Annotated in this window: 49 protein-coding genes (2 of these 49 running past the window's edge); 17 read left to right on the top strand and 32 right to left on the bottom strand. The window is 58.6% G+C overall.

What is annotated here, in order from left to right; all coding sequences use genetic code 11:
• From hutH to FCN45_RS06360, 3 genes are all read left to right on the top strand, one after another.
• Positions 1–1049: the 3' portion of a histidine ammonia-lyase gene (gene hutH / locus FCN45_RS06370; RefSeq protein ID WP_137385442.1), read on the top strand. Its footprint begins 505 nt before the window's first position; only the last 1049 of its 1554 coding nucleotides appear in the window; its start codon lies off the left edge, out of view; it ends in the stop codon at positions 1047–1049.
• Between the two features lie 10 nt (positions 1050–1059).
• Positions 1060–2745 (top strand): urocanate hydratase, encoded by a 1686-nt coding sequence (hutU, locus tag FCN45_RS06365; RefSeq protein ID WP_110865798.1) that lies wholly within the window; start codon positions 1060–1062, stop codon positions 2743–2745.
• 275 nt (positions 2746–3020) lie between these two features.
• Entirely contained in the window at positions 3021–4178 is a 1158-nt protein-coding gene (locus FCN45_RS06360) for a M20 aminoacylase family protein (protein WP_137385441.1), read from the top strand.
• Positions 4179–4341: 163 nt separating this feature from the next.
• Here the strand turns inward: FCN45_RS06360 and ybiB are convergent, their stop codons facing one another.
• From ybiB to FCN45_RS06345, 3 genes are read right to left on the bottom strand one after another with little or no spacing between them, the layout of a single operon-like run.
• A complete protein-coding gene (ybiB, locus tag FCN45_RS06355) occupies positions 4342–5310 on the bottom strand; it encodes a DNA-binding protein YbiB (RefSeq protein WP_101763132.1) in 969 nt (322 codons plus the stop codon).
• Between the two features lie 53 nt (positions 5311–5363).
• A complete protein-coding gene (gene dinG, locus FCN45_RS06350) occupies positions 5364–7508 on the bottom strand; it encodes an ATP-dependent DNA helicase DinG (RefSeq protein ID WP_101763133.1) in 2145 nt (714 codons plus the stop codon).
• Positions 7509–7562: 54 nt separating this feature from the next.
• Entirely contained in the window at positions 7563–8459 is an 897-nt protein-coding gene (locus tag FCN45_RS06345; protein WP_137385440.1) for a LysR family transcriptional regulator, read from the bottom strand.
• Between the two features lie 124 nt (positions 8460–8583).
• Between FCN45_RS06345 and speB the strand changes: the two genes are divergently transcribed.
• Positions 8584–9540: an agmatinase gene (gene speB, locus FCN45_RS06340; RefSeq protein WP_101763135.1), complete on the top strand. Its 957-nt coding sequence runs from the start codon at positions 8584–8586 to the stop codon at positions 9538–9540.
• Positions 9540–10625 (top strand): iron-containing alcohol dehydrogenase family protein, encoded by a 1086-nt coding sequence (locus tag FCN45_RS06335; protein WP_137385439.1) that lies wholly within the window; start codon positions 9540–9542, stop codon positions 10623–10625. The genes speB and FCN45_RS06335 overlap by 1 nt, the downstream gene beginning before the upstream one ends.
• Before the next feature lie 273 nt (positions 10626–10898).
• Here the strand turns inward: FCN45_RS06335 and FCN45_RS06325 are convergent, their stop codons facing one another.
• From FCN45_RS06325 to argH, 7 genes are read right to left on the bottom strand one after another with little or no spacing between them, the layout of a single operon-like run.
• Positions 10899–12260 carry an MmgE/PrpD family protein gene (locus FCN45_RS06325; RefSeq protein WP_137385438.1) on the bottom strand — a complete coding sequence of 454 codons (1362 nt, stop codon included), beginning with the start codon at positions 12258–12260 and terminating at the stop codon, positions 10899–10901.
• Complete coding sequence (locus FCN45_RS06320; protein WP_137385437.1) at positions 12244–13131, bottom strand: polysaccharide deacetylase; 888 nt, start codon at positions 13129–13131, stop codon at positions 12244–12246. Before FCN45_RS06320 ends, FCN45_RS06325 begins: the two co-directional genes overlap by 17 nt.
• On the bottom strand, positions 13124–13969 hold the full coding sequence (locus FCN45_RS06315) for a polysaccharide deacetylase (protein WP_137385436.1): 846 nt from the start codon (positions 13967–13969) through the stop codon (positions 13124–13126). The genes FCN45_RS06320 and FCN45_RS06315 overlap by 8 nt, the downstream gene beginning before the upstream one ends.
• Before the next feature lie 11 nt (positions 13970–13980).
• On the bottom strand, positions 13981–14802 hold the full coding sequence (locus FCN45_RS06310) for an ABC transporter substrate-binding protein (RefSeq protein ID WP_137385435.1): 822 nt from the start codon (positions 14800–14802) through the stop codon (positions 13981–13983).
• 17 nt (positions 14803–14819) lie between these two features.
• Positions 14820–15584 (bottom strand): amino acid ABC transporter ATP-binding protein, encoded by a 765-nt coding sequence (locus tag FCN45_RS06305; RefSeq protein WP_008102604.1) that lies wholly within the window; start codon positions 15582–15584, stop codon positions 14820–14822.
• Positions 15585–15597: 13 nt separating this feature from the next.
• Positions 15598–16476 carry an amino acid ABC transporter permease gene (locus FCN45_RS06300; protein WP_101763141.1) on the bottom strand — a complete coding sequence of 293 codons (879 nt, stop codon included), beginning with the start codon at positions 16474–16476 and terminating at the stop codon, positions 15598–15600.
• Positions 16477–16485: 9 nt separating this feature from the next.
• Positions 16486–17913 (bottom strand): argininosuccinate lyase, encoded by a 1428-nt coding sequence (gene argH / locus FCN45_RS06295; RefSeq protein WP_137385434.1) that lies wholly within the window; start codon positions 17911–17913, stop codon positions 16486–16488.
• A gap of 157 nt (positions 17914–18070) precedes the next feature.
• On the opposite strand from argH, the gene FCN45_RS06290 reads away from it, so the two are divergent.
• Positions 18071–19042, top strand: a complete 972-nt coding sequence (locus FCN45_RS06290) for a LysR family transcriptional regulator (RefSeq protein WP_137385433.1) — start codon at positions 18071–18073, stop codon at positions 19040–19042.
• A gap of 200 nt (positions 19043–19242) precedes the next feature.
• Here FCN45_RS06290 and FCN45_RS06285 read toward each other — a convergent pair whose 3' ends face one another.
• Positions 19243–19761 (bottom strand): GNAT family N-acetyltransferase, encoded by a 519-nt coding sequence (locus FCN45_RS06285; protein ID WP_137385432.1) that lies wholly within the window; start codon positions 19759–19761, stop codon positions 19243–19245.
• Positions 19758–20321 (bottom strand): helix-turn-helix domain-containing protein, encoded by a 564-nt coding sequence (locus tag FCN45_RS06280; RefSeq protein ID WP_137385431.1) that lies wholly within the window; start codon positions 20319–20321, stop codon positions 19758–19760. Before FCN45_RS06280 ends, FCN45_RS06285 begins: the two co-directional genes overlap by 4 nt.
• A 151-nt stretch (positions 20322–20472) precedes the next feature.
• Between FCN45_RS06280 and FCN45_RS06275 the strand changes: the two genes are divergently transcribed.
• Complete coding sequence (locus tag FCN45_RS06275; RefSeq protein ID WP_101763312.1) at positions 20473–21207, top strand: MerR family transcriptional regulator; 735 nt, start codon at positions 20473–20475, stop codon at positions 21205–21207.
• Between the two features lie 169 nt (positions 21208–21376).
• Here the strand turns inward: FCN45_RS06275 and FCN45_RS06270 are convergent, their stop codons facing one another.
• From FCN45_RS06270 to FCN45_RS06255, 4 genes are read right to left on the bottom strand one after another with little or no spacing between them, the layout of a single operon-like run.
• Positions 21377–22108: an ABC transporter permease gene (locus tag FCN45_RS06270; RefSeq protein WP_137385430.1), complete on the bottom strand. Its 732-nt coding sequence runs from the start codon at positions 22106–22108 to the stop codon at positions 21377–21379.
• On the bottom strand, positions 22108–23043 hold the full coding sequence (locus tag FCN45_RS06265) for an ABC transporter ATP-binding protein (protein WP_137385429.1): 936 nt from the start codon (positions 23041–23043) through the stop codon (positions 22108–22110). The genes FCN45_RS06270 and FCN45_RS06265 overlap by 1 nt, the downstream gene beginning before the upstream one ends.
• Positions 23036–24202: an ABC transporter permease gene (locus FCN45_RS06260; protein ID WP_101763147.1), complete on the bottom strand. Its 1167-nt coding sequence runs from the start codon at positions 24200–24202 to the stop codon at positions 23036–23038. The genes FCN45_RS06265 and FCN45_RS06260 overlap by 8 nt, the downstream gene beginning before the upstream one ends.
• 3 nt (positions 24203–24205) lie before the next feature.
• A complete protein-coding gene (locus FCN45_RS06255) occupies positions 24206–25114 on the bottom strand; it encodes an ABC transporter substrate-binding protein (protein ID WP_101763148.1) in 909 nt (302 codons plus the stop codon).
• Between the two features lie 215 nt (positions 25115–25329).
• Between FCN45_RS06255 and FCN45_RS06250 the strand changes: the two genes are divergently transcribed.
• Entirely contained in the window at positions 25330–26796 is a 1467-nt protein-coding gene (locus FCN45_RS06250; RefSeq protein WP_137385428.1) for an MFS transporter, read from the top strand.
• A 39-nt stretch (positions 26797–26835) separates the two neighbouring features.
• Here FCN45_RS06250 and idi read toward each other — a convergent pair whose 3' ends face one another.
• The 3 genes from idi to FCN45_RS06235 all read right to left on the bottom strand — a co-directional run bounded on the left by idi (position 26836) and on the right by FCN45_RS06235 (position 30741).
• Positions 26836–27369, bottom strand: coding sequence for an isopentenyl-diphosphate Delta-isomerase (gene idi, locus FCN45_RS06245; RefSeq protein WP_101763150.1), 534 nt, complete (start codon positions 27367–27369; stop codon positions 26836–26838).
• Between the two features lie 211 nt (positions 27370–27580).
• The gene (locus tag FCN45_RS06240; RefSeq protein ID WP_137385427.1) at positions 27581–29476 is read right to left on the bottom strand and encodes a methyl-accepting chemotaxis protein; all 1896 of its coding nucleotides are present in this window, start codon (positions 29474–29476) and stop codon (positions 27581–27583) included.
• A gap of 152 nt (positions 29477–29628) precedes the next feature.
• Positions 29629–30741 (bottom strand): suppressor of fused domain protein, encoded by a 1113-nt coding sequence (locus FCN45_RS06235; protein WP_137385426.1) that lies wholly within the window; start codon positions 30739–30741, stop codon positions 29629–29631.
• A gap of 225 nt (positions 30742–30966) precedes the next feature.
• Here FCN45_RS06235 and FCN45_RS06230 point away from each other — a divergent pair, with 225 nt between their 5' ends.
• Positions 30967–31260, top strand: coding sequence for a hypothetical protein (locus FCN45_RS06230; RefSeq protein ID WP_137385425.1), 294 nt, complete (start codon positions 30967–30969; stop codon positions 31258–31260).
• 3 nt (positions 31261–31263) lie between these two features.
• Here FCN45_RS06230 and FCN45_RS06225 read toward each other — a convergent pair whose 3' ends face one another.
• Entirely contained in the window at positions 31264–32127 is an 864-nt protein-coding gene (locus FCN45_RS06225; protein ID WP_137385424.1) for an oxygenase MpaB family protein, read from the bottom strand.
• A gap of 145 nt (positions 32128–32272) precedes the next feature.
• Positions 32273–34570, bottom strand: a complete 2298-nt coding sequence (gene bglX / locus FCN45_RS06220) for a beta-glucosidase BglX (RefSeq protein WP_137385423.1) — start codon at positions 34568–34570, stop codon at positions 32273–32275.
• Between the two features lie 154 nt (positions 34571–34724).
• Between bglX and dld the strand changes: the two genes are divergently transcribed.
• Positions 34725–36434, top strand: coding sequence for a D-lactate dehydrogenase (dld, locus tag FCN45_RS06215; RefSeq protein WP_137385422.1), 1710 nt, complete (start codon positions 34725–34727; stop codon positions 36432–36434).
• 313 nt (positions 36435–36747) lie between these two features.
• Here dld and FCN45_RS06205 read toward each other — a convergent pair whose 3' ends face one another.
• The 3 genes from FCN45_RS06205 to FCN45_RS06195 form a co-directional block, all read right to left on the bottom strand.
• On the bottom strand, positions 36748–39189 hold the full coding sequence (locus FCN45_RS06205; protein WP_137385420.1) for a DUF3772 domain-containing protein: 2442 nt from the start codon (positions 39187–39189) through the stop codon (positions 36748–36750).
• A 254-nt stretch (positions 39190–39443) separates the two neighbouring features.
• Positions 39444–40373, bottom strand: coding sequence for a D-alanyl-D-alanine endopeptidase (gene pbpG / locus FCN45_RS06200; protein WP_137385419.1), 930 nt, complete (start codon positions 40371–40373; stop codon positions 39444–39446).
• 222 nt (positions 40374–40595) lie between these two features.
• A complete protein-coding gene (locus FCN45_RS06195; protein WP_101763159.1) occupies positions 40596–41183 on the bottom strand; it encodes a Yip1 family protein in 588 nt (195 codons plus the stop codon).
• A gap of 166 nt (positions 41184–41349) precedes the next feature.
• On the opposite strand from FCN45_RS06195, the gene FCN45_RS06190 reads away from it, so the two are divergent.
• Positions 41350–41925, top strand: a complete 576-nt coding sequence (locus FCN45_RS06190) for a DedA family protein (protein WP_137385418.1) — start codon at positions 41350–41352, stop codon at positions 41923–41925.
• Here the strand turns inward: FCN45_RS06190 and FCN45_RS06185 are convergent, their stop codons facing one another.
• Entirely contained in the window at positions 41926–42702 is a 777-nt protein-coding gene (locus tag FCN45_RS06185) for an SDR family oxidoreductase (protein ID WP_110865774.1), read from the bottom strand. It lies immediately after the preceding gene.
• Between the two features lie 117 nt (positions 42703–42819).
• Between FCN45_RS06185 and FCN45_RS06180 the strand changes: the two genes are divergently transcribed.
• Complete coding sequence (locus FCN45_RS06180; RefSeq protein WP_137385417.1) at positions 42820–44634, top strand: glycoside hydrolase family 15 protein; 1815 nt, start codon at positions 42820–42822, stop codon at positions 44632–44634.
• A 196-nt stretch (positions 44635–44830) separates the two neighbouring features.
• Complete coding sequence (locus tag FCN45_RS06175; RefSeq protein WP_101763163.1) at positions 44831–45883, top strand: L,D-transpeptidase family protein; 1053 nt, start codon at positions 44831–44833, stop codon at positions 45881–45883.
• Positions 45884–45966: 83 nt separating this feature from the next.
• Here FCN45_RS06175 and FCN45_RS06170 read toward each other — a convergent pair whose 3' ends face one another.
• Complete coding sequence (locus FCN45_RS06170; protein WP_110865772.1) at positions 45967–46992, bottom strand: transporter; 1026 nt, start codon at positions 46990–46992, stop codon at positions 45967–45969.
• 162 nt (positions 46993–47154) lie between these two features.
• On the opposite strand from FCN45_RS06170, the gene FCN45_RS06165 reads away from it, so the two are divergent.
• A complete protein-coding gene (locus FCN45_RS06165) occupies positions 47155–48765 on the top strand; it encodes an inorganic phosphate transporter (protein ID WP_137385416.1) in 1611 nt (536 codons plus the stop codon).
• Between the two features lie 44 nt (positions 48766–48809).
• Here the strand turns inward: FCN45_RS06165 and FCN45_RS06160 are convergent, their stop codons facing one another.
• The 4 genes from FCN45_RS06160 to FCN45_RS06145 all read right to left on the bottom strand — a co-directional run bounded on the left by FCN45_RS06160 (position 48810) and on the right by FCN45_RS06145 (position 53147).
• A complete protein-coding gene (locus FCN45_RS06160) occupies positions 48810–50018 on the bottom strand; it encodes an MFS transporter (RefSeq protein ID WP_101763166.1) in 1209 nt (402 codons plus the stop codon).
• 177 nt (positions 50019–50195) lie between these two features.
• Positions 50196–51146 (bottom strand): tRNA dihydrouridine(16) synthase DusC, encoded by a 951-nt coding sequence (dusC, locus tag FCN45_RS06155; protein ID WP_137385415.1) that lies wholly within the window; start codon positions 51144–51146, stop codon positions 50196–50198.
• 4 nt (positions 51147–51150) lie between these two features.
• Positions 51151–52539, bottom strand: coding sequence for an ATP-dependent RNA helicase RhlE (gene rhlE, locus FCN45_RS06150; RefSeq protein ID WP_137385414.1), 1389 nt, complete (start codon positions 52537–52539; stop codon positions 51151–51153).
• Between the two features lie 215 nt (positions 52540–52754).
• Entirely contained in the window at positions 52755–53147 is a 393-nt protein-coding gene (locus FCN45_RS06145; protein ID WP_101763168.1) for a YbhQ family protein, read from the bottom strand.
• Between the two features lie 177 nt (positions 53148–53324).
• Between FCN45_RS06145 and FCN45_RS06140 the strand changes: the two genes are divergently transcribed.
• The 3 genes from FCN45_RS06140 to FCN45_RS06130 are packed head-to-tail and all read left to right on the top strand — an operon-like array spanning position 53325 to position 56301.
• Complete coding sequence (locus FCN45_RS06140) at positions 53325–54086, top strand: endonuclease/exonuclease/phosphatase family protein (RefSeq protein ID WP_101763169.1); 762 nt, start codon at positions 53325–53327, stop codon at positions 54084–54086.
• Positions 54083–55327, top strand: a complete 1245-nt coding sequence (clsB, locus tag FCN45_RS06135; protein ID WP_137385413.1) for a cardiolipin synthase ClsB — start codon at positions 54083–54085, stop codon at positions 55325–55327. Before FCN45_RS06140 ends, clsB begins: the two co-directional genes overlap by 4 nt.
• A complete protein-coding gene (locus tag FCN45_RS06130; protein WP_101763171.1) occupies positions 55327–56301 on the top strand; it encodes a lysylphosphatidylglycerol synthase domain-containing protein in 975 nt (324 codons plus the stop codon). The genes clsB and FCN45_RS06130 overlap by 1 nt, the downstream gene beginning before the upstream one ends.
• Before the next feature lie 57 nt (positions 56302–56358).
• Here the strand turns inward: FCN45_RS06130 and FCN45_RS06125 are convergent, their stop codons facing one another.
• Both FCN45_RS06125 and FCN45_RS06120 read right to left on the bottom strand, forming a co-directional pair.
• Positions 56359–57066 (bottom strand): Bax inhibitor-1/YccA family protein, encoded by a 708-nt coding sequence (locus tag FCN45_RS06125; protein WP_101763172.1) that lies wholly within the window; start codon positions 57064–57066, stop codon positions 56359–56361.
• A gap of 63 nt (positions 57067–57129) precedes the next feature.
• Positions 57130–57671, bottom strand: the final stretch of a protein-coding gene (locus tag FCN45_RS06120) for a DUF1615 domain-containing protein (RefSeq protein WP_137385412.1). It continues 553 nt past the right edge of the window; the window shows 542 of its 1095 coding nt (coding positions 554–1095); the start codon falls outside the window, past its right edge — the gene reads right to left on this strand; it ends in the stop codon at positions 57130–57132.

The raw sequence follows: 57671 nt of genomic DNA, 5'->3' as shown, positions 1-57671 counted from the left end.
TCGATGGCGAGTTAATCCCTGCGACCGCAGGCTTAGCGCGCGTTGGCCTGCAGCCGATTGTGCTGGGCCCCAAAGAAGGTTTGGCGCTGCTCAACGGCACGCAGGTTTCGAATGCGCTGGCGCTGCGCGGGCTGTTCGAAGCGGAAAACCTGTTCGCGGCGGGCCTGATGGCCGGTGCGCTGTCGCTGGAAGCGATTAAAGGCTCGGTGAAACCTTACGATGCGCGTATTCACGAAGCGCGCGGCCAGGTGGGACAGATCAACGTTGCCGCCGCTGTCTCCTCTTTATTAGCCGGCAGTGAAATCCTCGGCTCGCACACCAATTGTGGCCGCGTACAGGATCCCTACTCGATTCGCTGTGTGCCACAGGTGATGGGCGCTTGCCTTGATAACCTGACGCACGCCGCGCGCGTGTTGCAGATTGAAGCCAACGCCGCCTCCGATAATCCGCTGGTGTTCAGCGACAGTGGCGATGTGATTTCCGGCGGTAACTTCCACGCCGAGCCAGTGGCCTTCGCCGCCGATATTCTAGCGCTGGCGATTGCCGAAATCGGCGCGATCTCCGAGCGTCGCCTGGCGCTGCTGCTGGATACCGGTCTTTCCGGTTTACCGCCGTTCCTCGTCAATGATGGCGGCGTTAACTCCGGCTTTATGATCGCGCAGGTCACTGCTGCAGCGCTGGCGTCTGAGAACAAATCGCTGGCGCATCCGGGCAGCGTTGACAGCCTGCCAACCTCCGCTAACCAGGAAGATCACGTCTCGATGGCGACCTACGCGGCCCGCCGCCTCGGCAGCATGTGCTTCAACACCGCCGCTGTGGTCGGCATTGAGGCGATGGCTGCGGCACAAGGCATTGATTTCCATCGTCCGCTGCAGAGTTCGCCGACGCTGGAGCAAGAGATGAGCCGCATTCGCGAGAAGGTGGCCTTCCTCAATCACGACCGTTTACTGGCGCCGGATATCGAATCCATGCGTCTGTGGGCCAGCGCACCTGCATGGCCTGAATCTCTTACCGCGCTGCTGCCAAGCCAGCGTAAGACTGTTAATTAAGGAATCGATGATGAGCGAAACTTTGACTCAGGCTGTAGCCCGTGAAATCCGTGCGCCGCGCGGTAATGAATTGCACTGCGCCAACTGGTTGATTGAAGCGGCTTACCGCATGATCCAGAACAACCTCGATCCTGACGTGGCAGAACGCCCGGAAGATCTGGTGGTGTACGGCGGCATCGGTAAAGCCGCGCGTAACTGGGAGTGCTTTGAGCAGATCCTGCGTTCGCTGCGCGCCCTGCAGCCGGAAGAGACGCTGCTCATCCAGTCCGGTAAACCGGTGGGCGTGTTCCGTACGCATGCCGATGCGCCGCGCGTGCTGCTGGCTAACTCGAATCTGGTGCCGCATTGGGCCAATTGGGATCACTTCCACGAGCTGGATCAAAAAGGCCTGATGATGTACGGCCAGATGACCGCCGGTTCGTGGATCTACATCGGTGCGCAGGGCATCGTGCAAGGTACCTTCGAAACCTTCGCTGAAGCGGGTCGTCAGCATTACGACAGCGATCTCAGCGGCCGCTGGATCCTCACCGCCGGTTTGGGCGGCATGGGCGGCGCACAACCGCTGGCGGGTGTGTTGGCCGGTGCCAGCGTGCTGGCGATTGAGTGCCAGGAATCTCGTATCGATTTCCGTATCCGCACCCGCTACGTCGACCACAAAGCCTATACGCTGGACGAAGCACTGGCGCTGATTGATCAGGCCAACAAAGAGAAGCGTGCCATTTCTGTTGGTCTGCTGGGCAACGCCGCTGAAATCGTGCCGGAGCTGGTGAAACGTGCCAAAGCGGGCGGCATGAAGCCGGACATCGTCACCGATCAGACCTCAGCACACGATCCGATTAACGGTTATCTGCCGGTCGGCTGGGATCTGGCGCGCTGGGAAGCCGAGCGTGTCAGCAACCCGAAAGCGGTGGAGAAAGCCGCGCGCGCCTCAATGGCGGTACATGTGCAGGCGATGCTGGATTTCCATCACATGGGCGTCCCGACCGTGGATTACGGCAATAACATCCGTCAGGTGGCGCTGGATGAGGGCGTGAAAAACGCCTTCGATTTCCCGGGTTTTGTGCCGGCCTATATTCGTCCGCTGTTCTGCGAAGGCAAAGGCCCGTTCCGCTGGGTGGCGCTGTCAGGTGATGCGGAAGATATCTACAAAACCGATGCCAAGCTGAAAGAGCTGTTCCCGGATCACCAGAATCTGCACCGCTGGCTCGACATGGCGCAGGAGCGTATCGCCTTCCAGGGCTTACCGGCGCGTATCTGCTGGCTGGGTCTCGGCGAGCGCCACAAAGCGGCGCTGGCGTTCAACGAAATGGTGCGTAACGGCGAGCTGAAAGCGCCGATCGTCATCGGTCGCGACCATCTGGATTGCGGTTCCGTGGCGTCACCGAACCGTGAAACCGAAGCGATGAAAGACGGCTCGGATGCGGTATCCGATTGGCCGCTGCTCAATGCCCTGCTGAACACCGCAGGCGGCGCGACCTGGGTGAGTCTGCATCATGGCGGCGGCGTCGGCATGGGCTTTTCACAGCACTCCGGCGTGGTGATTGTGTGTGACGGCAGCAAAGAAGCCGATGCGCGTCTGGGCCGCGTGCTGTGGAACGATCCGGCCACCGGCGTAATGCGTCACGCGGATGCCGGTTACGAATTAGCGCAAAGCTGCGCGCAGGAGCACGGTCTCAACCTGCCGATGCAGAAATAACGTCCAACCCGCCACGCCGATCAATCCCCTCTCCCGCCTGCGGGAGAGGGTTAAGGTGAGGGACAGCGCGCACCTTTCAACATTGTGCAACATTACCCTCATCCCAGCCTTCTCCCGCAAGCGGGAGAAGGCGCTTACCAGCCCGTTTTCTATATTCCATTCCGCTATACCCTATAGCCAAATTATTCCGTTCCGCGATAGACGCCGCCATACGCTTGCCACTACAGTAAATACATTATTTTGCAGCTCACGCTGCTAATGGAGAGCCTTACCTTATGAGCCTGCCTGCTGCACTGCTGGAAAACGCCCTCAACTGGCGTCGTCAGTTACATCAACATCCTGAGCTGGGTTACCAGGAGCAGCAGACCAGCGAGCTCGTCGCACAGGTCCTCACCGAGGCCGGATTACAGGTGTTTCGTGGCTTAGCGGGCACCGGCGTAATCGGCACCTTAGAGAACGGTCCCGGACCGGTTATTGGTCTGCGCGCCGATATGGATGCGCTGCCGATCACCGAAAAAGGCGCGCCGCAGTGGAAGTCGCAAACAGCCGGCGTTATGCATGCCTGCGGTCACGATGGTCACACTTCGATTCTGCTGGCAGCGGCTTGTCAGCTGGCGATTACGCGCAACTTCAGCGGTACTATTCATTTCATCTTCCAGCCCGCCGAAGAGAATCTCGGTGGCGCGCGCAAAATGGTGGAAGAAGGCCTGTTCCAGCGCTTCCCGATGGATGCGGTTTACGCCATGCACAACTGGCCGGGCATGCCGGTGGGCACGCTGGCGGTGAATCCGGATGCGATGATGGCGTCACTCGACTCGTTCGAAATTACGCTGCACGGTAAAAGCTGCCATGCGGCGATGCCGGAAAGCGGGGCCGATCCCATGGTGGTTGCTGCCGAGCTGATTCTGGCGCTGCAAACCATTCCGTCGCGTCGTCTGTCGCCACTGGCTTCGGCGGTGGTGAGCGTGACGCAGATTCACGGCGGCGAAGCGATTAACGTCATTCCTGAGCAGATTGTGTTGCGCGGCACGGTGCGATGTTTGCAGACCGACGTGCGTAATCGCGTGCGCGGTCTGATTGAGGATTTTGTCACGACGTTGCCGCGCCCGTTTGGCGTCAGCGGCGAGATTCACTGGTATCCCGGTTATCCGGTCACCGCCAATCATGCGGAGCAAGCCGAACAGGTGCGTGCCGTGGCGGTTGAGGTGCTTGGCGAGGCGCAGGTTCACTGGCAGGTGAACCCTTCAATGGCTTCGGAAGATTTTGCCTGCATGCTGCAAGCCTGCCCCGGCGCCTATTTCTGGCTGGGTGCCGATGGCGCGACGCCATCCGCACCGCTGCATAACGCTAATTACGATTTTAATGATGAGCTGCTGCCGATTGGTATTACCTTCTGGCAGCAGTTGGTAGAGCGCGTGCTGGCGAAAGCGTGATGGCGGTCGCCAGGAATGGCGGATGCTTGCTCGTGCCGTCGCGGCGCAATTTATTACGCAATAGCGGGATGGCGACATTGCCGCCATTGAACAGCGCGATTAATCGCGCCGCTACAGCTTGTGTGCGCTGTAAATGAGGCGCTTAATTCAATGGCTTTATTCTTCACATCCCCGCCAACTGTAACTTCACTTCTGCATCCGCCAGGCTAGCCGATTCACCGGTCGCCATCAAACAACACGCCAGCTGCAAACGCAGCGCCTGCGGCACCGCGCGTTCCCCGGCTAATACCTGATTGATCCACGCGGCGGTGTCCTGTGCGCTTTTGCTTTCCGGCAGTTCCACACTGACTTCCGGCTGGCGCTCAACCCACACTTCCGCTTCTGCACCCGCGCCACGAATGTAGTTAATCGCCGGGCAGCGCTGCGGATTGGCATACACCTCGCCTTCGGTACCGTTGAGCAGAATCGCCGGTGCATCGATATCCTGGAAGAATTTCCCCACGCGCGGCACATATTCCGGATGCGAGACGCTGGCCAGGCGCAGCGCAGCACGTTCGGCAAACGGCGTCGCCAGTTTCGCCAGCGTATGTGCGCTGTTACGCACGCCCATGCGCCAGCGCAGCGACAGCTGCTGCGCCATTGGCGCACACAGATGGTCGATGGTGATAAACGCCAGCTCGCCGTTATCCAGTTTCGCCTGCGCCTGTGCGGCGGAGGTGACAGGCGCGATGTCCAGCGCCGCCAGCACCGCTTCGGTGGTGATGCGCGTGGGATCGTCACTGACGCCGTGCAGCAGCACCGGGAAGCCCAGCTTCACCAGCAGCAGCGCCAGCAGCGGCGTCAGATTGCCCTGACGACGCGCGCCGTTGTAGCTGGGAATGACAATCGGCATGGGACGATGAGCGGGTGCCTGCAACTGCATCATCTGCTGCTGCATCGCGTGATAAAAACCGCGCATCTCCTCTTCGCCTTCGCCCTTGATGCGCAGCGCAATCAGCACGCCACCCAGCTCCAGCTCCGGCACGTCACCGGCCAGCATCGCGCTGTAGAGCGCCTGCGCGGTGGCGAAATCGATATCGCGCGCGTGATTTTTACCGCGCCCAATCTCTTTAATAATTTTATTCAGTTCCATCAGGCATTCCCGCTTCCAGGGCGCGCCGTCGTGCGGCTGCCAAAAATTGATCGTTAGATTTTCTTACTGCGACGTTTTTTCGTCTTGTCACTGCTGGCTTCCGGCATCGGCGGTTGCTCAATCGGGAACACCGGTAGCGCGGCCAGCAGTCGGCTGCCATAGGCTTTGTTGAGCAGGCGGCGATCGTAAATCACAATTTCGCCAAAGCAGCTGTGGCTGCGAATCAAGCGTCCTACCTGTTGAATCAAGGTAAAGGAGGCGCTCGGCAAGCTCTGCACTTCGAACGGATAGCGTTTCAGGCTCTTCAGCCATTCGCCCTCGGTCAAAATTACCGGACTGTCCACCGGTGGAAAAGCGATTTTATGGATATGCACCTGCGACAGCAGATCGCCTTTCAAATCCAGCCCTTCGGCGAACGATTGCAGCCCGACCAGAATACTGATTTTACCGGCTTCGACGCGTTCCCGATGCAACGCCACCAGGCGCGAACGCGGTTGATCGCCCTGCACCAGCATCGACAGGCGCAGATCAGGAATATGTGCGACAAACTGCTGCATCGCGCGGCCGCTGGCGAACAGCACCAGCACCCCTTTGTGCTTCTCTTCGGCGATCTGCTGGCGGAAGAAGCGCGCCATCTCGGCGATGTGCTCCGCTTCCTGCGCCATCTGCGGCTCAAACTGCATCTGCGGAATCACCAGCTTGCCCTGGTCGATATGGTTAAACGGTGAATCCAGCGCCACAAAGCGGTCGCCGGCTTTCTCACTCAGGCCGGACATCTCCTGCAAACGGTTGAAGCTGTTGAGCGAGCGCAAAGTGGCCGAGGTCACCACCACATGCGGGATTTTGCGCCACAGGATTTTTTCCAGCTGATCGCTCACGCGAATGCCCGCGCAGTGGAACAGCAGATGCGCCTGGCCTTCACGGATCTCACGCGTAATCCACTTCGACACCGGCGCATTGGAAGCTTTCTCCATCGCCGCCAGCCGCCACAATTTGCTAATCGACTCGAACCAGCCGAAGTGGCGATTGAGCTGAATGATAGCTTTATGCAGCCGCATAATATCGGCTTTCCCGGTCTGCTCGCCCAACTCGTTGAGCAGGCCTTCGCTTAAGCCGCGCAGCGCGTCACTCAGCTTGAACAGCCGCGCGCACAGGCTCAGCAGCTCTTCCGGCAATTCACCCAGTACAAAGCGGAACTCGCCCGGCTGATTATGGCCCGGCAGCAGCGGATTGAGCGCATCGCACAGGATCTGCAGCAGCTCGCGCATTTCATCGCAGTGACCTTTCAGGCGCTCCGGGTTGGTGAGCGGCGGCGGCGATTTTGGGCGGAACTGCGCCATGATGGTTTCCACCAGCCGCACAAACAGATCGAGCTGCAAACTGCTCCAGCCGGGCGTGATCTCCGCGCTCATCTCCAGCGCATCGCGCGCCACTTCCGGCAGATGATGGCCTTCGTCCAGCACCAGCATCAGGTTTTTCGCCGGTGGCAGCACCGATTCATTCTCCATCGCCGCCATCACCAACGCATGGTTGGCGACCACCACATCCGCCTGCTCAATTTCGCGACGCGCGACAAAGAACGGGCATTCACGATACCAGCGGCAGTGATGGCCAAGGCAGTTGGCTTTGTCGGTGGAGAGGCGTTGCCACAAGCTGTCCTCGATGTTGACATCGGTGTGATCGCGCAAGCCATCCCAGCGGTAGCTACTGAGCTGCTTCTCTAGCTTGGCGCAGAATTTCTGCTCCTCTTTCGAGCCGGTGACCGCCTCTTCATCCAGATAGAGCAGCAAATCGCCCTGCTGATCTTCGGTCGCCGCCAGCGCCGCAAGGTTGCGCGGACAAACATAGCGTCCACGGCCAAAGGCGGCGGTAAAGGTGAGATCGGGGATGATTTTCTTCAGCAGCGGCAGATCCTTGCTGAAGATCTGGTCCTGCAACGCCACGTTGGCGGTGCTGATCACCAGCCGCTTCTCCTCGGCGCGGCTCACCGCAATGCCGGGAATCAAATAAGAGAGAGTTTTGCCGACGCCGGTGGGCGCTTCTATCGCCAGATGACGACCTTCGTCACCGGCCAGACTTTTCGCCACTTCGGCAATCATCTGGCGCTGCGGCGCGCGCGGGATAAAGTCAGGAACCTGCTGCTGCAGCGCCTTATACCATTGCGCAATCTGGCTTTTTATCGCTGCTGTCAGGGCCATTTTCGTTACTGTTTGCTGAATTGGCCTGTATTTTTACACAGTATTGGCGCAGCGTCAGCTTTCGCTGATATTTTTTCGCGCTGGATTCAGAATTTCACGCATCGCGCGGATTAAGGTTTCACGCGCGCGCCCACGGCGGAACGCAAAAGAGAAAGGCGCGCGGAAGTGGAAATGGTGCGGCAGCAGGCGGCGCAGCGTGCCCTGCAGTTCCCCGCTGCGCGCGTAGTGTTCGGGCAAATAGCCAATGAAGCGGCCAGAGAGAATCAGCGTCAGCTGCGCTTCGATGCTCTCCACTGAAGCGTTGCTCTGGCGGAAGCCGCGCTTGTTCAGCTCCTGCTGATTCCAGTAACGCCGCGTCACCATGCCGGTCTGCTGCACGGTGCGCACATCCGGATGGCCCTCAGCCAGCGGATGTTGCGGGCTGCAATAGAGCCAATGCTGTTCTTCGTAAAGCGGAATAGTCACCAGATTGCTGGCGCGCAGCGGAAAGTGCCCAATCGCCAAATCGAGCCGATCCTCCAGCAACTGCTGCTGCAACTCATTGGGATCGCGCACGCTCAGATTAAAGAACACCGCCGGAAAGCGCTGGTTAAAGCGGGCGATAGCGGCAGGCAGATCCAGCGTGCTATCGGTGACGGTGGCGTCCACCACGCCAAGCGAGAAAGTGCCGCCCTGCGCGCTTTTCAGCGTCTCAACCTGCTCCTGCCAACCCGCCAGCGTCGCCAGCATCTCCTGACAGTAGCGATAAAACTGCTCGCCTTTGCTGGTCAGGGTAAAGCCGCCGCGCCCGCGCTGACAGAGGATAAAACCGAGCTGGCTCTCGAGCTCGCTCATGTAGGCGCTGATGGCCGGCGTGGTCATGTTCAGCGCCTGCTGCGCGCGCGAATAGCCCTGATTTTCCACCACGCTGGCGAACACCTGCAGCAGTTTAAGATTGGGAAGCGTCTGCACCGATTTTCCTTCAGAGATTGCTGACTAAAGTTAAGTAATCTCTGAAGTGATTATCGGCTGTCAAGGATTTTTCCGGCGCGCGGGCTGGGTAATGATGGGTTTTACCTGACTGAAGGAGTGCGTGATGACCGATTTCCCCCAGCCGCAAGGCGGCAACGAAATGCCCCGTTTCGCCGGACGCGGCACCATGATGCGTTTACCCGCCGCTGAATCACCAGCCGATTTGGATGTGGCGTTCGTCGGCATTCCGCTGGATATCGGCACCTCGCAGCGCAGCGGTACGCGCTATGGCCCACGCGCCATCCGCGCCGATTCAGTCATGATCCGACCCTACAACATGGCCACCGGCGCCGCGCCCTTTGATTCGCTGCGCGTCGGCGATCTCGGTGATGTGCCGATCAACACTTACAGCCTGCTGAAATCAGTCGATATCATTGAAAACTATTATACCGAGCTGAATAACTGGCCGATTATCCCGTTAACGCTGGGCGGCGATCACACGCTGACGCTGCCGATTTTGCGCGCGCTGGCGAAGAAGCATGGGCCGATGGGGCTGATTCACATTGATGCCCACACCGACACCAACGACGAGATGTTTGGCGAGAAGATCGCGCATGGCACCACGTTCCGCCGCGCGGTGGAAGAGGGCCTGCTCGACTGCCAGCGCGTGGTGCAAATCGGGCAACGTGCGCAAGGTTACGCCGCCGATGATTTTCAGTGGGGCGTCGATCAGGGCTTCCATCTGGTGCCCGCCGAACAGTGCTGGTATCGCTCCATGACGCCGCTGATGGCCGAGGTGCGCGCGCGTATCGGCGACGGCCCGGTGTATCTCTCTTACGACATCGACAGCTTCGATCCCGCGTGGGCACCCGGCACCGGCACGCCGGAAGTGGGCGGTTTGACCTCGATGCAAGGGCTGGAGATCGTGCGCGGCTGCCGTGGACTCAATCTGGTGGGCGGCGATCTGGTGGAAGTCTCGCCGCCGTACGACATCAGCGGTATGACCTCGCAGCTGGCGGCCAATATCCTTTATGAGATGCTGTGCGTGTTGCCCGGCGTCCGTTACACAGAGAACAAGTGATGACACAACAGAATCTGGTTTTCCCGGCGCGCGTGCTGCGCGGTGCGGGCGTGATCAACCAATTAGGCGCGATCTGCGCCGGACTGGGACAGCGTGCGCTGCTGATTGGCGGCCATCAGGCGTTGCAGGCAGTAGAAGCGCAGGTTCGCGCGCAGCTGCTGGCGGCCAACGTCACGCTGTTAGCTCAAGAGTGGTTTGGCGGTGAAACCTCGATCAATCAGATCAATCGTCTGGCGGCGATGGCCAGCGAGCTGCACGCCGAGGTGCTGATTGGCGTGGGCGGCGGTAAATCGCTGGATACGGTGAAAGCGGTAGGCGCACAGATTGGCGTGCCGGTGATCACGCTGCCAACCATCGCCGCCACATGTTCCGCGGTGACGCCGCTGAGTATTCGCTATGACGATAACGGCAATTTCTTCGACATCTTCCCGCTACCGCAGGCACCGGCGGCGGTGATCATTGACAGCGAGCTGCTGGCTAAAGCGCCCGCCCGCTGGCTGGCCGCCGGGCTGGGCGATACGCTGGCGAAGTGGTACGAGTTCCGCGCGGTCAGTGCACGTCATCCGGCACGCGAGGGCAATGCGCTCTCGTCACTGGCGCACAGCCAGATCTGTTATGACGTAATTGGTGAACATGGACCGGCAGCCTATGCCGCAGTGCTGCGTGGTGAGAGCAGCGCGTCGCTCGATCAGGTGCTGGATGCGATCTTCACCTGGGCGGGATTAACCTCGCTAATGAGCAACGGCGCACACGCGGCGGCTTCGCACGCGATTTATGAAGGCTTTACCTTCTGCGATAAAACCCGCGAGTTTGGGCACGGCTTGCTGGTCGGCTTCGGCAACCTCTGTTTGCTGGCGCTGGAGAACCGCACCGATGAGGAAGTGCTGGATGAGATGCGCCTGGCGCGCGATTGCGGCGTGCCGCTGACGCTGAGCGAGATTGCCGAGCTGGATGAAAGTGAGCTGGCGCTGATTGTGCGCGAATCAGTGCATGCGCCGGATATGGAGAACATGGCCGAAACGGTGACCGAAGCGCGCTTGCTGGCAGCGATGGCGCGGATTGAGGGGTTAGCGGGCAGGGTTTAGTTTGTGCTCGCTGTGGTTTGAATGTGCACGCTGTGGTTTGAATGTGCTCGCTGTCCCCCTCCTCGGTCCTCCCCCATAAATGGGGGAGGAAGATGCTGCCATATGTTCGTTCTGAAGCTGCATGTGGCAGCGTCTCCTTCCCCCATTTATGGGGGAAGGCCGGGATGGGGGACAGCGTGCACCTACCGAGGATGGGGACAGCGTGCACCTACCGAGGAGGGGGACAGCGTGCACCGACCAACGGGACAGCGAGCACACACCAAAAGGGGAAAATCACCCAATCCCCAACAACCCCACCACTTCCCGCACATCCGCCACTTCATCCAGCTCCAGACACACCGCCTCGAGCTGTTCGACCTGCTCCAGCGGCAATACGCGCGCGGCCAAACTGCGGTATTTCGCCAGCAAGGCATCCAGCGTGAGCGGATTGGTCGGTGCGCCTGACGGCACCGGCACATGCTGCTGCCACTGCGCGCCCTGCCCGGTTTCCAGCCGCACCCACGGCTCGTCGTCGCGGCTCTGCTGCTCATCGATCACCAGCTCAATACGCGCCAGCAACGCTTCCACATCGGGATGCAGGCGTTTGGCGTCGTCATAACTGGCCAGCTCCGCCGAGCCGTACAGTGCGCGCGCCGCCAGCGCATACGGCAGGCTCATCTGCGCCGCCGCCAGGCTGTGTAACTCGCGTCCGCCGCACATCTCCAGCAGGAACGGATTAACGCCCACCACGATGCGCGCGATTTGCTCTACCCGCACATCATGCTGTTGCAGCAGGATTCCCAGCGCATCAATCGCCGCGTGGGTGCCACGGCACGAAGCGTAGGGTTTGATTGAGCAGCGCGCCAGTTTCCACACCTCGCCGAGATCGGCCGTCAACGCCTGCGGCTGCTGGGTTTCAGCCGCTAAGGTTTGCAGGAAGCCGCCCCAGCGCGGTTCAAACACCGCTGAAGGGCCGCTGATACCGCGTTGTGCCAGCAGCGCAGCCTGTACGCCGCCTTCAGCTGCGCGCGCGGCATGCAGTTTCTTGGTGTGCGATCCGTCGTGAATAAAGCCCCACAAACCGCCGCTGAAGCTGGCGGCAACGCCCAGCGCAGACGCACACTGTGCACGGTCGAGCTGCAGCAGCGAACAGACCGCCGCCGCCGCACCAAACACGCCGCAGCTGGCGGTAGAGTGCCAGCCTGCGCCGTTGTGCGCCGAGTAACCGCCGCAGGCTTCTAACACGCGGCGGCCGACGTCATAGCCGATCACCATCGCCACCAGCAGCGCTTGCCCGTCCACCGGCTGTGTCGCCAGCGGCAAAGCCGCCAGCAGCGCCGGGATCACCACCGCACCGGAGTGATCGCAGCCGCCGGTATCGTCGAGTTCATACATGTGCGCCGCCACGCCGTTCAGCCACGCCGCCTGTCGCGGATTGGCCTGCTGCGCGCTGCCCCAAATCTGCGCCTGTTCGCGGCCACCTTCGGCCTGCACCAGCGCCAGACACTCGCGCCAGATCGGGCTGTCGCAGCCCGCCAGCGAAGCACCGAGCGTATCGAGCAGATGGCGTTTCGCCTGCTCCACCAGCGGTTCAGGCAGTTGTGCAAAACGCGTCCCGGCGATAAAGGCCGCCAGTTGATCAAGCGAGTTCGCCATGCGCACCTCCAGTGATGCGGGTAAACACCTCCGCCGGATGGCAGAAATCGTTATCCGGCTGCGTCTGCCAGTGCGCCGCCGCCTGCTCAGCGGTGGCGATCCACACATTGTGCTGTTGCAGCATGTCGAGCAGCGCCCGCAATAAACCAATGCGTCCGGCGGTGCCGATGATTTCCGGATGCAGGCGCAGCAAGTAGCACAGGCCAAAGCGGTGAAAGCCGTGGAAATCCTGCGTCATATTCGCCAGGGTTTCGCCATACGGCGCGATGCGCGATTGTCCCGGCGGAATAGCCGGGCTGAGGTTAAAGGCGAAGTACGGCTCATCTTCCAGCGTGTAGTGCATCGGCAATTCCACCAGGCGCGTACCGGGATGGAAATACGGCAAATCATCGCCGCGCCAGCTCGATGACCATTGAATGCCGCGTGCGATCAACGCCTGCGCCAGCCCCGGTTTCCACTGCCCGGCGGGCGTGCGGAAGCCGATAATTTTGCGCCCAGTGATGTGCGTCAGTTTGTCGCAGCCGCGCGTCACGCTGGCAATTTGTTGCTCCAGCGTGAGCAGCGAGAAATCTTCATGGGTATAACCGCTGCAGGCGATTTCATGGCCGTCGGCCACGATGCGCTGTACCAATCCCGGCTGCTCTTCGGCAACAATCGCGGGCATACACCAGCTGGCTTTGAGCTGCTTTTCTGCCAGCAGTGCCAGCAGGCGATCGACGCCGCGCAGCGTGCCGTAGCGCCACACCGACAGCGTTTTATCGCGCCCCGCCACCGCCGGTGCCTGAGTGAGAATGCCGTGAATATCGTTGAAATCGATGGTGAGGATCGCCGCCGACTGGAAACCCAGCGGCCAGCGTGAAGGTTCAGTCATGCTGTTGCTCCTGCAAATACCACTGCGCCACCGCGTCGCAGCGCGCAAACCAAACGTCATCGCGCGCCGTCATATGTGCAAACAGCTGTTCCAGCAGCAGCAAGCGTCCCGGCTGGCCAGAGATTTTCGGGTGGAACAGCGTGGTGAGGCACAAGCCTTCATCCATCGCGCCATCGAACTCGCGCTGCCAGTTATCACGCGTGTGCGCATAGCTGGCGATGCGGTCGCCGCCTTTGGGGAAGTCGGGCTGGCGCGTGTAGGCCAGCGAGGCGTAATCATCCATCTCCCACTTACCGGGGATCTCCACCAGCGGCGTATGGCCCGCCACCGGAATGCTGTAGGGGCGATCGTCGCCGCGCATGCTGCTGGAGTAGATCACGCCCGCGTCGCGCAGGATTTGTGGCGTTTCCGCATGCCAGTCGCCCGACGGCGTACGAAAACCGCAGGCGGTGATGCCCAGATGCTGGTGAAAGACTTCAGCGGATTTCGCCATGACTGCGCGCTGTTCATCCGGTGAAATCGCCCAAAAGGATTCGTGGCGATAGCCGTGATAGGCCACTTCGTGGCCCTGTTCGATAATCGCCTGACACTGCTGCGGCCACTGCTCCACCACCCACCCCGGCACAAAGAAGGTGGCGGGAAGGTGGAAGGCGCGCAGCAGGTCAAGCAGACGCCCGAGCGCGCGGTACGGCCCGTAAGCCCCAAAGGTAAAATACTCTGGCGTTGACCACAGGCTGCCATTCAGCATGGCATCGCCGGTGGGACCGTCGAGGTCAAACGCCAGCGCCATACAGCCGCGTTTACCCTGCGGCCAGCGCACTGCGCCCGGTTGTTGCATCTGCGCGCTCCTTAGCCCTGGTTGACGGTCGCCTTCGCCACGCCGTTGTCTGCCAGACCCCATTTGCCGAGGATTTTCTGGTAAGAGCCATCAGCAATCATCGCGTCGATAGCCGCCTGAATCGCGGTGGTCAGCTCGCCCGCATCTTTACCAATCGCCATGCCGGTGTACTGGAAGGAGAAGGCTTTATCCAGCGCCTTATATTTGCCCTTTTCCAGATCCATGATGTACGGCAGCGTTTCACTGCCCTGCACCACGCCATCCAGACGGTTCTGACGCAGTTGGGTGCGCGCATCGGCGGTGCCTTCAGCACCTACCACAATGATCGCCGGCTTACCGGCCGCTTCACAGTGCGCTTTTGACCAGTTGGCAATCTCCTGCGGGAAAGTGGTGCGACGGCTGGTACCGACTTTCTTACCGCACAGATCCATCGCGCTGTTGATGTCGCTGCGCGCGGATTGGGTGTAGAACTGCGGGCCGGTTTTGAAGTAATCGATAAAGTTCACCACCTGCTGACGCTCTTTGGTGTCCGTCATGCCGGACATCACCAGATCGACGCGCCTGGTCACCACCGCGTTCACCATCTGTTCGAAGGCGATCTCCTGCCAGTTGATCTTCACGCCGAGTTTTTCACCAATCGCCTGGCCGAGGTCGTAATCCACGCCGGTCAGCTGGTTGGTCGCCGGATCTTTAAAATCCATTGGCGGATAGTTCGGCATGATCGCTACCGTCAGCCCTTTCTCTTTGATCGCCGCGGGTACGGCGATGTCTGCCCAGGCAGAGGATTGCAGCAATACGGCGGCACTGATGGCACTCAATAACAGCTTTTTCATATTCACCCCGGTAATGTTTAAAGAAGAATCGCGTTAATAAAGTTTTTCATCCGTGGATTTTGCGGGTTCAGCAGAATGTCTTCCGGTGCGCCCTGCTCGATAATCCGTCCCTCGTCCATAAACACCACCTGATTGGCCACCTCACGGGCAAAGCCCATTTCGTGCGTGACCACCAGCATGGTGGTGCCCTCTTTTGCCAGCTGACGCATCACCGCCAGCACTTCGCCCACCATCTCCGGATCCAGCGCCGAGGTGGGTTCGTCAAACAGCATCAGTTTGGGTTTCATCGCCAGCGCACGAGCAATCGCCACGCGCTGCTGCTGACCGCCGGAGAGCGACTGCGGATAGTCGTGCGCTTTGTGCGCCAGACCAACGCGATCGAGCAGCGCCATCGCCTCTTCGCTGGCTTCGCGCCTTGGGCGCAGCAGCACGCGACACGGCCCTTCGATGATGTTCTCCAGCGCAGTTTTGTGTGGGAACAGGTTAAAGCGCTGGAACACCATGCCGGTTTGCAGGCGCTGGCGCGCAATCTGCTTGTCGCTTAGCGCATGCAGTTTGTTACCGGCGATGCGATAGCCCGCCAGCTCGTTGTCAACCCAAATCCCGCCTTTATCGACCTTTTCCAGCTGGTTAATGCAGCGCAAAAAGGTGCTTTTGCCGGAACCGGATGGGCCGAGGATGCACATCACCTCGCCGTAGTTCACTTCGAGGCTGACATCCTTCAGGGCGTGGAACTGGTCGAAATATTTGTTCACCTTAACGGCGCGCACGATGTTTCTCATGTTGGGCTCCTGTTTACTGACGCTGACGATGGCCGCGTGAGAAATAACGTTCCAGTCGGCTCTGTCCAAACGACAACACCGTGACCACAATCAGGTACCAAATGCCTGCCACGAACAGTAGTTCCATGACGCGCGCGTTGGCGAAGTAGATGGTTTGCGTGTTGTAGAGCAGTTCGGAGTACTGAATCATGCTGGCGAGGCTGGTGGTTTTGATCATGCTGATAAATTCGTTGCCGACCGGCGGCAGAATCACGCGCATCGCCTGCGGCAGAATGATGCGCTGCAGCGCCTGCAGACGCGGCATGCCGATGGCTTTCGCCGCTTCGTATTGCCCGGTATCCACCGACAGCAGGCCCGCGCGCACCACTTCCGAGGTGTACGCGCCCTGATTGATGCTCAAACCGAGCAGCGCGGCGAGGAACGGCGTCATGATGGTGACGGTTTGCACGCTGAACACGCCGGGAATGCTGATAGTGGGAAACACCAGCGCGAGGTTGAACCACAGCAGCAGCTGCAGAATCAGCGGCGTACCGCGAAAAATCCACGCGTAGCCCACGGCGATGTAGTGCAGCACCGGATTCGGCGACATGTACATGATGGCGGTGATGACGCCAAACAGCACGCCGAGCCCCATCGCCAGCACCGACATGATCAGCGTGTTGACCACGCCGTTGAGAATCGCCTGGGCGGTAAAGAACTGGCCGACAAACGACCATTCGATATTGCCGTGCGCAAAGGCGTTTACCAGCAGCGCCAGCAGCAGCAGAATCACCGCCGACGCGGTGATACGGCCGTAGTAACGGCGCGGCACCACCTGGTAACGATCGAGATCGTAATGCGTCTGCTCGCGGCTGTTGTTCAAACCCGGCTCAATCGGCGTTGATTGCGACATAAGTTCTCCTCAGGCGCGTGGGCCAGCGTAATCGTCGGTCCAGCGCTGCTGGTCCTGCATCAGGGTTTGCAGACGTGCCAGCTGCTCACGTACGCGTGCCGGTGCGGTACCGCCGTAGCCGCTTCGGGCCGCCAGCGCGGCTTCCAGCGTCAGCGCACTGCGCACCTCCGGCGTTAAGCGGACATCCACCGCCTGCAGTTGCGCATCGCTGAGATCCGACAGACCGCAGTTTTCGCGCTCGCACAGCTGCACCAGCTGGCCAGTGATCTCATGCGCTTCGCGGAACGGCACGCCGCGCATCGCCAGCCAGTCAGCCACTTCGGTTGCCAGCGTGAAGCCATCCGGTGCCTGCTCGCGCATCACGTCGGTGTTAAATTTCAGCGTCGCCATCATGCCTGCCATCGCCGGTAGCACCAGCAGCAGCGTATCCACCGCATCAATCACATTGCGTTTGTCGTCGCTGAGATCGCGGTTGTAGGAGAGCGGCATCGCTTTCATGGTGGTGAGCAGCGCCATCAGATTGCCGACCAGGCGGCCAGCGCGGCCGCGCGTCAGTTCGGCGATGTCCGGGTTTTTCTTCTGCGGCATGATGGAGCTGCCGGTGGCGTAGCTGTCATGCAGCTCGACCCAGCGGAACTGGCGCGATGCCCACATGCACACTTCTTCGCACAGGCGTGACAGGTTGATGCCGATCATGCTGGTGACAAACAGGAATTCAGCGGCATAGTCGCGGCTGGCAACGGCATCAATGGAGTTTTCACACGGCGCGAGATAGGAAAGATCGGCGGCGGCCTGCTCCGGCTGGCGCGCAATGGCGGAACCGGCCATCGCCGCGGCACCGAGCGGACAGCGTGCGCTGCGGCGATCCCAATCCTGCATACGTTCAATATCGCGGGCAAAGGATTGCGCGTGAGCCAGTAGTTGATGACCAAAAACAATCGGCTGCGCCTGCTGCAGATGCGTGAAACCGGGCGCGACGCTTTCGGTGTGCTGTGCCGCCTGCTCGACCAGCGCCTGCTGCAAGGCCAGCAACGCGCTCACCACCTTGCGACCGTTGTCGCGCAGGTAAAGACGCAGGTCGTTAACGGTTTGATCGTTACGCGAACGCCCGGCGCGCAGCTTGCCGCCCAGCGGACCTAAACGCTCGGTCAGCGCGCGTTCGATAAAGGTGTGCACATCTTCGTCGGCGGCAATCGGATGCAGCTGACCGGCGCGATAATCGGCGTCTAACGCGTCAATGGCCGCCAGCATGGTGCTGAGCTCTTCGCCGCTCAGCAACTCGCCGCGCGCCAGTTCACGGGCATGCGCCCGGCAGCCCGCCAGATCGTAAGGTGCCAATGCAAAGTAATAATCCGGGCTACGAGACAGCGCGGTTAAACTCGCCGCCGGTGCCGCTTTAAAACGCGCGCCCCATAACAGTTCGGCATTATCAGACATGCTATTTCCCCTTACAGATAATCATCAGCGATATGAAAAAGATATGGATGAGCCAGTTGAAATAATAAAAACTTATTTTATGGCCACACTGGTAAATAGGGCCTATTTCAGGTTCACTGTACTTTCACCGCAATTATTCCGGAGTTGAATAGCAAAAATGGAAAGTAAAGTTTCCCAGTCCGGAAACAATGCAAATAATCGCAGCGATAATGCGGTTCTGGCACTGAGTAATATCGATTTAAAATTACTGCGGGTATTTAAATGCGTGGTAGAAGCGGGCGGATTAACCGCTGCCAGCCACGAATTGAATATTGGTCTGGCGGCGATCAGTAAACAGGTTTCCGATCTGGAAATTCGTCTCGGCATGACGTTATGCAGCCGCGGACGCGAAGGTTTTGAGCTGACGCAGTACGGCATCAACGTCTATCAGGCCACGCTGGAGCTGTTCGTCTCGCTGAATCTGTTTCGCGAGCGGCTGCACAACAGCCGCAACGAACTGCTGGGCGACATTGCCATTTGCGTGGTGGATAACACCATCTCCGATCCGCAATCTCCGGTCACCGCAGCGGTGCAACAGCTGCACCAGAAAGCGCCAAAGGTACAAATTCGACTGCAAACCGCGCAATTAGATGATATTGAGCGCGGCATCAGTGAAGGCCGTTTTCATTGTGGTATTGCACCGGTTTATGAAATGAAAAGTGATTTTGATTACTTCCCGCTTTATAAGGAATATTCAAAATTATATTGCTCTATGTCACATCCTTTATATTCTGGATCGTGCGATAAAAATATATCGCCGGACATATTACGTGAGCAGAAAATTATTAATCATTTATATGTGACGCCGCGCGACGATCGTCGCATCATTCCCTTACAGGACAGCGGCGTGCAGGCGGTTCAGGTTGAATCTGTCGCCATGCTGATTTTAACCGGCCATTTTATTGGTTATTTACCGGAACATTATGCCGCCGCGTTTATTGCGCGTGGGCAGCTGTGTGAGTTGGGTGATGATTCGACTCGCCGTGAAAACCCGTTTTGTTTGATGATGAAGAAGGGCCGCAAAATAAACCCGATTATCCGGCTGTTTATGCAGGCGCTGGGGATTGGCGAGGCGGAAGGACCGCACTGAGTTGGTGCGTTTGGAGATTGTGCTCGCTGTGCCTGGGTTTTGTGCTCGCTGTCCCCCATCCCGGCCTTCCCCCGCAAGCGGGGGAAGGAGACGCTGCCACATGTAGCTTCAGAACTAACATATGGCAGCATCTTCCTCCCCCATTCATGGGGGAGGACCGAGGAGGGGGACAGCGAGCACAGGCACAATCACAATCACAATCACCCCAACACCTTATACATCACCGTAGTCGCATCCAGCACACCTTCGGTTGACTCGGCATACAGCGGAATCGACCCAGCAATCTGCCAATCCATCGACAAATACAATGTGGTTGCCACGTCGCCGCTGCGCGTATCCAGCACCAGCAGGGTTTTCCCCTGCTGTGCCGCCAGCTGTTCCGCCTGCTGCATCAGGCGGCGCGCGATGCCCTGACGTCTGGCGCGGGGATGCACCAGCAGCTTACTGATCTCCGCCCGATGGCGACCGTTCGGCATTGCGCTGAATCCCACCATCACCGTCGCCACAATCACGCCCTGCTGATACGCCACCAGCAGCTGATTATCGCCGCTCGCCAGGCTGTAAATTTTGTCCTGCCAGAAGCGCTCAATGGCCGCGCGATCGCCCGCATCAATAAAGCCCACGCTGGCGCCATCGGCGACGCAGCCCTGCAGCACATCACACAATGCCGCCAGCAGCGGCTGCGCCTGGGTGGCGCTGAGAGGTTCGATGTCAATCATGGTTTGCATACCACCAAAATGTAGCGCGCGCCGCCTTCGGCATGGGCGGCAAACCCGGATTTGCCAGTGAGATGAAAGCGCAGACAGTCGCCTGCCTGCAGCGTCCAGTGCTGATCGTCCATGCTGATGGTCAGCTCGCCCGATTGCAGCCAGATGTGCTGCTCCAGTCCCTGAATCGGCGGCGCATCGTAATCAATGCGCGCGCCAGGACGCAGCACACCTTCCACCACTTCCGCTTTAAAGTGGCTGGCGGGCGGTGATACGTTGCGGCGCTGGAAGCCGCTGGCGTCATCGCGCCATACCGGCTGTTGCGCCGCATTCAGCAGCAGCGCGGCCTCCTCTTCCACCTCGCTCAGCAGGCGCGACATGGTCAAGCCGTAGGCCACGCAAAGGCGGTTAAGCAAAGCGGCTGTGGGGCTCGTTTCGGCGCGTTCAATGCGCGACAACGACGCCCGACTGATGCCGGTCGCCATCGCCAATTCATCTAATGACCAACCGCGTTGTACGCGTAATTCAGCCAGTCGCGCCGCCAGTCGATCGTCGGTATCCGAAGCAGACATCTTCACCTCTCACATACGGGAAATAAATCTCAAATATGAGATATGACCTTAAATAAATAAAGCGGTCAAGTTGTACAATTAAAAAATCATTGTACAACCCAGTCGTGGGGGTTAAGGTGTTGTTATGCAGGTCAGAATTTTTGAGGACTTTATGGCCTTATACAGTATCGGGGATGTGGCCGAACGCTGTGGAATCAACCCGGTAACGCTTCGCGCTTGGCAGCGACGTTACGGTCTGTTAAAACCCCAGCGTACCGAAGGTGGTCATCGGCAGTTTGATGATGAAGATGTTCAGCGTATCGAAGAGATAAAACGCTGGATTGAGAGTGGCGTGCCCGTTGGCAAAGTGAAAGCGTTGCTGGAAGGCGCCACGGTCAATGTGGATGACGGTTGGTCGGCGCTGCAGGAAGAGTTGATGAGCGTACTGCGCCACGTTCGCCCGGCGAAGTTGCGCGTTAAAATTGCCAATATTGGCCGGGAACATCCGGTGGATGCGTTAATCGATCACGTGTTCGTGCCGGTTCGCCAGCGTCTTGGTTTAGATCAGAACACCGCGCGCACCATGTGCAGTCTGCTTGATGGCGCGCTGATTGATTATGTGGCGTTTTGTCTGGCCTGTGGACGTAAAAAAGCCGGTAAAGATGCCTTGATGCTGGGTTGGGCGGTGGAAGATCGTACCCGCATCTGGCTGGAAGCCTGGCGTTTGTCGCAGCAAGGCTGGCGCATGGATGTGTTGGCGGAGCCGCTGGACATGCCGCGCCCTGAGTTATTCCCCGGACAAAACCTGTTTATCTGGACCGGCAAAAAGCCGACGCGTCGTCAGGTCGAGCAGTTTGAACACTGGCAGGCGCAGGGTTTTGCCATTCACCTGCACGATCCCGCATAAGTAAAATCGCACACACGGCCTTTGCCTGGCGTGGTGTGCGCGTTATCATGCCGCCCTAAATTTCTTTTCTCAGGTCTCCTCATGAACTGGAATAAACTCCTTATCGGTTCCCTGTTTGCCATCATGGCGCTTGGCGGCATGGGCGGCATGATGCTGGTCGGCTACAGCCTCATTGTGCATGCCCACTAAGTTTGCGCTGCACGCGCTCTAACAGGCGATCGCAAATCAACGCCAGCAGCGCCACCAGCAGCGCGCCCTGAATCACATAGGCGGTGTTAAAGCCGCTAAGACCGATTATCACCGGCGATCCCAGACTCTCCGCGCCCACCGTAGAGGCGATTGTTGCCGTGCCGATGTTGATCATCACCGAGGTTCGCACGCCCGCCATGATCACCGGTGCCGCCAGCGCCAGCTCAATCTGCCACAAGCGTCGCCACGGCCCCATGCCGAGGCCGACCGCGATTTCACGATTGCTGGCCGGTACGCTATCTAAACCTGCCAGCGTGCCCTGCAAAATCGGCAGCAAGCCGTAGAGAAACAGCGCCATCACCGCGGGCGTGGCACCAAACCCCATCACCGGCACCGCAATCGCTAACACCGCAACCGGCGGAAAGGTTTGCCCGGCCGCCGCCACGGTTTCCAGCAGCGGACGAAAGGCGCGCCCGGCGTGACGCGTAGCAAACACCGCACAGCCAACGCCGACCAGCAACGCCAGCAGGCTGCCGCTGACCACTAACGCCAGATGCGCCAGCGCCAGCCGCCAGAAACTCTCCTGCTGATAGAGCGGACGCTCCAGCTGTGGAAACCAGTGAGCAAACAGCGGACCGCTGTGCGGCAAGCCCCACAGCAGCAGCAGAAAGGCCGCCAGCAGCCAATAGAGCGGATCGCGTAACAGCCGCATCAGCTCGCCTCCTGCTGGCGCAGCAGATCGCTGAAGTGCAGCACGCCCAGCGGCTGTTGCTGCTGATCGATCACCGGCAATTTGTCGGTGCGGCGCGCAATAAATTGCGACAGCGCTTCACGCAGCGTCAGCGATTCGGCAATCGGTTCGGCGTCCAGCCATTCACCGCGTCGCGCCGCGCTGCCCGCACGTCCCAGCGCCAGCAAACGCACGCCGAGCTCGCTGCGACCAAAGAACTCGCGGGCAAAGTCGTTCACCGGCTGCGTCAGCAGATCGATTGGCCTGCCCTGCTGCACGATTTCGCCGCCGTCCATCAGCACCAGCTGATCGGCCAGCGTCAGCGCTTCATCAATGTCGTGCGTCACCAGCACCACGGTGCGACCGGACATTTTCTGAATGCGCAGCATCTCGTGTTGCAGCGCCAGACGGTTGACCGGATCGAGCGCACCGAAAGGTTCATCCATCAGCAGCAACTCGGGATCGGCCGCCAGCGCACGCGCCACGCCGACGCGCTGCTGCTGTCCGCCCGACAGCTGATGCGGCATGCGTGTCGCCAGATGGCTGTCGAGATTGAGCAGCGCCAGCAGCTCCTCGACGCGTTGTTTGATCTTCGCCTGCGGCCAGCCGAGCAGCGAGGGCACGGTGCCGATGTTCTTCGCCACGTTCCAGTGCGGAAACAGGCCAATCGACTGAATGGCATAACCGATGCGGCGGCGCAACGCGCGCGCATCCATGGTTTCGATGGCTTCGCCAGCAAAACGGATTTCGCCGCTGTCGTGCTCCACCAGCCGGTTGATCATCTTCAGCGTGGTCGACTTGCCCGAACCTGAGGTGCCAATCAGCACGGTAAAACTGCCCTTCTCAATCTTCAGCGACAGGTTACGTATCGCCTCTTTGCCAGCGAACACTTTGCTCACCTGGTGAAATTCAATCATGACGTCTCTCCAGCAGTGCCGACAGTAAACGCAGCAGCGCATCAAAAATCACCGCCAGCGCCACCACCGGAATCACGCCCAGCAGCACCAGATCCAGCGCGCTGCTCAGCAATCCCTGAAAAACAATGGCGCCGAATCCGCCCGCCCCAATCAGCGCCGCGACCACCGCCAGGCCCACGGTTTGCACCACCACCACGCGCAGCCCGGAGAGCCACACCGGCAGCGCCAGCGGCAGTTCGGCGTGCCAGAACTGTTGCCACGCGCTCATGCCCATGCCGCGCGCGGTTTCACGCACTTCCTGCGGCACCTGCTGCAAACCGGCCACCACGCTGCGCACCAGCGGCAGCAGCGCGTAGAGCACCAGCGCAATCAAGGCCGGTGCAATACCGATGCCGCTGATGCCCCAACGGGCCAGCAGCGGAAAATGCGCCACCAATCCCGCCAGCGGCGCAATCAGTAAACCGAACAGCGCCACCGACGGCACCGTTTGAATCAGGTTAAGCACGCTAAATGCGGCATTCTGCCAGCGCGGACGTCGCGCAATCGCCAGCCCGAGCGGCAATCCGATGATTACCGTCGGCAGCAGCGTGCCGCCCAGCAGCCACAAATGCTGCGTGAAGGCCGCATCAAACACCGCCGTGCGGTTGGCGTACTCTTTCAAAAGCGAGAGACGATCAAGATGACCGCTGAGTAACAGCGCCAGCGGCAGCAGCCAGATTTGCAGGTTGAGCACAATGCGCCACGGGGTACTGCGGGTGATTTGCCGGACCGCTTCCGCCGCCAGCAGCAGCGCCAGCGCCGCCGCACACCACAAGCCGCTGCCAAACGCGGTGCGCGCCAGCGGGCTCCCGCTGTTCGCCAGTTGTGTGGCCTGTTGTCCGGCCAGCCAGATGAGTAAGGCCAGCAGCACTTCCGCCGCCAGCAGCACCGATATCGCGTGAATGCGGCGCGGCGGCCACCACAAGCTCTGCCACAGCCACAGCAACGGGATGAACAGCAGTATGCTGTTGGTCACCTGCCATAACGTCAGCGGCTGGCCAGAGACCAGCCGATTGGCGGCAAAGCTCAATAGCGGCAAGGCAAACAGCGCCAGCGTGATAAGCGCGATTAACACCAGCAGCACCGGCTGCTGGCGCGGTCGGAATAACAACGACGACACTGCTTACAGCAACTTATTGGTCTGTAGCCACTGTTTCGCGACCTGGCTGGCATCCTGACCATCCACCGCGATCTGCGCATTCAGCTGCTGCAGGGTTTTCTCATCCAGCTTGCTGAAGACCGGCTGCAGCCAGTTGCCGATGTCCGGATATTGCTTGAGCACGCTTTCGCGGATCACCGGCGCAGGGGCATAAATCGGCTGCACGCCTTTCGGATCGCTCAGCGTTTGCAGGCCCAGCGCCGCTACCGGACCGTCGGTGCCGTAGGCCATCGCCGCGTTCACGCCAGAGGTTTGCTGCGCCGCCGCTTTGATGGTCACGGCGGTGTCGCCACCGGCCAGCGACAGCAGCTGCGCCTGCTCCAGTTTGAAGTTGTAGGCTTTTTCAAACGCCGGTAACGCATCGCTGCGTTCGATAAATTCCGCCGAGGCAGCCAGTTTGAAAGTGCCGCCTTTTTTCAGGTAAGCGCTGAGATCGTCCAGCGTGTTGAGGTTGTTCTTCTGCGCCACGTCGCCGCGCACCGCAATCGTCCAGGTATTGTTAGCTGGCGCGGGCGTCAGCCACACCAGATGATTTTTCTCGGCGTCGAGTTTTTTCACCTTCTCGTAGCCCTGCTGAGCGTTCTTCCACGCCGTGTCTTTTTCATCGTTGAAGAAAAATGCGCCGTTGCCGGTGTATTCCGGGTAGATATCCAGCTCACCGGCGGTGATCGCGCCGCGCACCACTTGCGTGGTACCGAGCTGGATTTTATTGACGGTTTTTACCCCATGTTTGTCCAGCACCTGCAGAATAATGTTGCCGAGTAGCGAGCCTTCGGTATCAATTTTGGAACCGACTTTCACCGGATCCGCCGCCTGCGCTGCACCCATGCTCATTGCCAATGCCATCATTCCCAATAAACCCTGCTTTATCATCCCGCTTCCCTCATTTGTTTTCATTGTGTGACTATCAAGCGTAGCCTGGCGAAAGGGTATAGGCGCGGTCAAGCGGCTTACTTCGTGCTTTTTTTGCTATCAATTGCCTATCGGTTATAACCAAAACGCAGCACATATAACCAATTGGAATTTTCGATGTTAAGACGGCGGCTTATGCTCACAGTCCCACTCATTACAATAAATTACAAAACATCATGACCGACTTAGCTTCTCCGGCGCACGTCGCGCAGGCAGGGAATGTCCCCATCGGTGAGACCAAATGGATCCGCAGCGCGGCCGATGTCTCCGGGCTGGTGAACAACAGCAACGAATCGCGCAGCAACGCGCGCATCGTGATCGCCATTGCGCTGGGCGGCGTGTTCCTTGACGCCTACGATCTCGGCGCATTGGCGTTTGGCATCAAAGACGTGACGCGCGAGTTCCAGCTGACGCCCGCAGGCACCGGCATGGTGGCATCGGCGATTACCTTTGGTGCGATTGTTGGGGCGCTGATTGGCGGCTACCTCACCGACAAAATCGGCCGCTATCGCGTGTTTATGGCCGACATGTTTTTCTTCGTGGTGGCAGCGTTAGCCTGTGCGTTCGCGCCAAACGAATATGTGCTGGCCGGCGCGCGCTTTGTGATGGGCCTCGGCGTCGGGATCGACTTACCGGTGGCGATGGCGTTTCTCGCCGAGTTTTCGAAGCTGCGCGGGCAAGGCAATAAGGCCGCCAGCGTGGCGATGTGGTGTCCGACATGGTACGCGGCGATCAGTATTTCCTACCTGCTGGTCCTGCTGCTGTATGCGGTGTTGCCCGAAAGCCACACCGATTGGCTGTGGCGTTTGATTCTGGGTTTTGGTGCGGTGCCTGCGCTGCTGATCATCGCTATTCGCAGCCGTTACATGAGTGAGTCGCCGATTTGGGCAGCCAATCAGGGCAACCTCACAGGCGCGGCGGAGATTCTGCGCAACTCTTACAACATCAATGCGCAGGTGGCGGATGACGCCGATCTGACGCCGCAGAAAGCGGTACGTAAAGCCAGCTGGCGTAACTACGGCGCGCTACTGCAGGGCGTCTATCGTCGCCGTACCATTCTGGCAACCGTCACCTCCATCGCCTCGTCGTTTGCCTATAACGCGGTGGCGTTTGGTTTGCCGGTGATTATCTCCAGCTTCTTTGCGCAATCGATGCTGACCACCATTCTGGTATCGCTGGCGCTGAATCTGCTGTTTGCCTTTGTCGGCGGCTTGCTGGCGGTGCGGCTGGTGCCGCGTCTCGGCGCGTGGAAGATGTCGGTGGCCGGTTACGCTTGTCAGTGCGTGGCGCTGCTGGGACTGGCGTTGATTGGTCGTCCGGAAGGCGGCGAACAGGCGGCGGTGGCGATTGCCATGCTGGCGCTGTTCCTGTTTGGTCAGGGCTTTGGTCCCGGCTCGCACACCATGACATTTGCCTCGCTAAGCTATCCGGCTTCGCTGCGCGGCGTGGGCGTCGGCTTCAACCAGACGCTGATGCGCGGCAGTTCCACCGTGTCGCTGTTCGCCTTCCCGCTGCTGGTGGCGGCGTTTGGTACCGGCGTGTTCTGGGTGATTTTCCTTGCGCCGCTGATTGGCTTACTGGCGCTACTGGCGATTCGCTGGGAGCCGTCGGGTTACGACGTGGATGCGGAAGATTTTCAGTGATGGATTAACAGAGGTCGCCATAAATGGCGACCTTCGTCTTTAAGCCGTCAGGCGAAACTCGCCCAGCGTATTGGGAATGCGCGGGAAGGTATGCAAAAACCACGGCGTGAACTGCGCCGGATTCTCCTGCATCTCCTGCTGAATCTGCGCAATCGAGCGATAGCACCATGCATCCGCCTCTTCCGGGTTGAGGACCGGCTGCTCATCGCTGATGGCGAAGAACACGTGCCCATATTCATGCTCGGTCAAGCCATTACTCAGCGGCAGGTTGTAGCTCAGCTCAAACACCGGCGTTAACGCAACATTCATGCCCATCTCTTCACGCAAACGGCGCTCGGCGGCATCGCGCGTGGATTCCTGCGGATAGGGATGACTGCAGCAGGTGTTACTCCACAATCCACCACAGTGATATTTAGTGCTGGCACGGCGTTGCAGCAGCACTTCATGGCGCGAATTGAACACGTAAACCGTCACCGCGCGATGCAGCAATCCTTTTTCATGCACTTCCAGCTTTTCCATTTTGCCGATAGGGCGATCGAGGTGGTCAACGAGAATAACTTCAATGGCGGGCATGACAACTCCTTCGGAAAATTCGCAGCTATTGTACACAACCTCCAAAGGGTTGATGGAGGAAATAGCGCACATTCCGTGCGTTAACGTGGGCACATTAAAGCGTAGCAGCCTGCGGAGAATTCAGCATAAAAAAGCGGGGAATGGCGTTAATAGAGAAGATGTGTGCGGTGTGTGAGAAGGCCGCCATGCATGGCGACCAACTCCACAAAACTTACAGCTTAAAGCTTTGCACCACCTGCTCCAGCTGCACGCTTTGCTGCTGCATCGACTGCGCGGCGGCTGAAACCTGCTCGACCAGCGCGGCGTTCTGCTGAGTGCTGCCGTCCAGCTGGGTAATCGCCACGTTAACCTGATCGATGCCCATGCTCTGCTCGCGGCTCGCTGACATGATTTCGCTCATCAGCGTAGTCACGCTGCTGACGCCCTGCATCAGCTCATCCATGGTTTGCCCGGCCTGCTCCACCAGTTGGCTGCCGGTATCAATATTCGCCACCGACTCCTCAATCAGCTTCTTAATTTCACGCGCCGAGTTAGCCGAGCGCTGTGCCAGGTTGCGCACTTCCGAGGCCACCACGGCAAAACCGCGCCCCTGTTCACCGGCGCGCGCCGCCTCTACCGCGGCGTTCAGCGCCAGGATGTTGGTCTGGAAGGCGATGCTGTCGATGACGCTGATGATATCAACCACTTTGCGCGAAGAGTGATTAATCGCGCCCATGGTGGTGACCACCTGACGCACCACTTCGGTGCCGCGTGCCGCAACCTGCGACGCGCCATCCGCCAGCTGATTCGCATGCGTGGCGTTATCGGCGTTCTGACGCACCGTGCCGGTCAGCTCTTCCATTGATGCTGCCGTTTCAACAATCGAACTGGCCTGCGATTCGGTACGCGCCGAGAGATCGGCGTTGCCGCTGGCGATTTCACGCGAAGCCGCCGTAATCGCCAGCGCGCTATCGCCCACCTGACGCATCAGGCCTTGCAGATAGGCGATGAACTGGTTGAAGCTCTGCGCCACGGCGTTGAATTCCGGGCTGTTGCTGGCGGGCAGACGCTGCGTCAAATCGGCACCGCCGGTCGATAAGGCTTCAATGTTGCTGTTCAGCACCGCGAGGCGTTTCATCATGGCGCGCACAAAGCCCAGCAGCACCAACAGCAGGATCACCGCCAGCGGAATCTGCACCAGACCCAGACGCGTCAACATGCTGTGAGTTTGCGCATCCAGCAAGCTCGACGGCACATCGCTGGCGAGATACCACGGGCTACCGGCAATCGCCTGCACAAACAGCGTGTGTTCGCCATCTTCACCTGTAAAGGTGGTTTGCGCGGGCTTGCTGCCCGCCTGCGCCAGCAGACCTTTTAACGCGGACGCCATCGGCAGCTGGGTATCGGCGAGGTTTTCCAGCTTCGGCGCACCATCCACCAGCGCGGCGTTACCGACCACTTTGCCGTCGGCTTCAACGATCAGTACGCGGCCCTGAATCGCCTCACCCATCTGTTTTGCCAGCTGGTTGAAGAAGCCGAGCGTCACGTCAATGGTCGCTACGCCCCATACGGTGCCATCGCGATAGATCGCCATCGCGCAGTTGGTACGTGGCTGCGGGCTGGCAGCATCCTGATAGGCTTTCGCCCAGGCGCACTGGCCCTTCGGCGCGCTCAAACCATCTTTGTACCAGGATTGCTCCCAGTATTTGTCGGCGGCGTCCGAGTTCCAGTAAGTGTTGACCTGCAGCTGGTTACTGGCGTTGCGCGCAAAGAACGAACTGTCTTTCTCTTTGGCCGGATCGCGACGGTTCGGTAACGGCCAGATGCCACCGCCGAACACGTTGCTGTCCTGATATTGGTTAACTAAGGCGGGCAGCAAGGTATCAATGGCTGCGCTATCCATCACGCCTGCGGCTTCGGTAATGGCGCGCTGCTGTGCCTGGACGCGGTTCATCTGCTCGACGATGCGTCCGGCCAGGCCGTCCACTTCGTAACGTACCAGACGACTTTCATTTTCGGAGAGTTGCGGCGCGATAAACTGATTAATTACCAGCACGGTAACCAGCATCAGACCGGCAAAAAAGGCGACCAGCGTCGCGGTGAAACGGGATTGTGTTGTTTTGAACATTATGTGTGCCCTTACCCTGGTTGGCGAGTTGCCTGATCGAGGTTAACGGCGTGTTAATGGGGAACTTGAGGTGAGCACGATCACAAAGCAGTGAAATAGTTGATTTGGGTGATAATTTAAAATCGTAGGGTCGGCATCGATGCCGACCTGATTTACGGAGCGGGAGTTTCAACCACTTCCTGGCGCGGCCGGAACACATGATTATTGCCGTCCGCCAGCAAACGTTGCAGCAGCTGCTGCCCACCGCGATCGTCAGCCTGCGCAAACTGGCGTTCGGCTTCGGTAATTGGCGTGGACCACAGCAGATTCACGCGGTCGCCATCGCGTTTCGGCAGGCGGAATTGCGCCGCTTCGGGAGCGAGATCGTTGGCCAGCAGGAAGCTTTCAAAGCCAACCGGCGCCACTTCCGACGCCAGCGTATGCCCTTCGCCAATCCAGGTCAGGCGTGCCCACGGCAGATGGGCAAACTCAGCCAGCGCGCTCGCCATCTGCACCGCATTGGCTTCGGTCATCACTTCACCGTCCACCGCCATCGCCAGCTCGACGCGGCGATACTGCGGCGCCAGCTCGTCAAACAGGTGATCCACCTGCGGCATCGGACGGATCCCCATGCCAAGCGTCAGGAAATACCAAACGCCATTGTGCAAGTGCTGCGAAATCGCCATTGGCGGCCAGTTGCCTTGATCGATGGAGTAATATTTTACCGATTCGCCAAACTGCGCCTGATAACACTGCATCAGCTCGCGCTGCACCACATCCCACAAGTGTCCGTCGTGCCAGTCACGCCAGAAGTGACGCTGCTGTTCAGCGCGCGCGTAGTAATCGTTGGTGGAGGCCGATCCCAGCGGTGCGGTCAGGCGATTCTCTTTGATGCAGGCAGCAGAAAAACTCACCTGCTTATCCTGATACAGGCTCCAGCCGGGGATCACCGCCAGCAGTTGACCGTAATACCACAGCGCGGCGCCGTCGTCGCTGGGCTCCCACAGCACCTGTAAGCCGGCGGTATCGAGCATTGGCTCGGCTTCCAGCGTGCGGCAATACTCGGCACTGAGCAGCGGCGCGATGCCCTGCTCCATAGCTTCACGATCTTCCTGCGCGGGCGCAGGCAGCAGGTTACGCAGCCAGCAGCCGCGCACCGCGTATTGGCTGCGAAACAGGTCATTCGGCCAGATATAAAAATAGGCCGTACGCGCATCCTGCTCGACGATCGCGGTTAGTGTGTGTTGCTGATTCGGCACCTCAGCAATCAGAGGTTGGTGGGTCATAACGCCTCGATATTACCTGGAGGAATCCATTTTCCCCGAGAATAGAGCAGGATCGGCACTCGTGCCATGTGACACAAGGGTAAAACTCTCAAAGTGCCAGAAGGGAAAGATGAGTGCGGCTTATCAATTGCCGCTTAACACGCTGACAAGCTTCAGATTAATTTGCGATTCTTTTACAATTTCGCGTGATATGGTTTGCGCATTCACCTCTTTGGAGCTGCCATCATGGTGCTGCAAAACCTCGATCTGAACCTGCGTGACGTGGTTATTTTCGCGATGTTGGTGTGGCTGTTTATCCGTTATACATGGGTGATGACGTCGCTGACGCTGTTGCTGAGCGGCGTGGCGTTGCTGGTGTTATTACCGCTTGATATCTATTACAGCCTGCTGCCGCTGGCGCTGATTGGCCTCGGACTTGGCATGATGCTGCACCATTATCAGCAACGTCAGCAGGCACTAAAACGTGAAGCGCGCACACCGCGCACCTACACGCAGAAAGAGGATGAGCTGCATTTGTAACGCTTAGCGGCCCATGCGCTGCATGGCGCGGGTATAAGCGCCGCGCTGAATCGACCAGCGCAGCAGCCCGGCAATCACCGCCATTTCCCGATCCACACGCCACTGCGTCAGCGGCCCAACTGGCTGCTGAATCTGCTGTTGTGCCCAGTCAGGCAACAATCCCATTCCTGCTTTCAGCATCACGCGCATTGCCGGTCTCGCCTGCCAGCTGGGTGCAGGCGCGTTAATCAGCAATTGCATCACCTCCAGCGTGCGCGCATCACAGAGCAACTCGGGCCGCATCATCTGTAGATACGCCTCAACCGCCTGCACGCTTTTCGGCACCCGCTGTGCGCCAAGCGCCTCGGCAACTAATGCCGCTTCCTGATAGTAACGATCCTGATCGGCCAGGCTGAGCTGTGGATTTTTGTAGCGCAGATGCGCCGCCAGAAAACGGCTGGTTTCCGCAACGTGTACCCAGGTAAGCAGATGCGGATCGCTGGCGGCATACGGCTTGCCCGCGTTATCGACGCCGGTGACGCGCAGGTGAATCCGTTTGACGCGGTCGATAAGGATGTTGGCATCGGCGGTGTTACCGAAGGTGGTGACGGCGATAAACTGGCTGGTGCGCCGCAGGCGGCCCATCATGTCCTGCCGGAAATTGGAGTGATCCCACACGCCCGCCAGCGCCGCCGGGTGCAGCATCTGCAACATTAAGGCGCTGATACCGCCGCACAGCATCGAGGGGAAGTCGCCATGGACGCGCCAGATAACGTGGTCCGGGCCAAATAAGCCGGGATCGCCAGGCGGTTGCGAAATGTCGAATTCGTTGAGTGACAGGCCGTTGAGGCGGAAAACTTGCTGTTGGATGCGTTCGCGGATGTTCATGGGTTTGTGCTTGTGCGGTTGTTGCCCTCACCCCGGCCCTCTCCCGCACGCGGGAGAGGGAGAGGATCGAGCCGGGATTGAATACCGCACCCATCGGTTCCCTCTCCCGCGTGCGGGAGAGGGTTAGGGTGAGGGGCATCAGCGATTACAGATAATCAAACTGTGCATCCTGCGTGCGCACCGAATCCAGTCCAATCATCACGTTGATTTTGCCTGGCTCGGCAACCTGCTGCATCTTCTGGTTCCAGAATTTCAGCGCATCAACGTCGATCTTAAACTTCACGGTCTGCGATTCACCGGCTTTCAGCATGATGCGCTGGAAGCCGCGCAGCTCTTGCACCGGACGGCTAATGCTGGCGACCGGATCGTTGAGATAGAGCTGCACCACGGTTGCACCATCGCGTTTACCGCTATTGGTCACGGTCACTGACGCTTCCACCGAGCCGTTACGCGGCATAGTGCGTGACGACATCTTCACCGGCGACACCGTGAAGGTGGTGTAGCTCAGGCCGTAACCAAACGGATAAAGCGGACCGTTCACCGCATCGTAGTAGTGCGAGGTGTACTTGTTCGGCTTGGCGAAGTTGTAGGGACGACCGGTTGGCAAGTGGTTGTAATAAATCGGAATCTGGCCCACCGAACGCGGGAAGGAGACCGGCAGCTTGCCCGACGGGTTGTAATCGCCGAACAGCACATCGGCGATCGCGTTGCCGCCTTCAGTACCGCTAAACCAGGTTTCCAGCATCGCATCGGCTTGCTGATCTTCCTTCACCACCGTCAGCGGACGGCCGTTCATCAGCACGATCACCAGCGGTTTGCCGGTGGCCTTCAATGCGGCCAGCAGCTTCTGCTGACTTTCCGGGATCACCAAATCGCTGCGGCTGGAGGCTTCGTGCGCCATGCCCTGCGCTTCACCCACGGCAGCTACCACCACATCAGCTTTTTTCGCCTGCGCTACCGCTTCGTCAATCAGCTCCTGCGGTGAACGCTTGTCCACGCTGACCGCCTGCTCATACAGATTGAGGAAGTCCTGAATGCCTTTGTTGTCGGTGATGTTAGCGCCTTTGGCGTACAGCACCGTGCCTTTGCCCGCCATCGCATTGCGCACGCCTTGCAGCAGCGGAATCGACTGTTTCGCCACGCCGGCGGCCGACCAGCTGCCCATGATGTCGCGCTGGCTATCCGCTAGCGGACCCACCAACGCAATGGTGGCGTCTTTCTTCAGCGGCAGCGTTTCGCGCCAGTTTTTCAGCAGCACAATGCTTTTACGCGCCACGTCACGCGCTTCGGCGCGATGCAAACGGCTTTCCGCATTGGTGTCCTGCGGATCGCCCTCTTTCGGCCCTAAATGACTGTAAGGATCGTTAAACAAGCCCATGTCATATTTGACGTTCAGCACATGGCGCGCGGCATCGTCCACTTCCGCCATGCTCACCGCGCCGCTCTTCACCAGGCCCGGCAGATATTTGCTGTAGTACTCGTCGCTCATGCTCATGTCGATGCCTGATTTCATCGCAATGCGCACCGCATCCTGTGGATCGCTGGCCACGCCGTGTTTAATCAGCTCTTTAATCGCACCGTGATCGCTAATGGTGATGCCTTTGAACTTCCAGTCGCCGCGCAGGATGTCTTTCAGCAGCCAACTGTCTGCCGTAGCCGGTGTGCCATTCAATGAGTTAAGCGCCACCATCACGCCACCGCTGCCCGCATCCAATGAGGCTTTATACGGCGGCAGATAATCCTGGAACAGGCGCTGCGGGCTCATGTCGACGGTGTTGTAATCTCGTCCACCTTCCACTGCGCCGTAGGCCGCGAAGTGCTTCACGCTGGTCATGATCGAGTAGCGATCCGCCGCGCTTTTGCCCTGCATGGCTTTCACCATGCTGCTGCCCATTTGCGCGCTGAGGAAGGTGTCTTCACCAAAGCCTTCCGAGCCGCGTCCCCAACGGGGTTCGCGGGACACATCAACCATCGGCGCCCACGTCATGTTGAGGCCGTCATCCGCGGCTTCATAAGCAGAGACGCGTCCCACCTCGGCGATGGCATCCAGATCCCAGCTTGCCGCCAGGCCAAGTGGAATCGGGAAAATGGTGCGCTGACCGTGCACCACGTCATAGGCGAAGAACAGCGGAATTTTCAGGCGACTGAGCTGCATCACCTGATCCTGCATGGCGCGAATATCCTGACGCGTCACGGTGTTAAAAATTGCCCCGACCTGACCGTGCTGAATCATGTCGCGAATCGCCGATTTTGGCGTATCCGGTCCTACGCTGATCAAACGCATCTGCCCGATTTTTTCATCAAGGGTCATTTTGCTGAGCAGCTGATTCACAAAGGCGTCGCGCGCCTGTTCAGTCATCGGATGTGGGCCAAACAGATCGTCCGCGAAAGCGGGTTGCATGGCTAAGGAGACAGCGAGGCTAACAGAGTAAATCCATTTCATCAGGTCGGGTTCTCTTAAGTGACTGCGCAATATCGAAATAACCGGGGCAGTTTGCCACAAGATGAGGATAGCAGGTAGCCACCATGTCACACCGCGCTCCTGTCGCTGGCGCATGCTACAGTAAAAGCGCCATGTTAAAGACAAGGATAGGCCAATGAATAACAACACTTCGCACCCTACTCTGCTCGCCGAACTGCGTCGTCTGGTCGGATCGTCGAACCTGTTAACCGACGCGGAACAGACCGCGCGCTACCGTAAAGGTTTTCGCTCGGGCGAAGGCGAAGCGCTGGCGGTGATTTTCCCCGGTTCGCTGCTTGAGCTGTGGCGTGCGTTGCAGGCGCTGGTGAGCGCCGATGCGATCATTTTGATGCAGGCCGCCAACACCGGCCTGACCGAAGGTTCCACGCCAAACGGCAACGATTACGATCGTCCAGTGGTGATCATCAGCACCTTGCGTCTGGATAAGTTGCAGCTGATCGACAACGGCAAACAGATCCTCGCCTTCCCCGGCAGCACGCTTTATCAGCTGGAAAAAGCGCTTAAGCCGCTTGGCCGCGAGCCGCATTCGGTGATCGGTTCCTCCTGCATTGGCGCCTCGGTAATGGGCGGGATTTGCAATAACTCGGGCGGTTCGCTGATCAAACGCGGTCCGGCCTACAGCGAAATGGCGCTGTTTGCGCAGATTGATGCCAGCGGCAAACTCAAGCTGGTGAACCATCTCGGCATCGATCTCGGCCATTCGCCGGAAGAGATGTTGGGTCGGCTGGATGACGATCGCTGGCAGCAGAGCGATGTGCGCTGGGATGAACGCCACGCCTCGGATCATGAATACGCCGAACGCTTGCGCGATATCCATGCAGAGACGCCAGCGCGCTTCAACGCCGATGAGCGTCGCCTGTTTGAAGCCTCCGGCTGCGCCGGTAAGCTGGCGGTGTTTGCCGTGCGTCTGGATACCTTCCCCACCGAACCGCAGCAACAGGTGTTCTACATCGGCACCAATAATCCGGCGGAACTGGGCGATATTCGCCGCCATATACTGGCGGAATTTACCCATCTGCCGGTGGCGGGCGAATATATGCACCGCGACATTTTCGACATCGCCGAGGTGTACGGCAAAGATACCTTCGTGATGATTGATAAACTCGGCACCGACAAAATGCCGCTGTTTTTCACCCTGAAAGGCCGCGTGGATGCCTGGCTGGGCAAGCTGAGCTGGGTGAAACCGCATCTCACCGATCGTTTATTGCAGCGCGTCAGCAGCTGGCTACCGGCGCATCTGCCTAAACGCCTGAAGCAGTATCGCGACAAATATGAGCATCACCTGATGCTGAAGATGTCCGGCGACGGCGTCGCCGAAGCGCAGGCCTATCTGACCGAATATTTCCGCGAAGGCGGCGGCGCGTTCTTCGCCTGTGACGCCAAAGAGGGCGCGCACGCGTTCCTGCATCGCTTTGCCGCCGCCGGTGCTGCGGTGCGCTATCACGCGGTGCATGCCGATGAAGTGGAAGACATTCTGGCGCTGGATATCGCGCTGCGTCGTAATGATGAAGCGTGGTTTGAACGACTGCCGCCCGAGTTCGATAACGATCTGATCCACCGTCTCTACTACGGCCACTTCTTCTGCCACGTGTTCCATCAGGATTACATCGTGAAAAAAGGCGTGGATGCGCATGCGTTAAAAGAGAAGATGCTGGCGATTTTAGCCGCGCGCGGCGCCGAGTATCCGGCCGAGCATAACGTGGGCCATCTGTATCAGGCGAAACCGCAGCTGCAGGCGTTTTATCAGCAGCTCGATCCCACCAACAGTTTTAATCCAGGAATTGGGAAAACCAGTAAGCAGAAAGGTTGGGCGGTGAAAGTTTGAGACCGGGCGGCGGCGGTAAAGGTGCCCTTTTTAGCAGCACTCACTGAAGCTTCGGAGCAGGCCGGGGACGCTTTTGGGCCGGCAATCCGCAGCGCTGAACGAAACGAGGAAGCCAGGAGAGCCCGCAGGACGCGGGCGAAAGGCGGAGCCGGGGCAGGGACGTCCCGTCTCCGCCGGTCCGTCAGGCAAACGAGCGAAGTGAAGGTACCGCGCAAGCGGCGCGAGGACCGCCGGACCAAAAGTGGCCCCGGCCTGCGCACTCGTCGTCGGCTTAACTGACGAGCATTAGGCCATAAATGGCCACCCTACGCATTTATGGCAACGGATCGCTTTGCTGATCTTGTGCTGCGGCCACGGCGCGGCGCTCGATGATCATGGTCTGCGGCGTCGACAGCATAATGCCCTCTTTACGCAGACGCGTCAGAATATCGAACAGCAGATCGCTCTTGGCACCGGAAATCTGGCGTTGACCGGCAACGTTGCCGGTGACGCTCAACACGATACCCGCCGGCGTCAAATCTTTGAACGACACGGACGGCTCCGGCGTCTCCAGAATACGTTCGTTCTCCTGATACACCTCCAGCAGAATTTCACGCACCCGCACCGGATCGATATCCAGCGGGAACGTCAGCAAGATGGTGACCACGCCCTGCGCATTACCCATGGTGGCGTTACGCACGTTCTGCGAAATAAACTGCGAGTTCGGCACAATCACCGTCGATTTGTCGCCGAGCTGAATTTCGGTGGCGCGCACGTTAATACGACGGATATCCCCTTCAATACCGCTGATGCTCACCAGATCGCCCACTTTCACCGGACGCTCGGTCAACAGAATCAGGCCGGAAATAAAGTTCTTCACAATCTCCTGTAAGCCGAAACCGATACCGACCGACAAGGCGCTAACAATCCACGCCAGTTTGTTCCACTGCAGGCCCATAATCGACAGCGTCAGCAGGATAATCAGCACGTAACCGATATTGCTAAACAACGTCACCAGCGACACGCGCATGCCGACGTCCATGGTGGTTTTGGGCAGGAAATCTTTATCCAGCCAGCGACGCACCGAACGCAGCACGTAAATGCCCACCACCAGACAGAGAATCGCGTTGACCATGTGCGCCGGCACAATGTTCAGTGACTCCAGCCCTTTGCCGCCCCAGAACTCAATCACCTTCTGGATCAGCTCAATCGGCGTTGATGAGGCAAAGGTGCCGTTCAGCAGTGCCAGCGCCAGAATGGCAATCAGCACGGTTTTACCTAGCGCGCTGAGCAGCGTCGCCGCCTGTTGCAGGTAACGCTCATCAATATTCAGCGTGGTTTGCAGGCGCTTGCCGGTGGCATTGCTGGTGGAGAACAGGCTTTCGCAGCCGTCATTCACCAGATGGCTGAGGAAGTAGAACGAACCAAACAAAATGCCGCACCAAATCACTTCATAGCTAAGGAAGCGCGCCAGCGTGACGTAACCGATGATCAGTGAAATCAGGATGCCGAGCGCCGTCAGCATCAGCGCCAGCTGCACCAATCCCACCAACGTTGAACGCGCTTCAGGCTGCTGACCTTCCTGCACCATGCGGCGGCGTACGCGGTTGATGCGCATGCCGATCGCCAGTCCGGTGCTGCCAATCAGCAGCGCGGTCAAGCCGTTAGCAAAAATGGTGGTATTCAGGCTGGTGCCGACGCTGTAGTTGAAGGCTTCCACCGTCTGAAAAATAAACACCAGCGCCGCAGTGAACGGCGGGAACGGCTTCAGGGCTTGCGCGACTTCGTTGGAGATGGCCGGCAAACGCCAGCTTGGGCGACGTGTGGAGAGGAACGCGCGGCCTAAGCCGGCAATCAAGCCGCAATAGACGCTGAGCTGCACCAGCCGATCAACAAAATCCTGCACATCACCCGAGACTTCATCACGGCGGGTAAAGGCCAGCGCGATGAAGTTAAAGGTGATCACCACCGCGGCCAGCGTGGTGAGCGCGGTGGTGGCGGCGAGGAAGCTGCGACGTAAGCGCCCTTCCGGCATCTTATGAATGCTGACCCAGGCAAAGAACTCTTCGCTGTAGCGACGGCCCAGCGTCATCACCAGCATCGCGGCAAACAGCCAGGCAACGGTGCCGTAACGCCAGCCTGATTCCCACGACAGCGCGGCGGTGTCCTGCAATTCAGTAATGAACTCGCTGATCTTCTCGCCATCAAGATCCTGACTGCTAACCAGCGGCGCCCAGAAGCGCGGGCCAAGGATACTGCCAGAGTTCAGCGCCAGCTGGCTTTTCAGCTGGTCACGACGCAGGTTGACGATCTGCGATGACAGCACCAGCGCACCGTTTTTGATGCCATCGGCTTGTTTGATCTGATCGTCCAGCTTGGCTTTCTGGCTCTCCAGCGCCGCACGTTTGCGCGTCACTTCAGGCGTCTCTTTCACGCCGCTGTCGGCTTTCGGTGCCGGGCCAAGAACCGCCAATTGTGCATCCAATTGCTGGCCCTGCGGGATCAACGCCTGGCCGAGGGTTTCGGCATTACCGGAAAGCTCCAGCGCCATCTCATTAAGCTGGTTGAGCTGGCTTTCATTGGTATCGCCCGAGACCTGGCCTTTAATTTTGTCGAGAATTTTCTGCATTTTAGGCAGCTCGACCGAGGCATTCACCTTGGGTGCGGCGTCCTCTGCCTGATCGTTGGGCGGCGTATCTGCGGCCACGCTCAGCGTGGGAGCTAACAGCACAAGCAGCAGTAAAAACGGGGTAAACAGATGACGAAACTTGAACATATGAATGAGATTCCAGCGTAATAACAGCCGATAAACGCAAGTGCGATCGTGAATGGCGGCTAGTTTAAGACGTTGCCGACACTGAAACTATAGGAATGAAGGTGTAAAACTTTGGCGCTAACGATAAGCGTTTTTGCAGATGAGCTTAACAACACAACGCACAATCTGTAGCGGCGTAATCTATTGCGCATCCAGCAGAATCTGCAATGGGCAATAGATTGCGCCGCTACGGTATGTGCGTGCTTTAAATCCAGTTATTCATTATTCGCGGTCAAACCTGACTTCTGCTTTTTGTACGCCAGCGCAGCGGCCGGAACCGGTGCGGCTTTGCCGGTTTCCAGCCAGTCGCGCAGGCGGTTGGCATCGGCGAAATGGGTGTATTTACCAAAGGCATCCAGCACCACCAGCGCCACCGGACGGTTGTTGATCACCGTGCGCATCACCAGACAGTGCCCGGCTTCATCGGTATAACCGGTTTTGGTCAGCTGGATGCGCCAGTCGTTTTTGTACACCAGATGATTGGTGTTACGGAACGGCAGCGCGTAGCTCGGATGTTTGAATACGGCGGTGTCTTCTTTGGTGGTGCTCAGTTCGCCAATCAGCGGGTACTGTCGCGTGGCTTTCAACAGCTTGACCAGATCTTCCGCGCTGGAAACGTTCTGAATCGACAGGCCCGTCGGCTCGACATAGCGCGTGTGCGTCATGCCAAGTGAGCGTGCTTTGGCGTTCATGGCGCGAATAAACGCATCGTAACCGCCCGGATAGTGATGCGCCAGGCTGGCGGCAGCGCGGTTTTCCGAGGACATCAGCGCCAGTAGCAGCATGTTGCGGCGGCTAATTTCGCTGTTCAGTTTGACGCGGGAGAACACGCCGCGCATCTCAGCGGTATGGCTGATATCCACCGACAGCATTTCATCCATCGGCAGTTTGGCATCCAACACCACCATCGCCGTCATCACTTTGGTGAGTGAGGCGATCGGACGTACGCGGTTAGGATGGCTGGAAAACAGCACTTTGTTGTTTTCCAGATCGACAATCATGGCACTGCCGGAGGCGATTTGCGGTTGTGCAATCGGCGCCAGGTTTGCGAGTGCCGCCGGCGCAGCGAGCGCGGGCGTTATAGCGGCTGGCGCGGCGACAAACAGCGCCAGCGACAGCAAGGAAATACGCATTTTTGCAGACATCGTGTCAAAAAAATCCGGTCAGGAGTTTTGCGCTGTGTTGAGACACAGGCCGCCCGCAACAATCCAGACGGGATGCGGGCTGGCAGCAGTATCATACGCACTTACTTGAGAAATTTCTTATTGAGATTGTTTCCGGGCGTTAAAAAGGTCGCCATGAATGACGACCTTACGAGGTGAGTGCGTGTTGCGGGAAGGTCGCCATTGATGCCGACCAGGCCTTCCTCAGAACAATCGTGGCCCGTAACCCCACAGAACCACCGTCAGCGCCAGCAGCACTTCAAACACCAGCACACCAATCGCCAATGTCGATCCGGAGAAGCGCAAGCTCTCATCACGGTCGATGCTCAGGAACACCGGGATGCCGACGTAAAGCAGATAACCGGTGTAAACCAGCGCCATCGCGCCCACCAGCACGCACAGCCACACCAGCGGATAGAGCGCCACCAGCCCGCTAAGAAACAGCGGCGTGGCCACATAGCCGGCAAACACCGTACAGCGCTGCAAGCTGGGACGCTGCGGATAGTTACGCGCCATCCAGTGGATCACGCGGCCCATTACCGCCACGCCGCCGAGGATAATCAGATAGAACAGAATGCCGAGACCGATACCGGTCAGTAGATTGAGTTGTACGAACTGCCCTTCGCCCAGATTCCAGCCCAGCTGCGTGGTACCGATAAAGGCGCAGATCACCGGGATCGCCGCCATTAGCAGAACATGATGGGTGTAATGGTGCGAAACGCTCTCATTTTCCTGTTTAATATCGCGCATTTCCTGACCTGGATGCGCCAGTAAACCCCAGACATGATTCATACATTTACTCCTTTGCTGCGATGGGCTGCCCTTACAGCCAACGGCCTGATCAACGGAGGCAGCGTTAGCTCAAGTATAATCGTCGTCGCCGTTTTTGCGGGGCGCCACACAAATTAAGCCGCTGGTATACACTAATAGCGATTTCACACTTTGCAGGGAGGATAATTTGCATCTCGATATCAATGGATTAATCACCCAATACGGTTATCTGGCGCTGCTGATTGGTTGTATTGCCGAAGGGGAAACGTTCACGTTGTTGGGCGGTGTGGCGGCGCATGAAGGCTTATTGCACTTCAGCGGCGTGGTGCTGGCGGCGATGATCGGCGGCATTATTGGCGATCAGCTGCTGTTCTGGCTGGGACGCCGTTATGGCACGCGCATTTTGCGCCGTTTCAGTAAACATCAGGAAACAATTGGCAAGGCTAAGCGGCTAATTCAAAAACACCCGAGCCTGTTCGTGATTGGCGTGCGCTTTATGTACGGCTTCCGCATTGTCGGACCGATCATTATTGGCACCAGCCGCCTCAAGCCGCTGCGTTTCTTCATTCTGAACGTGGTTGGTGCGGCGCTGTGGGCGCTGATCTTTGTCTCGCTTGGCTACTTTGCCGGACAGATTGTCGCGCCGTGGCTGCACAAGATCGATCAGCACCTCAAGCCGCTATTGTGGCTGGCGGCGGCGGTGATTTTTGGCATCGTCTTGCGTTACATCATTCGCCACTGGAATCACCGCCGCGCCGGTTGATTACGAGTGGTACCCCTTAAACTGCGGATTGGCCAACATAAAACCACCGTCGACAATAAACGATTGTCCGGTGGTATAAGTTGCCCACTCCGAACAGAGCCATGCCACTAAACTCGCCACTTCACGCGTATCGCCGGGACGCCCAATCGGGATTTCCGGCATACGTCGTCCTTGCTGGTCATCTTTCATATCGTTCATCGCCGTGGCAATTGCGCCCGGTGCGACCGCGTTCACCAGAATATGGTGCGGTAAGAGACTCAGCGCCATCGATTTGGTCAAGCCGCCGAGCGCATGTTTGGCAGCGGTATAGGCGGTGGCATCCGGCAGCGGCGTGTGTTCATGCACCGACGTAATATTGATGATGCGTCCGCCGTCGCCCTGATCAACCATATGGCGCGCGGCAATCTGCCCGCAAAGAAACGCGCCATCGACATCCACGTTGAACACTTTGCGCCAATCCTCAAAGGTGACATCGAGAAAGTCGGCTTTGGTCATCACGCCGGCATTACACACCAATACGTCAATGCGCCCCAGCGAGTTGATCAGCTGCGTCAGTTGCTGAGCGCCAGCTTGCGGATCGGAGAGGTCAACCTGCCGCACCTGCGCCTGCTGTCCACGACTTTCCACCATGCGCGCGGTTTCCTGGGCGCCCTCTTCATCCGAACTCCAGGTGATGCCCAGCGTATAACCCGCTTCGGCCAGCATCACCGCACAGCTGCGACCAATGCCTGAACTGGATCCGGTAACCACAGCGACTTTCTGTTTTCCTAAGCTCATAACATTCTCCTGATTGAGGGTGTCTTTACAGTATAGAAGTTATCCTTCTGTGCCTCGGGGCCGCCGAATCTGCCGTTTCGTCTATAGTTAACAATTACCTACGGCAAAGGGGGCACGATGAGCGAGATTAAACGCAGAATAGACGACCATGGCGTGATTGGTGATTTACGCACCTGCGCACTGATTGCTAACGATGGCACCATCGATTATCTCTGCTGGCCGGCGCTTGATAGCCCGTCAATTTTCGCCGCGCTACTGGACAGCGATGAGGCCGGCCTGTTCTCCCTCGCGCCGGACTGGAAAAATGCCCGCCAGCAACAGCTCTATTTACCGGATACCAATATTCTGCAAACCCGCTGGCTGGATGACGCGGGCGTGGCAGAGATCACCGATTACATGCCGATCTGCGATGAGCAGAGCAAAGTGCCGCGTATCGTGCGCCGCGTAAAGATGGTACGCGGCACCGCCACCTTTCATCTGCTGTGTGCGCCACGTCACGATTACGCGCGCGCCGAAACCACCACCGAACTGCGGCCCGGCGGTATCGCCTTCCTTGCGTCGGGACAACCGGCGTTGCGCCTCAGCGCTTCGGTGGTGATGACGCGCGAGAATCACAGCGCGGTGGCGGAATTCACTCTGAAAGCCGGGGAAACCGCTGAATTTGTCTTTGGTAACGATGACGATCCTAACGTGGCCACCATCGCCACCGAGCACTGTTTCCACGACACGCTGGAGTACTGGCGACGCTGGAGCAGCCACAGTTCCTACCGCGGCCGCTGGCAGGAGATGGTGACGCGTTCAGCGCTGGCACTGAAGTTACTCACTTCGCATCAGCACGGTTCCATCGCCGCCGCCGCTACTTTCGGCTTACCCGAAGAGTTGGGCGGCGAGCGCAACTGGGATTATCGCGCCTCGTGGATCCGCGATGCCTCATTCAGCATGTACGCGCTGATGCGCCTAGGCTACACCGAAGAAGCGCGCGACTTTACCAAATGGGTCGGCCGCTGCGTCGAGCACAGCCACGACGACACGCCGCATCTGCAAGTGATGTATCGCCTCGACAGCGGCACCGAGCTACACGAAACCGAGCTGCTCAATCTTTCCGGCTACGCCAATTCACGTCCGGTGCGCATCGGCAATGATGCCTGGCGCCAGACGCAGCTCGATATTTACGGCGAACTGATGGATGCCATTTATCTCGCCAACAAATATGGCGAAGCGATTTCGCATCGCGGCTGGAAGTACGTCTCCGATATGATCGATTACGTCTGCGTGAACTGGAATCAGCCCGATGCCGGAATCTGGGAGATGCGCGGCGAGCCGGAACATTTCCTGCATTCACGCCTGATGTGTTGGGTCGCGCTCGATCGCGCACTGCGCCTTGGCCTGAAACGTTCGCTGCCGATGCCGTACGACCGCTGGGATAAGGTGCGCAGCGAGATCCGCGACGATATCTGGCAGAACTTCTGGAACCCGGAGCTGGGCCATTTCACCGCGACGCGCGGCGGCAATTTCCTGGATGCTTCGATGCTGCTGATGCCGCTGGTGCGCTTTGTCAGCTCCACCGATCCCGACTGGATTTCGACGCTGGACGCAATTAAAACGCATCTGGTGAGCGACGGTTTAGTCCGACGCTATAACATTCACGAGACGCCTGCCGATGCTTTAACCGGCGGAGAAGGATCTTTCGGTGCCTGCTCATTCTGGTATGTGGAGTGTCTGGCGCGAGCGGGTCGCGTACATGAGGCGCATTTTGAGTTTGAAAAGCTGCTGAGTTACGCCAATCCGCTTGGTTTGTACGCCGAAGAGTTCACCTCACACGGCGAAGCGTTGGGTAACATGCCGCAGGCGTTGACGCATCTGGCGTTAATCAGTGCCGCTTTTTTCCTCAATCGTAAACTGAGTAATGAAGTGACGCTGTGGCAGCCGTAAAAATTCACATTTTGGGCTGCGGATCGAAGGGAATTGTCGGGTAAAGACAAGGAATTGCGTAAAGTATATGCAGCCAGTAAAAATCCTGATTTCCATCAATGCGCCAATGCACATATAATGCGCAGCGGGTCATACTGACCACGATGGATTCGACACACTGACAAGCCTGAAACATGGCCATAACGACTTGAAAAACATGAAAATGAGCATTCGCGCGTTCGCTTCACTCGCCCTCGCACTGGCGGCGTTCAGCCAGTCGGCATTTGCAGTAGTCTATCCGCTGCCGCCGGCTAACAGCCGTCTGATCGGCGAAAACATTGAAATCACTGTCCCTGATGACAGCAAACTTCCGCTGGAAGCCTTTGCTGCACAGTATCAGATGGGCCTCAGCAATATGCTGGAAGCCAATCCGGGCGTTGACGTTTATCTGCCAAAAGCTGGCACTAAAATGATCATCCCACAGCAGCTGATTCTGCCTGACGCGCCGCGTGAAGGCATCGTGATCAACAGCGCTGAGATGCGTCTTTACTACTACCCGAAAGGCACCAAGACCGTGGTCGTGCTGCCAATCGGTATCGGCGAGCTGGGTAAAGATACGCCGGTCAACTGGACGACCAAGGTTGAGCGTAAGAAAGATGGCCCAACCTGGACACCAACCAAAGCGATGCACGCAGAATATGCGGCACGCGGCGAGAGCATTCCTGCGGTGTTCCCGGCGGGTCCGGATAACCCGATGGGCCTGCACGCGCTCTATATCGGCCGTCTGTATGCGATTCACGGCACTAACGCCAACTTCGGTATCGGCCTGCGCGTAAGCCACGGCTGTGTGCGTCTGCGTGCTGACGACATCAAATGGCTGTTCGACAACGTGCCGGTTGGTACGCGCGTACAGTTCATCGATCAGCCGGTGAAAGCCACCGTTGAGCCAGATGGTTCGCGCTACGTGGAAGTACACAATCCGCTGTCGACCACCGAAGAGCAGTTCAATTCACGCGAAGTGGTGCCGATCAACCTGACTTCCGCTGTGACCAAAGTGATTGCCGATGCCAGCACCAACCAGGATGCGGTCAACAACGCTATCCAGGCGCGTAACGGTATGCCGATCAAAATCAACGGTCCAGCTGGCGAAGTGCAGCCAGCACCGGTGCCGGTTCAGGAGTCTTCTGACGCATTGCCGAAAGAAGAGCCAATGACGCCGCAAGGTATCAACGGCGCAGCGCCAGCAGCGCAGCCGGCCACCAGCCTGTAATCGCGCGTTAAGACGCGCAATAAATTGCGCCGCTACAGATACATGCACCTACCGTAGCGGCGCGATTCATCGCGCAACGTTCATCAATCACGCGGTCGTCGAAACGCCAGCCAACCCGCCACCAGGGTAAACGCAAGCACTACCAACACCAGCAGCAAAAAGCCGTGCGGATTATTCGCCAGCGGAATTCCGCCCACGTTCATGCCAAAAAATCCCGCCACGATATTGATCGGTAACGCCAGCACGGTAATCACCGTCAGCAAAAACAGCGTGCGGTTGCTCTGCTCCATCAATCGTGCGGCAATCTCTTCCTGCAGCAAACGAATCCGCTCCATCAAACTCGCCAAATCATTCAGCGCCACGCTGAACTCTTCGGTGAAAATTCGCAGCTCGCCCAGGGGTTCACGCTTTAGCCATTTGGGCGGACGATTCAGCAAGCGGAACAGCGCCGCTGGTTCCGGTGCCAGCAAACGCTGCACGCGCAGCAGCATACGACGCAGTTGTCCCAGCTCACTGCGATTGGTTTTGATCGCCGCACTCAGCAAGCGCTCTTCAATCGCATCCACCGCCTGACTGGAACGCCGCACCACTTGCTCCAGCTGCGCTTCCTGCTCGCCAAGCAGCCACAGCAGCATCGCATCCGGCTCGGCGAACTTCAGTTCATTCATCTGCTGATGCATGCGTTCGATCATGCCAACCGGGCGAAAACGCGCGGTGACCACCACACGCGGGCAGCACCACATCCACAACGTGGCGTTCTGCGTGCTGCGCTCCTCTTTACTGAAGGTGACGTCATTGAGTACCGCCAGCAGCGCATCGTTTTGCTGGGCTAAACGGGTGCGCGGCGAAGCAGAATGTATCTCGTCGAAAAAATCGTGGTCTACGCCAAAGTGGTCCTGAACCCAGCGTTCAGCACGCGCGTGATTAAGGTTGATGTGCAGCCAGATAAAGGTCGACTCCGGCAGCTGCTGCTGCGCCAGCTGTGCCGCTTCGCGTGCATTGAGCCGCTGTGGCAGCGACGCGGGCGTAAACAGATAACCATGAATCAGTCCGGCGACGTCGTTATTGAAGTCCGGCAGCGAGGCGAGCGGTAGTACGGGCTGGAGCATTAGCAGGTCATTCCCGAGCGGTCAGATCCACAGCGTGCGACAGGGATGTTGCAGCAAGATGACACCGGGCGTGCGCCATCATCATTCTGTCATACAAACCACGTATCACACTGCCATTAACGGGTGCCGTTCGAGCATCGTGATTTAACACTGAGGTGTTTTATGGCTGAAAACAGTTTACCTGCATCGACCTCCTCGTCCCACAGCGGACGCCCGAACCTTAACCGCGGCAACGGCCCTGCCTCACGTCTGATCTTTGTACTGTTGCTGATCGCTGGCCTGCTGTATGCCGGCATCAACCTGTTTAATGACGTTGAAGAGACCGGTGCGCCGGTCACCAGCTACACACCGTTCCTGCTGCTCGGCGTGGCGCTGATCATTGCGCTCGGTTTTGAATTTGTGAACGGTTTCCACGATACCGCCAACGCCGTCGCCACGGTGATCTACACCCATTCGCTGTCGCCGGGCGTGGCGGTGATGTGGTCCGGTTTCTGTAACTTTTTGGGCGTGCTGCTCTCCAGCGGCGTGGTGGCGTTCGGCATCATCTCGCTGCTGCCGGTGGAGTTGATTCTGCAAGCGGGCAGCGGCCACGGGTTTGCCATGGTCTATGCGCTGCTGTTCTCGGCGATTATCTGGAACCTCGGCACCTGGTATTTTGGTTTACCGGCCTCCTCTTCGCATACGCTGATCGGTTCGATTATCGGCGTTGGCGTGGCGAACGCCTTGCTGCATGGCCGCAGCGGTACCAGCGGCGTGGATTGGGATCAGGCAATTAAAGTCGGTTACGCATTGCTGCTGTCGCCGATTGTCGGCTTCGTCTGCGCCGCACTGCTGCTGCTGGCGATGAAAGCCTTTATCCGCAATCGCCAGCTGTATGAAGCGCCGAAGGGCAACCAGCCGCCGCCGGTGTGGATTCGCGGCTTGCTGATCCTCACCTGCACCGGCGTCTCTTTCGCGCACGGCTCGAATGACGGACAGAAAGGCATGGGCCTAATCATGCTGATTCTGGTCGGCACCATGCCAATTGCCTACGCGTTGAACCGCTCGCTGCCGCCGGAGCAGATTCCGCGCGTCGCCGCCTTAACTCAGGTGACGGAACAGCAGCTGCTGACGCTGCAACCGGCGCCTGCCGCCATGCCCGCGCCGCGCGAGGTGCTGACCGAATTCGTGCGCACCAGCCAGACTCGTCCACAGGTGTTGCCGGCGCTCGGCATGATGCTGGGCGATATCGGCGACCAGATTCGTCGCTACGGCGCAGTGGAGAATATCCCGGCGCAGGCGGTGACCAACACGCGAAACGACATGTATCTGGCCTCCGAAACCATTAAGCATCTGCAAAGCGCCAAAGTAGCGCTGCCGGAAGAGACCGCGCGCAACCTGGCGGCGGTGAAGAAAGAGCTGGATGCCGCCACGCGCTTTATCCCGATGTGGGTGAAAGTGGTGGTGGCGATAGCGCTGGGTCTCGGCACCCTGGTTGGCTGGCGTCGCATTGTGGTGACGGTGGGCGAACGCATCGGCAAAACCCATCTGACCTACGCGCAAGGTGCCAGCGCTGAGCTGGTAGCGATGGCGACCATCGGCGCGGCCGACGCGTTTGGCCTGCCGGTTTCTACTACCCATGTGCTCTCATCCGGCGTCGCCGGTACGATGGCCGCTAACCGTTCAGGTCTGCAACTCGCCACCATCCGCAATCTGGCGATGGCGTGGGTGCTGACGCTGCCGGTGTCCGTGTTACTTTCGGGACTGCTTTACGCCCTGTTTATCCACTTTTAACTGCGGTAAACAACGGCGGCGCACGGGGGTTTGCCGATGAAGCGTTATTCACTCAGCGCTTGCGCGGCCGTCTGCCGGCCGTGTTGCTGGTGCAGACGCAGCGTGATGGCAAACGCGCCCAGCACCATCAGCGCCGCCGCCAGATAGACCGATTGCATGCCCCAATGCCCAATCAGCAAGCCCGCCACCGGACCAGTTAATCCCAGTCCTAAATCGAGAAACGCCGAATAGGTGCCGAGTGCCGAACCCTGATCCTGCTGCTGTACACGCTTCACCGCTTCCACGCCCAGCGCCGGGAACACCAGCGAGAAACCGCCGCCGGTGAGAAACGCGCCCAAATCCACCAGCCAGATGCTGTCGGCCTGCCAAATCAGCAGCAGTCCGGCACACTCCAGCACGAATGACACCAGCGACACCTTCAGGCCACCGAAACGCGTGATGTAGCGACCAAAACCGAGGCGCACAATCACAAAGCCGAGGCTGAACAGCGTCAGCGCGAACGCCGCACCGCTCCAGTCGCGGCTGGCGAAATAGAGCGTGATAAAGGTGGAAATTACGCCGAAACCGATGGTGCCAAAGCCAAGCGCCAGCCCAAACATCCACACGCGGCTGACCACGCGATGAAACGGAATGCGCACGCCGGCGGAGACGCTGACACCCGCTTTGCGACTCGCCATCCAGAATCCGGCAACGCCCATGATCGCCACCAAACCAGCAAAGCCGCTGATGCCAAACCACTGATTCAGCAGCACACCGAGCGGCGCACCAATCGCCATGGCGAAATAGGTGGCTACGCCGTTCCACGAGATCACCCGCGCGGTTTGCAGCGGACCGACAATGTTCATGCCCCACAGCGTCGATCCGGTACTGCTGAAGCTTTCGCCCACGCCGAGGAACAAGCGCCCCGCCGCCAGCAGCGCCAGGCTCAGCAGCGGCATGTCGCTGCACAGCGCGGCGATAATCGACAACACGCCGCTCATGCCGCAGAACACCAATCCCATCATCACCACGCGCTTCGGACCAAAGCGATCCGCCAGACGACCGGAGTGCGGGCGGCTTAATAACGTAGCGAAATATTGCAGGCTGATGATTAATCCGGCGATAAACGAGCTGAATCCAAGCTGGTTATGCACGAATCCCGGCAACACCGCGAGCGGCAAACCCACCGAAAGGTAGCAAAAGAAGGTGAAAACAATGACGGAGAGAATACGTTTATTTAACTGAGCGTTACTCAGTACAGCGGCGTCAGACATGGAAAGTGGCGTCGGGAACGGTGATGAAAATGGACAATAACTATAACCTTAGCCTGCTAAGAGATCGCGACTTTTTTAGTTATAAAGTACTAACAGATTGGAGGAAATAATGAGCACACATCCGGTCTTTCATATGGCGCAATAAATCGCGCTGCTACGAAATGTGCGTATTGGTGATTATGCGATGATACGTGTGGCATGTCGGTCAATTGCATCAGCAATATCGGCGGAAACGCGCAAGGTGCGCACTTCGCTGAACAAGCCGTCGGCTTGGTGATACGCCTTGCGCAGGTAGCCAAGCCACTGCTTGATGCGCGCCACGTGATACATGCCGGTATCGCCCTGCTTTTCCAGCTGAGTGTACTTCAGCAACAAGGCAACCACGTCGGGCCACGCCATCGGCGCTTCGTTGTACTTCACCACGCGCGCCAGATTCGGCACGTTGAGCGCGCCGCGCCCTATCATCACCGCATCGCAGCCGGTAATGCGCATGCAATCCTGCGCGTCCTGCCAGTTCCAGATCTCACCGTTGGCGATCACCGGAATGCGCAGACGCTGGCGGATTTCGCCAATCGCCTGCCAGTTAATGCTTTCGGCGCGATAACCGTCTTCTTTAGTACGACCGTGCACCACCAGCTCGCTGGCACCAGCTTGCTGCACCGCATCGGCAATCTCAAAACGACGATCGCCAGAATCCCAGCCCAACCGCACTTTCACCGTCACCGGCAGATGATCCGGCACCGCTTCACGCATCGCTTTCGCGCCGCGATAGATCAGTTCGGGATCTTTCAGCAAGGTGGCACCGCCGCCGCTGCCGTTGACCAGCTTCGACGGACAGCCGCAGTTGAGATCAACGCCCCAGGAACCGAGTTCTACCGCGCGCGCGGCGTTCTCGGCCAGCCACTCGGGGTATTGCCCGAGCAGCTGCATGCGAACGCGCGTGCCTGACGGCGTGCGGCTGTGGTTATGCAGCTCAGGACACAAACGATAGAAGGATTTTACCGGCAGCAGCTGATCGACCACGCGCAAAAACTCGGTCACGCACAAGTCATAATCATTCACCCCGGAGAGCAGCTCACGCACCAGCGAATCAAGCACGCCCTCCATCGGCGCCAGCAACACCCTCATGACGTTAGGCGTTCCCGGTTTTCTTCGGCGCCGGACGACGACGACCGCTGTTGGCGGCTGGCGCAGCCTGGCTTGCGCCCTGCGCTGGACGACGCGCGGAACGCGCTTCACCCTGCGGACGTGGCGCATTGCCGCTGTGCGGGCGAGAAACGTTGCCGCCCTGACCGCGACCCTGGCCTTGACCACGTCCACCTTGACCGCGACCGCCGCCCTGCTGCTGACGACCGTTCTGGATTGGCTCGGCTTTGATGCTGGGATCGACTTCGAAACCAGGCAGCTCGATGCGCGGGATTTCACGCTTCAGCAGACGCTCAATGTCACGCAGCAGTTTGTGTTCATCAACACACACCAGCGACAGTGCCGCGCCGGTAGCAGCCGCACGGCCGGTACGACCAATACGGTGCACGTAATCTTCCGCCACGTTTGGCAGCTCGTAGTTCACCACGTGTGGCAGCTCTTCGATATCCAGACCACGCGCCGCGATGTCGGTCGCGACCAGCACGCGAATGCCGCCGGATTTGAAGTCAGCCAATGCACGGGTGCGCGCGCCCTGGCTCTTGTTGCCGTGGATCGCGGCGGCGGTGATGCCGTCTTTGTTCAGCTGCTCAGCCAGATGATTGGCGCCGTGTTTGGTACGGGTGAACACCAGCACTTGCTGCCAGTTATCACGACCAATCATCAGCGACAGCAGTTCCCGCTTGCGCTTCTTATCCACGAAATGCACTTGCTGTGAAACTTGCTCAGAGGCGGTGTTACGACGCGCAACTTCAACCTGTTCTGGGTTGGTAAGCAGTTTTTCCGCCAGCGTTTTGATCTCGTCAGAGAAGGTGGCAGAGAACAGCAGGTTCTGACGCTTAGCAGGCAGACGCGCCAGCACGCGACGGATGTCGTGGATGAAGCCCATATCGAGCATACGATCCGCTTCATCCAGCACGAGGATTTCAACCTGTGACAGATCAACTGCGTTCTGGTGCGCCAGATCGAGCAGACGGCCCGGTGTCGCCACCAGCACGTCAACGCCGCCGCGCAGTTTCATCATCTGCGGGTTGATGCTCACGCCGCCAAATACCACCAGCGAACGGATATCGAGATATTGGCTGTACTCACGCACGTTCTCGCCAACCTGAGCCGCCAGTTCGCGGGTCGGAGTCAGGATCAACGCACGCACCGGACGGCGGCCACGCGCCGTGGACGGTTTTGCAGTCAGACGCTGCACCAACGGCAGCGTAAAGCCGGCGGTTTTACCGGTGCCGGTTTGGGCGCTCGCCAGCAGGTCACGACCAGCCAGCACCACAGGAATGGCCTGACGCTGAATCGGCGTCGGCTCTTGGTAGCCTTGTTCTGCTACCGCACGCAAAATATCGGCACTTAAGCCGAGAGAGTCAAATGACATGCAGGTGTATTACTCCGAACCGTCCTGACCGCCGTAGGCGATGTAGTTTTCAGGAGGGATATGACGCAAGCGCGGGGCTCACGTGTGAAAAGGGCACAAACTACCATGCGTAAGGGCGCGAGTTTAGCAGCTTTCCGCGCAGACAGCATCCATAAAAAAAGGAGCCGCACTGGGCTCCTTTTTGTCAGGTCCGCAGGGTTGCGGTCCCTAATCGATCAACTGCGCTTCTTCTCGATGCGCTGAACCGGCTCTTTCGCCAGCAGTGAAACCAGCGCCGGTCCCACCAACATCACCACGCCGAGGAGACCAATCAGCAGGTTGTTGTGGATAAAGCGGGAGATCAGGAACAGCGTTAACATCGCTGCGCCAAAGTAGTAAGTGGTGGTCACCTCTTCGAGGGAATCACCCATTCTACGTAAACGGGCACTACGCTGCATGACCAGCATGGTAATGAATACCACCGCATAAGCTGCCACCAGGGTACTGCTCACTTCAACCAGCGCCCTATGTTTCCAGCCCCAAACCAGTGCGGCAATCACCAACAGGTGCATTGCAATGTGCAAACAAGTTTGTCCGGTAACAATCTGAACACGATTAGACCATTTCATTCTCTTCTCCTGGCAGACCCAACAGGTCGCCCAAGTGTATCTGGCTGGAGGCCAGACGAACGTCCTCAATGTAAAGCAAATTTCGGATTACGCCCTAATTTTCTGCCCTTAACACCATCCATTTGTGACAAAGACTACACTTTGTGCTGTTGATGATGAAAAGGAGCGCGTCGAAGTATGCCACAAAATACGCAAGGATTTTCATTTAAAGTCCTGACGATCAATACCCACAAGGGTTTCACCAGCTTTAATCGCCGCTTTATCCTGCCGGAATTGCGTGACGCTGTTCGCGCCACGTCGGCGGATATCGTCTTCCTGCAAGAGGTAATGGGTACCCACGCCATCCATTCGCTGCACATTGAAAACTGGCCGGAAACCTCCCATTACGAATTTCTGGCCGATACCATGTGGAACGATTTCGCCTATGGCCGCAACGCGGTTTATCCCGAGGGACATCACGGGAACGCGATATTGTCACGCTTTCCCATCGTTGAATATGAAAACCGCGATATTTCCGTCGCCGGAAGTGAAAAACGCGGCATGTTGCACTGCCAAATCCGCCTGCCGGATCGGGCGGAACCGCTGCATGTGTTTTGCGTACATCTCGGTCTGAAGGAGAAACATCGCCAGGCACAGATGAAGATGATGTGCGACTTTATCGATACGCTGCCGCCCGATGCGCCTTTGGTGGTAGCCGGTGATTTCAATGACTGGCAGGTCAGCGCCAATCGCTTTCTCAAACGCGCGGTGGGCTTAGAGGAAGTGTTCAGCATCAAAACCGGCCGCCCTGCCCGCACCTTCCCGGCGCGTTTTCCGCTGTTACGGCTAGATCGTATCTACATCCGCAACGCTACGGTGAGTAAGCCGTGGGCGCTGCCGGTTAAACCCTGGTCTCACCTGTCCGATCATGCGCCGTTAGCGGTGGAGATTTTCCTATGAGTTTCAATTGGCGCGACGGTAATCAGCTCCGTCTGTTAGAAAATGGTGACCAGTTTTTCCCGCGCGTATCAGGCGCGATCCAACGCGCCGAGCGCACGCTACTGCTGGAAACCTTCATCCTGTTTGAGGACGAAGTCGGCAACGATCTGCACGAACAGCTGCTCAAGGCGGCGCAGCGCGGGGTCAAAGTCGAGGTGATGGTCGATGGCTACGGCTCGCCAGATCTCTCCGACCGATTTGTGGATAGCCTGACGGCCGCGGGCGTGCGCTTTATCTATTACGATCCGCGTCCGCTGGTGCTCGGCATGCGCACTAATGTGTTTCGTCGCCTGCACCGCAAGATTGTGGTGATCGATGAACAGATCGCCTTTGTCGGCGGCATCAACTTCTCCGCTGAACATAACATCGATTTCGGTGCAGAGGCCAAACAGGATTATGCCGTGGAGGTGAAAGGCCCGGTGGTGCTGGATATTGCCCAATACGTGCAGCAACAAATGGGCAGCGAACAGCACACGCGGCGCTGGTGGGGTGCGCGTTCCCATCGCCCGGCGGTCAACGCCATGCCCGGTGAAGCGCAGGTGTTGTTTGTCTACCGCGATAACGACGAACACCGCGACGACATCGAACAGCACTATCTCGCCATGCTGCGCAAGGCACAGAAGGATGTGATTATTGCCAACGCCTACTTCTTTCCCGGCTATCGTCTGCTGCGCGAAATGCGCAGCGCGGCACAGCGCGGCGTGCGCGTCAGGCTGATTGTGCAGGGCGAGCCCGATATGCCGATCGTCAAAGTCGGTGCCGAGTTGCTGTACAACTATCTGGTCGATGGCGGTGTGGAAGTGTATGAATATTGCCGCCGCCCGCTGCACGGCAAAATTGCGGTGCAGGATCAGCAGTGGTCCACCGTCGGCTCCAGCAACCTCGATCCACTGAGTTTATCCCTCAATCTGGAAGCCAATTTGATGGTGCACGATCGCGCTTTCAACCAGACGCTGCGCGACAATCTGGAACTGCTGATTCAGCAGGACTGCGTGCGCGTGGAGGATGACAAGCTGCCGCCGCGCAACTGGTGGCAGCTCACCAAGGGCGTAATTGTGTTCCACTTTTTACGTCACTTCCCGGCTATTGCCGGATGGTTGCCTGCGCACACGCCACACTTGTCGCAAGTTGCTCCCCCCGTACAACCCGAAATGGAAACTCAGGATCGGGTTGAAGCCGATAATTCAGGAGCAAAATCCTAATGTCGAAAAAGAATCCGCGCTGGCAACTGGCGAAGAAGATCCTCACCTGGCTGTTTTTTATTGCGGTGATTGTGCTGCTGGTGGTGTATGCGCGCAAGGTGAACTGGGAAGACGTCTATACGGTGATCGTCGGCTATAACCGCTATGTGGTGCTAAGCGCTGCTGCACTGGTGGTGGTGAGTTATCTGACCTATGGCTTGTACGACCTGATTGGACGAGCCTACTGCGGCCATAAGCTGGCAAAGCGTCAGGTGATGCTGGTGTCGTTTATCTGTTATGCCTTCAACCTGACGCTCAGCACCTGGGTTGGCGGCGTGGCGATGCGCTATCGGCTCTACTCAAGACTCGGTTTGCCGGGCAATACCATTACGCGCATTTTCTCGCTGAGCATCGCCACCAACTGGCTCGGCTATATTCTGCTGGCCGGCGTGGTGTTTGCGGCGGGCATGGTGCCGATTCCCTCCGGTTGGTTCATTGGTGAAACCACGCTGCGCATCATTGGCGCGGTGCTGCTGGTGATGGTGGCGGTCTATTTGTGGGCTTGCGCCTTCGCGAAGAAGCGCCGCTGGACGGTTAAAGGCCAGCATCTGCAGCTGCCTTCGCTGCGCATGGCGCTGTTCCAGTTTGCGGTCTCCTGCGCCAACTGGATGGTGATGGGCATGATTATCTGGCTGCTGCTGGCGCGTCAGGTGGATTATCCGATTGTGTTAGGCGTGTTGCTGATCAGCAGTATCGCCGGTGTGATCATTCACATCCCGGCCGGGATTGGCGTGCTGGAAGCGGTATTTTTGGCGCTGCTCAGTGGGCAACACGCCTCGCACGGCACCATTATTGCAGCGCTGCTGGCTTACCGCGTGCTCTATTTTATTCTGCCGCTGTTGGTGGCGCTGGTGCTCTATTTGTGGCTGGAGAGCCGCGCGAAGCATTTACGGCAGAAGAATGAGCAGAAGATGGAGAAATCGGTATCGCGGTGAGTTTGTGCGGAGTTCCCCTCTCCCGCAGGCGGGAAAGGGGACAGTCTGGTGCGGGATTTAGCGGCGGTTGCCGAAGATGCGCAGCAGCATCAGGAACAGGTTGATGAAGTCGAGATACAGCGTTAACGCACCCATGATTGAGGCGCGACGCAGGTTCTCTTTGTCATTGACGTTGATATTCTCGCCAATCGCCTTCAGCCTCTGCGTGTCATAGGCGGTTAAGCCAACAAACACCACCACGCCGATATAGGTAATCGCCCACATCAGCGCCGGACTTTTCAGCCAGAAGTTCACCAGTGACGCCAGCAAAATACCGATCAGCGCCATAAACAGCAGGCTGCCAAAACGGCTCAGGTCGCGCTTAGTGGTGTAACCGTAGAAGCTCATGGCACCGAACATCCCGGCCGTCACGAAGAAGGTGCTGGCGATGGATGAGTAGGTGTAAACGAGGAAAATACTCGCCATGGTTAATCCGGTTAGCGCCGAATAGAGCATAAACAGTGCGGTGGCGACCGCGCCGCTCAGGCGATGCACCATGCCAGACAACACAAACACCAGCGCTAACTGCGCGATGATCAAGCCAAAGAAAGTGATGCGGTTAGCAAACACCAGTTCCATTACTGCAGGTGTGCGGGCAGCAAACCACGAAACAAACGCGGTCAGCAGCAAGCCGCAGGTCATCCAACCATATACCTGCGCCATGTAGGTCTGCAGCGAGGTGGATGCCTGCTGCACGATTGAATCATTACGTGGATATCGATCCATGAAGCGCCTCATTAGCGGTTACGTTAACAAACTCTGTAAGTGTGGAGTGTACACCCGTTTGCGTCAACGGCGCGTCAAGCACTGTTGATAGCGGCCATTTACGCGCTGAGCAAACCACGCGGTGGTGAGATTGCGGGTGATTTTCGGGCTCTCCAGCTTGATGCCCGGCAGCATTTCGCGCGGCAGACGTTTTCCGGCCATCTTATCGGCGAGGATAAAGGTCTGCTTCCACAGCGTGCTTTTGGCAAAATCTTCAGTGTCGCCCTTCTCCAGATCGCGGCGGATTTCACGATTGCTCATATCCAGCTGCTTGCTCAGGCTGCGCACCGCCAGTTCGGTGGAACCGGCCTGATCGCTGCCATAGACGATGAGGTCGCCGTCCAGTGCCAGCTTGATGCCGCTGGCGCGCGCGATGGCCGCCTGAAATGCGGCGTTGCGGCTGGCGTACCAACCGGCGTTGAAGTCGGCGAAGCGATATAGCGGCTGGCTGTAATCGGCCGGGTAGCCAAGCAGATGCAGCGTGCCGAAGTAGATACCACCGCGACGAGTGAAGACTTCACGACGAATCGAGCCGTCAACCGCATACGGATAGCCTTTGGCGTGCG

Source organism: Pantoea sp. SO10 (genome assembly GCF_005281435.1).
Lineage (GTDB): Bacteria > Pseudomonadota > Gammaproteobacteria > Enterobacterales > Enterobacteriaceae > Pantoea > Pantoea leporis.
The sequence above is the reverse complement of the archived record's forward strand: the minus strand, read 5'-3'. Positions and strand labels throughout refer to the sequence as shown.

Bases quoted from the DNA above. Each gene is read 5' to 3' on its own strand.
- hutU (WP_110865798.1), top strand. From the start codon at position 1,060: ATGAGCGAAACTTTGACTCAGGCTGTAGCCCGTGAAATCCGTGCGCCG.
- FCN45_RS06360 (WP_137385441.1), top strand. From the start codon at position 3,021: ATGAGCCTGCCTGCTGCACTGCTGGAAAACGCCCTCAACTGGCGTCGT.
- ybiB (WP_101763132.1), bottom strand. From the start codon at position 5,310: ATGGAACTGAATAAAATTATTAAAGAGATTGGGCGCGGTAAAAATCAC.
- dinG (WP_101763133.1), bottom strand. From the start codon at position 7,508: ATGGCCCTGACAGCAGCGATAAAAAGCCAGATTGCGCAATGGTATAAG.
- speB (WP_101763135.1), top strand. From the start codon at position 8,584: ATGACCGATTTCCCCCAGCCGCAAGGCGGCAACGAAATGCCCCGTTTC.
- FCN45_RS06335 (WP_137385439.1), top strand. From the start codon at position 9,540: ATGACACAACAGAATCTGGTTTTCCCGGCGCGCGTGCTGCGCGGTGCG.
- FCN45_RS06325 (WP_137385438.1), bottom strand. From the start codon at position 12,260: ATGGCGAACTCGCTTGATCAACTGGCGGCCTTTATCGCCGGGACGCGT.
- FCN45_RS06320 (WP_137385437.1), bottom strand. From the start codon at position 13,131: ATGACTGAACCTTCACGCTGGCCGCTGGGTTTCCAGTCGGCGGCGATC.
- FCN45_RS06315 (WP_137385436.1), bottom strand. From the start codon at position 13,969: ATGCAACAACCGGGCGCAGTGCGCTGGCCGCAGGGTAAACGCGGCTGT.
- FCN45_RS06310 (WP_137385435.1), bottom strand. From the start codon at position 14,802: ATGAAAAAGCTGTTATTGAGTGCCATCAGTGCCGCCGTATTGCTGCAA.
- FCN45_RS06305 (WP_008102604.1), bottom strand. From the start codon at position 15,584: ATGAGAAACATCGTGCGCGCCGTTAAGGTGAACAAATATTTCGACCAG.
- FCN45_RS06300 (WP_101763141.1), bottom strand. From the start codon at position 16,476: ATGTCGCAATCAACGCCGATTGAGCCGGGTTTGAACAACAGCCGCGAG.
- argH (WP_137385434.1), bottom strand. From the start codon at position 17,913: ATGTCTGATAATGCCGAACTGTTATGGGGCGCGCGTTTTAAAGCGGCA.
- FCN45_RS06290 (WP_137385433.1), top strand. From the start codon at position 18,071: ATGGAAAGTAAAGTTTCCCAGTCCGGAAACAATGCAAATAATCGCAGC.
- FCN45_RS06285 (WP_137385432.1), bottom strand. From the start codon at position 19,761: ATGATTGACATCGAACCTCTCAGCGCCACCCAGGCGCAGCCGCTGCTG.
- FCN45_RS06280 (WP_137385431.1), bottom strand. From the start codon at position 20,321: ATGTCTGCTTCGGATACCGACGATCGACTGGCGGCGCGACTGGCTGAA.
- FCN45_RS06275 (WP_101763312.1), top strand. From the start codon at position 20,473: ATGGCCTTATACAGTATCGGGGATGTGGCCGAACGCTGTGGAATCAAC.
- FCN45_RS06270 (WP_137385430.1), bottom strand. From the start codon at position 22,108: ATGCGGCTGTTACGCGATCCGCTCTATTGGCTGCTGGCGGCCTTTCTG.
- FCN45_RS06265 (WP_137385429.1), bottom strand. From the start codon at position 23,043: ATGATTGAATTTCACCAGGTGAGCAAAGTGTTCGCTGGCAAAGAGGCG.
- FCN45_RS06255 (WP_101763148.1), bottom strand. From the start codon at position 25,114: ATGATAAAGCAGGGTTTATTGGGAATGATGGCATTGGCAATGAGCATG.
- FCN45_RS06250 (WP_137385428.1), top strand. From the start codon at position 25,330: ATGACCGACTTAGCTTCTCCGGCGCACGTCGCGCAGGCAGGGAATGTC.
- idi (WP_101763150.1), bottom strand. From the start codon at position 27,369: ATGCCCGCCATTGAAGTTATTCTCGTTGACCACCTCGATCGCCCTATC.
- FCN45_RS06240 (WP_137385427.1), bottom strand. From the start codon at position 29,476: ATGTTCAAAACAACACAATCCCGTTTCACCGCGACGCTGGTCGCCTTT.
- FCN45_RS06235 (WP_137385426.1), bottom strand. From the start codon at position 30,741: ATGACCCACCAACCTCTGATTGCTGAGGTGCCGAATCAGCAACACACA.
- FCN45_RS06230 (WP_137385425.1), top strand. From the start codon at position 30,967: ATGGTGCTGCAAAACCTCGATCTGAACCTGCGTGACGTGGTTATTTTC.
- FCN45_RS06225 (WP_137385424.1), bottom strand. From the start codon at position 32,127: ATGAACATCCGCGAACGCATCCAACAGCAAGTTTTCCGCCTCAACGGC.
- bglX (WP_137385423.1), bottom strand. From the start codon at position 34,570: ATGAAATGGATTTACTCTGTTAGCCTCGCTGTCTCCTTAGCCATGCAA.
- dld (WP_137385422.1), top strand. From the start codon at position 34,725: ATGAATAACAACACTTCGCACCCTACTCTGCTCGCCGAACTGCGTCGT.
- FCN45_RS06205 (WP_137385420.1), bottom strand. From the start codon at position 39,189: ATGTTCAAGTTTCGTCATCTGTTTACCCCGTTTTTACTGCTGCTTGTG.
- pbpG (WP_137385419.1), bottom strand. From the start codon at position 40,373: ATGTCTGCAAAAATGCGTATTTCCTTGCTGTCGCTGGCGCTGTTTGTC.
- FCN45_RS06195 (WP_101763159.1), bottom strand. From the start codon at position 41,183: ATGAATCATGTCTGGGGTTTACTGGCGCATCCAGGTCAGGAAATGCGC.
- FCN45_RS06185 (WP_110865774.1), bottom strand. From the start codon at position 42,702: ATGAGCTTAGGAAAACAGAAAGTCGCTGTGGTTACCGGATCCAGTTCA.
- FCN45_RS06180 (WP_137385417.1), top strand. From the start codon at position 42,820: ATGAGCGAGATTAAACGCAGAATAGACGACCATGGCGTGATTGGTGAT.
- FCN45_RS06175 (WP_101763163.1), top strand. From the start codon at position 44,831: ATGAAAATGAGCATTCGCGCGTTCGCTTCACTCGCCCTCGCACTGGCG.
- FCN45_RS06170 (WP_110865772.1), bottom strand. From the start codon at position 46,992: ATGCTCCAGCCCGTACTACCGCTCGCCTCGCTGCCGGACTTCAATAAC.
- FCN45_RS06165 (WP_137385416.1), top strand. From the start codon at position 47,155: ATGGCTGAAAACAGTTTACCTGCATCGACCTCCTCGTCCCACAGCGGA.
- FCN45_RS06160 (WP_101763166.1), bottom strand. From the start codon at position 50,018: ATGTCTGACGCCGCTGTACTGAGTAACGCTCAGTTAAATAAACGTATT.
- dusC (WP_137385415.1), bottom strand. From the start codon at position 51,146: ATGAGGGTGTTGCTGGCGCCGATGGAGGGCGTGCTTGATTCGCTGGTG.
- rhlE (WP_137385414.1), bottom strand. From the start codon at position 52,539: ATGTCATTTGACTCTCTCGGCTTAAGTGCCGATATTTTGCGTGCGGTA.
- FCN45_RS06145 (WP_101763168.1), bottom strand. From the start codon at position 53,147: ATGAAATGGTCTAATCGTGTTCAGATTGTTACCGGACAAACTTGTTTG.
- FCN45_RS06140 (WP_101763169.1), top strand. From the start codon at position 53,325: ATGCCACAAAATACGCAAGGATTTTCATTTAAAGTCCTGACGATCAAT.
- clsB (WP_137385413.1), top strand. From the start codon at position 54,083: ATGAGTTTCAATTGGCGCGACGGTAATCAGCTCCGTCTGTTAGAAAAT.
- FCN45_RS06130 (WP_101763171.1), top strand. From the start codon at position 55,327: ATGTCGAAAAAGAATCCGCGCTGGCAACTGGCGAAGAAGATCCTCACC.
- FCN45_RS06125 (WP_101763172.1), bottom strand. From the start codon at position 57,066: ATGGATCGATATCCACGTAATGATTCAATCGTGCAGCAGGCATCCACC.